Genomic DNA, 56013 nt, shown 5'->3' with positions numbered 1-56013 from the left:
GAGGAAGAAGCATGGCTCCTATACAGAGACTATGCTAAGGAAGAGCAAGAAGATAAAATTCGTGAAATTATTGCCGGTCTCAAACGTATTAGTGATGATGACCTAATGGATGACAACCATATTGCTCGATTGCTGGGCTACTCTTCTACGGCAATTTCTTCCGAAGAGGTGGTTACTCCGCGTGGATATCGTCTGCTCAACAAGATTCCACGGCTTCCAAATGTGATCATTCATAATCTGGTGGAGCGGTTTGAAATGCTGCCTAATTTGATGTCTGCAAGCATAGCTGAACTGGATGAAGTGGACGGAATTGGGGAGGTGCGGGCTCGTAATATTCAGGATGGGCTCAAACGTTTACAGAAGCAAGTTCTTATTGACAGGCAAATGTAAATAACATACAATCACGTAATATTGGAGCTGTTTAAGGCCAATGTGAGAAAATTGAGGTGAAGAAATGATACAAAAATCAATTCCGAGTCTTTTTACCATAGGTAACTTGATGCTCGGAATGTTTGGTATCATGATGGCGTTTGACGGTAAAGTTAGCATGGCCGCTATCATGGTTATTATTGCTATGCTGTTAGACGGATTGGATGGCCGAGTTGCTCGTGCACTTAAATGTGAGAGTGAATTTGGTAAGGAACTGGACTCTTTGTCTGATGTCGTTTCTTTTGGAGTAGCACCGGCTGTTATTATGTACGTCTCAAGCCTGCATGATTTAAATTCTGCATTAGCCTGGACAGTAACTGCAATTTTCCCGGTGTTTGGTGCATTGCGCCTAGCTCGCTTTAATGTTCATCCAGGAGTTCCTGGTTATTTCATCGGATTGCCAATTCCTGCTGCTGGTGGTGTGCTTGCCACATTAGCTCTTTTTAATAAAGATGTTTCTGCTCCATTTATGATCGTGGCTACATTGCTCTTATCATATTTGATGGTCAGCACTGTTAAATATCCTAATTTTAAGAAGGTTGGATTACCTAAAAAAGTGGTTGTCGGAGCGCCAGTAGTCATTGTTGTTGCCGTGGCTGTTGCTGTTGTGTTCCCTGAACAAATCGCTAAGCTAATCTTCGTCTTACTTGGGATTTACGCGTTATATGGTTTTAAACAAAACATCGATCGATTGACAGCCAGACGCCGTCACCGTCGTAGAAGACGTTCTGAAGATAAAGTGTATCACTCGAAGAACGGTTAAAGCAGTCTTGTAGTAAGGTTGAACTAATATAATTATAGCTAGAGGCTTTGTCGTCCTTAGGGGATGGCAAAGCCTTTTTGCATTTCCAGCGCTACCCCAAGTTTATCGTCTTGAAAATTGGAACATACTGGTGAGGTATAGATCATTCAAGGATGAATAAAAAGGAGGTGCGTTAGGTTATGTGGAAAAAAGTGATATTGTCTTTTGCTTTAATATGTGGTGCTTGGTCTGGTTTTTCGCTATACCATGCGCTTGAAAAAGGATTCCCCAAGGGGATGGAAAAGCTGAGTGAAAGTTTACCTGTAGAAGGAAGCATTTTATTTACGGTGCTGGGTGCCATTATTTTTTTGTTTGCGGGGTCTTTATGCGCGGAATGGGGAGGTTCAAAACTGCGGGAGGCGGTTCTGTACTGTTCGCGTATACCAATGAATGAATTGGCTGCAGGTGCAGCTGGGCTTACAGGAGGGCTTTTGCTATCTCTTCTGTTATATCCTGCTATGATTTGGCTTGGAAAAGCTGGGCAGTTGCTGCAGGTACCCGTTACGTTAGCTTTTGGATATATGGGGCTGCGGATCGGTCTGGAGAAAAAAGAGGAACTAGCTGCACTTTGGACAACTGGACGCTGGGGGCAAGCGGCTGAACCGGAAGGTCGTGGCCTGGAGGAACATAAAATCCTCGATACGAGCGTTATTATTGATGGTCGGATCGCCGACATTTGCAAAACTGGATTTATTGAGGGAACGATTGTCATACCGGAATTCGTACTTGAGGAGCTCCAGCATATCGCAGATTCTTCCGATCTACTGAAACGTAATCGCGGACGGCGGGGACTTGATATTCTCAATAAAATCCAAAAAGAGCTCGATGTGAAGGTATTAATCTACGAGGGAGATTTTGAAGAAATCTCTGAGGTGGATAGTAAGCTGGTGAAGTTAGCGAAGGTACTGCGAGGTAAAGTAGTTACCAATGACTTTAACTTGAATAAGGTTTGCGAATTACAAGGAGTCTCAGTCCTGAATATTAATGATCTTGCGAATGCCGTGAAGCCCGTAGTGTTGCCTGGTGAGGAAATCGTAGTTCAGGTCATTAAGGATGGCAAAGAGCATGGACAAGGCGTAGCCTATTTAGACGATGGAACAATGATCGTTGTGGAAGGCGGACGGGAATATATTGGAACTACGATGGAGGTTCTCGTCACGAGTGTGCTTCAAACTTCAGCTGGACGGATGATATTTGCGAAGCCAAAGCTCTTGGAAAAAGCACAATAAGCGTAGATAAAGTACACGGCAAATGTCCTATGGGTTGGAAATGCCCGCCAAACACGTTATGATGGGAATATACGTGAAAGACAGGAGCCAGAGTAATGTCAAACAGTGTGGGCGTCGTCATTGTGGCGGCAGGCAGAGGAACGCGAATGGGGACTGTAGAGAGCAAGCAATATCTGTTACTGCAGGGGAAACCAATCATCGTTCATACGCTGGAAGTATTTCAGCAGCACGAATTGATTTCTGAAATCGTGCTCGTAACCGGTAAGGAAGATATTGAGCGCTGCCGGGAATGGATACAGCTCTATAAGCTGGACAAGGTTAAGGCTATAGTACCTGGTGGATCTGAGCGTCAGCATTCCGTACATAAAGGATTGTTGAAACTTACGACACAGTGGGTAATGGTACATGATGGTGTTCGTCCGTTTGTGCAGCCGAATGAAATTGAGGCATGTTATGAGCGAGCGAAGCAGATCGGTGCTTCAGTTCTTGCTGTACCAGTCAAAGATACGATCAAACAGGTAGATAACGAAGGCAAAGTACTGTCTACGCCGGATCGGCGAAGTCTGTGGGCGATTCAAACCCCGCAGACTTTTCGTCTTTCTGAATTGCTGGATGCCTATGCGGCCGCGGAGCGGGATGGATTTCTAGGTACTGATGATTCCAGCTTGGCAGAACGTGCTGGTATTCCGGTTTCTGTGGTAGAGGGAAGCTACAGAAATATTAAGATTACGACGCCAGATGATTTGGATTTTGCAGAATTCACAGAAAGAAACAGGGGAGAGGGACAATCATGATCGCTGTAGGACAAGGGTTTGATGTACATCAACTGGTTGAGGGAAGGCCTTGTATTATTGGAGGCGTTACGATTCCTTATGAAAAAGGATTAGTAGGACATTCCGATGCCGATGTGCTGCTGCACGCAGTAAGTGACGCGATTCTAGGCGCACTAGGACTTGGTGATATTGGCAGACATTTTCCGGACACAGATCCAGCGTTTAAGGACGCGGATAGCTTGAAATTATTAGAACAAGTGTGGGCACTTGCTAGCGAGCGAGGTTATAAGCTTGGAAATATCGATTCAACGATTATTGCCCAAAAACCAAAGATGGCGCCATACATTCCACAAATGACGGAGATTATCGCTCGTGCGCTTCACGCGGACCCGTCCAAGGTGAACGTTAAAGCTACGACTACTGAACAGCTTGGTTTTGCCGGTCGTGGTGAAGGAATTGCCGCACAATCTATTGTCTGTCTACTCCAAGATGTGATATCATCTTGAGATGGTCTAAGTAGCAAATCTAAGTTTTAACCATATGAAGCGGAGGGAATATAATGACGGATCAAGTCCGGGTGCGTTACGCACCGAGCCCTACGGGACATTTACATATAGGTAACGCCAGAACGGCGCTGTTTAACTATCTGTTCGCCCGTAATAAAGGCGGTAAATTCATTATCAGAATTGAAGATACAGACGTGAAGCGCAATGTCGCAGGCGGTGAAGAGAGCCAGCTTAAGTATTTGAAATGGCTAGGCATGGATTGGGATGAGAGTGTTGATGTTGGCGGAGAGTACGGACCTTACCGCCAGACTGAACGTCTTGACCTATATCGTGTATATTGGCAGGATTTGCTGGATAAAGGTTTGGCTTACCGCTGTTACTGCACAGAGGAAGAACTGGAAGCAGAACGTGAAGAACAGACTGCACGTGGAGAAACCCCTCGTTATTCCGGCAAACACCGTGATTTGACGGAAGAACAACGCCTTGCCTTTGAAGCTGAGGGACGAGTAGCTAGCATTCGCTTCCGTGTACCAGAAGATCGTACGTACACGTTCGATGATATCGTAAAAGGTACTATTTCTTTTGATACGAAAGAAATGGGTGATTTTGTTATCGTGAAGAAGGACGGAATTCCGACCTATAACTTTGCGGTAGCTGTTGATGATTATTTGATGGCTATCACCCATGTACTACGTGGGGAAGATCATATTTCCAACACACCACGTCAGCTTATGATCTATGAGGCTCTTGGTTGGAAACCCCCAATATTTGGTCATATGACACTGATTGTCGGTGACAACCATAAGAAGCTTAGCAAGCGGGATCAATCTGTAATTACATTTATTGAGCAATATGATGAATTGGGTTACTTGCCTGAGGCTTTGGTTAACTTCATTTCTCTACTGGGCTGGTCGCCAGAGGGAGAAGAGGAGATCTTCAGTAAAGAAGAACTTATTTCTATTTTTGATGCGGACCGTTTGTCCAAAAGTCCGGCTGTATTCGATAAGCACAAGCTGGCGCATCTAAATAATCACTATATTAAGCATGCTGATCCTAAACGGATCTCGGCATTAGCGATTCCACATCTGCAAAAAGCGGGGAAAATACCGGCTGAGCTGAATGATGAGCAGCAGGCATGGGCAGAAAGCCTTGTAGCACTGTATCAAGAGCAGATGAACTCTGCCTCCGATATCGTAGAGCTATCTGAACTATTCTTCCGCAGCCATCTGGAGTTAGAAACAGAAGCGGCGCAGGTTCTGGCGGAAAGCCAAGTGCCTGAAGTCTTGTCTGCTTTCCTAGCTAAGGTTGAAGCTTGTCAGGATTTCAGTGCTAGTAATATGGCTGTACTGATTAAGGAAGTGCAGAAAGAAACAGGGCACAAAGGCAAAGCGCTCTTTATGCCGATACGTGTGGCTTTGACCGGACAAACGCACGGGCGTGATCTTAATATAACGATTGCTTTGCTCGGCCAAAACCGTGTCATCGAACGTTTGAAATCACAAATTAAAGGAGCTTAAGGTAGTATTACTTATCATTAAGCCTCTTGTCAGTCCCTTATCTTTTACGCTAAGATAGAAACATATGATAATAGCTGTGATCAGGAGAAGTACGTCCATAAAGGCAATTGCCAGAGAGAATAACCGAGAAAGGGATACCCTTTCGGGCTGGGAGTTATTCATTTGTCCGGGGCAGAACATGCGCCTGTGAGCTGCACGGTTGAACGATCCTAAAGGCTCGTTAGACCGTGCCGGGTACATCGCCGTTAATGATGCCAAGTGGAACGAAGGAACTCTGCCGATGGTAACAACAGCAGTCTGTTTGATTCGTTCAAGCAGAGTGGAACCGCGGTTAAACGTCTCTGCAGCTTTATGCTGCAGGGGCTTTTTTTGTTTCAGGGTATCTTTTCTAATATAACAAACCAAGCAAACACCCACAGCATATGTATGATAAGAATAATGGATTGGAGACAATACCTTCCTTGTGTACCTGTAAACAGGAGATGGGGGAGTCAAGAAGAGAGGAACCGTGATGTTTAAGCATATTAAGTCGGACATTCGGGCGGTATTTGATAACGATCCCGCTGCCCGCAGCTGGTTCGAGGTTGTCTTCACATATGCAGGGTTGCACGCCATTTGGGGTCACCGGATTGCCCATTCTTTTTTCAAACGCCGCTGGTATACAATGGCCCGTATGGTCTCACAGTTTAGTAGATTTATGACCGGTGTTGAAATCCATCCCGGAGCTGTCATCGGAAATAGGCTGTTTATCGACCATGGTATGGGGATTGTTATTGGGGAAACCTGTGAAATCGGTGATGATGTTATTATCTATCAAGGTGTTACACTTGGGGGGACAGGGAAAGAAAAAGGTAAGCGCCATCCCACAGTTGGCAACAATGTAGTTATTGGTTCTGGTGCGAAGGTATTAGGATCGTTTCGTATCGGCGACAATTCAAATATAGGTTCGAATGCGGTTGTGCTGCGTGAAGTTCCAAATAACAGTACAGTAGTAGGAAATCCGGGCCGTGTAGTAAAACGTAACGGTGAACGTGTATCCGATCGCTTGGATCATACCAAGATGCCAGACCCGCTTGTAGATTCACTTCGCTTTCTGCAAAAAGAGATCGAAGAGATCAGAGAGAAGCTTGGCGAAGAAGATAAGCAAAAGACCGCGCAGCGGCTAGTCGAAACTCAGCAGTACATTGGTGATTACGAAATTTAAGCATATCCGGTACTTAAGGAATCGGGACAACAGAAAGGGTTGGAATAGGATGGCTTTACAAATTTACAACACAATGACACGCAGCAAGGAGCAGTTTGTGCCCCAAGAGTCGGGCAAAGTGAAAATGTATGTATGTGGTCCAACCGTTTATGGATATATGCATATCGGAAATGCTAGACCTATTATTGTCTTTGATATGGTCCGGAATTATTTGGAGCAACTCGGCAATGAGGTACGGTATGTTACGAACTTCACAGATGTAGATGATAAACTGATACGCAAAGCAGAAGAAATGAACACTTCAGTAGCAGAGGTTGCTGAGATTTTTATTAATGCTTATCGTGAGGATCTTGAAGGGCTTGGAGTAAAACCGGCAACATTGAATCCGCGGGTAACAGAAAGCATGGAGCTGATCATTGGATTCATTAAAGAGCTCGAGGAAAAAGGGTATGCCTACGAGAGTGGTGGCGATGTATACTACCGTACTTCCAAATTTGAAGACTATGGTAAGCTGTCCCGTCAGAATCTAGATGAATTACAGTTTGGTATTCGCGTGGAGGTAGACTCACGGAAAGAGAAACCTGAGGACTTTGTGCTGTGGAAAGCAGCAAAACCAGGTGAAGTGTACTGGCAGAGCCCGTGGGGAAATGGACGCCCAGGCTGGCATATTGAATGCTCGGCCATGGCAAGAGAGTTCTTGGGGGATACGATGGACATCCACGGGGGTGGACAAGATTTGCAGTTCCCGCATCATGAATGCGAATGCGCTCAGACAGAAGCTCTGACGGGTAAGCCACTCTCTAATTATTGGATGCATAATGGATTTATCAACATCGGTGATGAAAAAATGTCGAAATCATTGGGTAACGGATGGCTTGTGAAAGATATCCGTGGGCAATTTAAAGCTGGAACTATTCGTTATTTCATGCTATCGACCCATTATCGTAATCCGTTGAACTTCTCGGTGGATTCAATGACTTCAGCTGAAAAGAGCGTAGAACGTATCTCACTTGCAGAAAGTAACGTTAAGCATCGTCTTGAACTTGCTGCTGAAGGTGCTCAGGGTGAGGTCAGCTTAGAGATTAATGATAAGTTATCTGCTATTGTGGCCAATTTTCATGCTAGAATGCAGGATGACTTTAATACCCCTGATGCGATTACGGCTATGTTTGATTGGGTGAGTCTTGCAAACCATACCCTTGCGAATAGTGAAGCAGCCCCTGCTGATTTTGCTGCGTTGCTGCAAGCTTTTGGGGAAATGAATGCTGTGCTGCGTTTGACACCTGAGCATGAGGAAGAAGAGATCGCGAGTGAAGAAGTTGAACGATTGATCGCGGAGCGGGTTGAAGCGCGTAAGAATAAGAATTGGAGCCGGTCCGATGAGATTCGTGATGAATTAGGTCGCTTGGGCATATTGCTTGAGGATACTCCGCAAGGAATGCGGTGGCGGCGGAAATGAGTGAGGAACGCAAGTTTCAGAACGGGTGGTTTCCTTACGAGCCTTCCAAACCTGCGCGACTCCTCTCGCCAATTGTGCTTGCCTATGTAGGAGATGCCATTTATGAAGTGTCAGTTCGCCAGTATTTAGTATCTCTTCCGAATTTGCGCCCAAACCATTTACATCGCTCTGCTACAGGACTTGTATCCGCTAAGGCGCAGAGTGCAATTCTTGGATTTTTGGAGCCAAGTCTCACGGAAGAGGAAAAAGATGTCGCCCGTCAGGGGAGAAATGCTAAATCGGGAAGCATTCCTAAGAATGCAGATGTGCTTGAATACCGTCATGCTACTGCTTTTGAGTGTCTGATAGGTTACTTGTACTACACAGGTCAACAGGAGAGAATACAAGAAATTGTGAACAGTGGCATACAGTTTATGTTGAAACAGCCGTGATAAGGCTTTTGCGAAATAGAGAATAGGAGAAGTGAACATGGAAGAAGATTTGAAGACAGAAGAGGAAATATTGGCCGGGAAGCATTCAGTGCTTGAGGCGCTTCGTGCGGGTCGTACATTAAATAAAATATGGATTGCAGAAACGGCTCAGAAGCATCTGACCGCACCAATCGTCGCTGAAGCACGTAAAGCGGGGATTGTCATTCAGCATGTGGACAAGCGTAAGCTGGATCAGCTTGCTCCTGGAGTTCAACATCAGGGGGTAGTTGCTCAAGCCGCACCTTTTGCCTATGTCGAGGTAGATGATCTGCTGGCTGCAGCTGAAGCCAAAGGAGAGCCTGCATTCTTGATTTTGCTGGATGAGATCGAAGATCCTCATAACCTGGGGTCCATTCTGCGGACAGCAGATTGTACTGGAGTGCACGGAGTAATCGTACCTAAACGTCGTTCGGCTCAGATTACTGCTACCGTCTCCAAAACATCGGCGGGTGCCGTGGAATATGTTCCGGTTGCGCGGGTGACTAACCTAGGTCAGACCATTGATCGTCTGAAAGAGCAGGGAGTCTGGGTAGTAGGTACGGATGTGGATACAGATCAGAATCTGTTTGGATCCAATATTTTCACAGGACCGGTAGCTGTTGTAATCGGTAATGAGAATAAAGGAATGGGACGCCTGATTCGTGAAAAATGTGATGTATTACTTAAGCTGCCGATGGCCGGAAAGATCAATTCATTAAATGCCTCTGTCGCCGCAGGAGTCATTATGTATGAAGTGGTACGCCTTCGGCAACAGCAGGGATAACTATGGGCGACTGGCGCGATGTGCTGCTTGTGGACGGGTACAATATGATCGGTGGCTGGCCGGAACTTGCGGCACTGTCCCAGATTGGTATGCAGGAAGCACGCGACCGCTTGATGGATTTGCTGGCTGATTACCAGGCTTACTCAGGACGACGAGTTATTGCTGTGTTTGATGCATATCGCGTTCCAGGATTGGGTCGGTCATTTGTCCAGGGCAAAGTCCAGGTGTTTTTCACCAAGGAAAAAGAAACCGCAGATGAATGCATTGAGCGATTGGTTGGAGAATTTAGCAACCGACGTCGGCAGATCTATGTTGCAACAAGTGACTTTGTGGAGCAACATATTATTTTCGCCCAAGGTGCACTGCGGATTTCTGCAAGAGAATTGCACCTAGAAATTGAAGAGAACCAGAAACAAGTGAAAAAAGCTATCGAACCGGGAAGTATCAGCTCTACACGTCATTCTTTGGAAGACAAACTGCCTCCTGATGTGCGGAGTAAACTGGAAAATTGGCGTAGGCAGTGACAAGAGGAAAGATTTAGGTAATATTTTTATTCCATTTTATGCTATTCCAGATTGTTTTTGGACAAATCCGGTTGACGGTGTAAGGTAACATAATATATACTGATCCTATATTTCGCGAAGTAACGATGTGTCTTGCGTTGCAGCCGGGGGGATTCTTGGTGAGTGTCGACCTCAAGGAAATAATGCTATCCGAGTATGATTTCATAAGTGATGAAGATATTGTCGAGGCTTTCCGTGGTGGCGACAGTGGCGCATTGGAACACTTAATTAATAAATACCGTAATTTTGTACGTGCTAAAGCCCGCTCTTATTTCTTGATCGGGGCAGATCGTGAAGATATTGTTCAAGAAGGAATGATTGGTCTATATAAGGCTATTCGTGACTTTAAAGGTGACAAGCTCTCTTCATTCAAGGCTTTTGCTGAGCTCTGCATAACACGTCAGATTATAACTGCTATTAAGACGGCCACGCGTCAGAAGCATATTCCGCTCAATTCTTATGTTTCTTTGGATAAGCCCATTTATGATGAAGATTCCGACCGGACGCTTATGGATGTCATTTGTGGAACTCAGGTACTAGATCCAGAAGAGCTAATTATCAATCAAGAAGAATTCATTGGACTTGAAGATAAGATGGCGGAGATTTTAAGTGACCTAGAGCGTAAGGTTCTGATGTTGTATTTAGACGGACGATCTTATCAGGAAATTGCTGAAGATCTGAAGCGGCATGTGAAATCTATTGACAACGCTTTACAACGAGTAAAGCGGAAATTAGAAAGATATCTAGAAGTGCGTGACAATTAATGATATAATGAACACAAGAGGGCTCGTACATCGAGTTCTTTTTTTTAGTCTCATGAAATTGCTTAGATAGAATTAGGAGCTAACACCATAAATTTCTATTTGAGTCGATTTTAGTTGTTGCCGTTGAGGGTAGGTTTATACACAGTCGGAATGCCCCATAATGATAAGGAAGACAGCGAAGTGTGAGGAAGAGATAGACCCAAGGACAGGGTACGGCCATATGACTATAACACCCGAAATTACCCAGTGCAGAACGGAATTCTTTCGTTGACACAGACCTTGACATTATGCTAAAGTGTTTTAGGTAGGCCTAAATTCGCGGCTTTTTTTAGGATCAATATTTACGTCTTCTAATTGTATTGTTAGAAGGACGTCTCGGGAGGTGCACATCATGCGGGTAATTATCACTTTGGCTTGTACAAGTTGCAAACAAAGAAACTATGCGACTACCAAAAACAAGCGAAATCACCCCGACCGCATGGAGATGAAGAAATTTTGCAAGTATTGTAACTCGCAAACTCCTCATCGCGAAACCAGATAGTCTGTGGAGGTGTAGTCGGCATGAAACGTAGTTTCAAGTCTATGTTTTCCTTTTTCACTGAGAGCTGGAGTGAACTCAAAAAAGTTCGCTGGCCAAGTCGTAAAGAATTGACCAACTATACATTGATCGTTCTCGGTACAATTGTAGTTGTCGCTATTTACTTCTGGGTTCTGGACATCGGTATTTCCGCTGTGATTGAAGCGATTATTTAGAGAGGTCCCAGGTGGCTTGATATGGAAAAAAGATGGTATGTCGTTCATACCTATTCTGGGTATGAGAATAAGGTCAAAGCCAATTTGGAAAAGCGCGTTGAGTCCATGGGCATGGAAGACAAAATATTCCGCGTTCTTGTTCCTATGGAAGAAGAAATCGTAAACAAAGACGGTAAGAAAAAAACCGTTATGCGTAAAGTTTACCCGGGTTATGTTTTGGTGGAAATGGTTCAGACTGATGATTCCTGGTATGTTGTCCGCAATACTCCGGGCGTTACTGGATTTGTTGGTTCGACAGGCTCAGGGTCTAAACCAACAGCTTTGCTTCCGGAAGAGGTAGAACAAATTCTGAAGCATATGGGCATGGTTGAACCTAAAGCGAAGATTGATTTCGAAATCAAGGAATCCGTACGTATTATGGTTGGTCCGTTTGCGAATTTTGTGGGATCCGTGGAAGAAATTTTGGCTGACAAGAGCAAGATCAAAGTGCATGTGAACATGTTTGGACGGGAAACCCCGCTAGAGTTGGATTTCACTCAAGTGGAGAAAATATAACATAAGCTAAGGGTTTCTTGTGGGAGAGCGCCAATGGCGTTCGAAGACCACTATTTTTGCAAGGAGGTGTCACTCATGGCTAAAAAAGTTATTAAAATGGTGAAACTGCAGATTCCTGCAGGGAAAGCGAATCCAGCGCCTCCAGTAGGTCCGGCGTTAGGTCAAGCAGGTGTCAACATAATGGCATTCTGTAAGGAATTTAATGCTCGTACTGCCGACCAGGCTGGCTTGATCATTCCGGTTGAAATTACAGTATTTGAAGACCGTTCCTTTACGTTCATCACTAAAACTCCTCCGGCTGCTGTTCTGCTTCGCATCGCTGCTAAAGTAGAAAAAGGATCCGGCGAACCAAACAAGAAAAAAGTAGCAAAAATCGGCCGCGCTGCGGTTCGTGAAATTGCTGAAACAAAAATGCCAGACCTTAACGCTGCATCTGTAGAAGCTGCAATGCGTATGGTTGAAGGTACTGCTCGCAGTATGGGTATCACAATCGAAGACTAGTAGTTTTCGAAGAATCGGTCATTCGTGACCCGCAAGTATGTGGGAGGAATTTCCGCTAACACCACAAAGGAGGAACATTTTCATGGCTAAACATGGTAAGAAATACCAAGAAGCTGCTAAGCTGATCAACAGCGAAGCAACTTACGAGCCTTCAGAAGCTGTAGAGCTTGTGAAAAAGGCAGCGACTGCAAAATTCGACGAAACCGTTGAAGCAGCAGTTCGTCTGGGTGTAGACCCGCGTAAACAAGACCAAGCAGTTCGTGGTGTTGTTGTCCTGCCTCACGGCACTGGTAAAACACAACGCGTGCTTGTATTTGCAAAAGGTGAAAAAGCGAAAGAGGCAGAAGCTGCTGGCGCGGATTTTGTTGGTGATCAAGACATGATCAACAAAATTCAACAAGGCTGGTTTGAATTTGATGTCTGCGTAGCTACACCTGATATGATGAGTGAAGTCGGTAAACTGGGTCGTCTGCTTGGTGGTAAAGGTCTTATGCCTAACCCTAAAGCTGGCACAGTTACATTCGATGTTTCCAAGGCTGTGCAAGAAATCAAAGCCGGTAAAATCGAATATCGTCTTGACAAAGCAGGTCAAATTCACGCGCCAATCGGCAAAGTGTCCTTTGATGCTGCACAATTGAACGATAACCTTAAAGCTCTTATCGACGCTTTGAACCGTGCGAAACCAGCTGCTGCTAAAGGTGTATACCTTAAAGGCATCTCGATTTCTTCCACAATGGGTCCTAGCGCTCGTGTGAACACAACCGTCTTCAGATAAATAAGGGTTGACTCTTTGGGTCAATTTTGATAATCTATAACAGTTGTGAAACTTAAGGTATCAATCTTAACCTTGAATATGCTTACCGTAGACAGTAGGTGCCTTAGTGCTTAATTCCCTACCGAGGTGTTGTGATAGAAACAAGAAGTAACGAGCTCGCTCGTATAACTTTCGTTTTATCAAGCCTTCGTGATTCTGCGGAGGCTTTTCTAATGCCTGCGTAGGAGCGGTGATGCTTTCCTTGGAAAGGACGCCGACACATAAATTTTCAGGAGGTGTATACATTGGCAAATGCAAAAGTAATTCAAGCAAAACAGGATGCGGTTGACGTTGTTACTGCGAAACTGCAAAACAGTCTTTCGACTGTTGTAGCGGACTATCGCGGATTGAACGTTTCCCAAGTGACTGAACTGCGTAAGCAACTTCGTGAAGCTGGCGTTGAGTTTCAAGTCCTGAAGAACACATTGCTACGTCGCGCAACTGCTGCGGCTGAGTTGACTGAGTTGGATGAAGTTTTGACTGGTCCAACAGCTATCGCATTCAGCACAACTGATGCAGTAGCTCCAGCTAAAATTTTGAACGATTTCGCCAAGAAAAACGACGCTTTGAAATTGAAAGGCGGCGTAGTAGAAGGACGTGTCATCGACGCGGACCAATTGAAAGCACTGGCTGAGCTTCCATCCCGCGATGGTTTGCTGTCCATGCTGCTTAGCGTACTTCAAGCTCCAATGCGCAACTTCGCGCTTGCAGTTAAAGCTGTTGCTGAAAAAGAAGAACAAAGCGCGTAAGCCTTTGGCTCTTACAGCATAAATCAATACCACAAACAAATTTAAATTATAAATGGAGGTTCAATCATGAGTAAAGAAGCAATCTTGGAAGCAATTAAAGGCATGAGCGTATTGGAACTGAACGACCTGGTTAAAGCAATTGAAGAAGAATTCGGCGTAACAGCAGCAGCTCCAGTAGCAGCTGGCGGTGCGGTAGCAGCAGTAGCTGAAGAGCAATCCGAATTTGACGTAATTTTGACAGGCGCTGGCGCTTCCAAAATCAACGTTATCAAAATCGTTCGCGAAATCACAGGCCTTGGCTTGAAAGAAGCTAAAGACCTTGTAGACAACGCACCAAAAGCAATCAAAGAAAAAGTAAGCAAAGACGAAGCCGAAGCTACTAAAGCAAAATTGGAAGAAGCAGGCGCAGCTGTAGAAGTGAAGTAATTCCTTCTATACTGAAAACCCCTTGAACTTGTTCAAGGGGTTTATTTTATAAAAATATAAGAAAGTATAAGTTTCACATTATACTTTATCTTTATATTTCTCGCTTGAACGCTTACCGTCCTTATAAGGACATCAGAGGCGTTTATGCTTGATAGAGTTAGTAGGGTTGTGTGAATACAAACTATTAACATAAAGGAAAGGGAGGATAGAGATGTCGCAACATTATTATTCGCAGCAACCGGAAGTGCGTCATGACAGACGTACCATCGACACCGTTCTAAGAGGCAAAAGCTTTCGCTTCACAAGTGATGCGGGTGTGTTCTCTAAAGGAGACATCGATTACGGTAGTCGAGTTCTCATTGAAGCTATGGATATTCCGGACGGTTCGGCAGTGCTTGATGTGGGCTGCGGATATGGACCGATAGGTATAAGTGCAGCATACCTAGCCCCCAAAGGGCAAGTTACGATGATTGATATTAATAGTCGTGCGGTAGAACTTGCGCGTGAAAATGCCCAGCACAATGGAATCCGGAATGTTACGGTAATGGAAAGCGATGTGCTCGGCGCATTGAATGAACAACAAAAGTTCGATGTGATTCTTACCAATCCTCCGATACGTGCAGGAAAAGCTGTAGTGCATCAGATTTTTGAAGAAGCTTATGAACATTTAAATGAGGGTGGATTTCTGTGGATTGTTATTCAGAAGAAGCAGGGCGCTCCATCAGCGGTAGCTAAACTTGAAAGCTTGTTCTCAAATGTAGAAGAAGTGGGCAAAGATAAAGGATATCGTATTATTAAAGCTCAAAAATAAAAATCAATAGGTTATTGACATGTGATAGTGATAATGGTATTATTATAAAATGTCAGTATTAAGATAGGCTCCATGTCTTTAGTTTGCTGAAAATGTCAAGCGATATATTGTCGCCGGCTAGCGCAAGCCGTACGGCAAGTTTTTTGCGAATTGGTTCTCTATGCTCTGGCGTAGCGAGTGTTACGCGGTAATAGATAATAGCGCATAAACTGTTGCTTGGTGACGTATAATATGTACGTTTTGGGCAAATCTACTGGATAAGGAGTATTTTGGTCATGGATAAGTGCGCTCTTTTTTCGAAGATTTCGATAAGGGCTTTTCTTTTATTTATGACTGAATCCTTGTAGTATGGTTCCATTATACGGTTCCAAACAAGGGTTCGCAATCAATTTTTAAGTGAGTAGACATGAGGGGTGAGTAAAGTTGGCAGGACATCTTGTTCAGTATGGTCGACGCACTCGGCGGAGCTATGCGAGAATTAACGAGGTACTCGAGGTCCCGAACCTGATCGAGATCCAACAAAAATCTTATGATTGGTTTTTGGAGGAAGGATTGCGGGAAATGTTTCAGGACATCTCGCCGATCCAGGATTTCACAGGTAATTTGGTACTAGAGTTCATTGATTACAGCCTGGGTGAACCAAAATATACGGTTGACGACGCTAAAGAGCGGGACGTGACGTATGCGGCTCCTCTGCGTGTAAAGGTGCGGCTCATTAATAAGGAGACCGGTGAGGTCAAAGAGCAGGAAGTGTTCATGGGAGATTTCCCGCTGATGACGGAGACCGGCACTTTTATTATTAACGGTGCGGAACGGGTTATTGTCAGCCAGTTGGTTCGCTCTCCAAGCGTCTATTTCAGCACAAAAGTGGATAAGAACGGCAAAAAAACCTACACCGCCACAGTAATCCCGAACCGCGGAGCCTGGTTGGAACTTGAGACCGACGCTAAGGATATTATGTATGTTCGTATCGATCGGACTCGTAAAATTCCTGTTACCGTACTTTTGCGTGCTCTCGGTTTCGGTAGTGATGCCGAAATTCTGGAATTGCTTGGCAATGATGAATATATTCGCAATACGCTGGATAAAGACAACACGGACTCCACGGAGAAGGCGCTTATTGAAATTTATGAGCGTTTGCGTCCGGGCGAACCGCCGACACTAGACAATGCCAAAAGTTTGCTGGTCGCGCGTTTCTTTGATCCAAAACGCTACGACCTAGCTAATGTAGGCCGTTACAAAATCAATAAAAAGCTACACATTAAGAACCGTCTTTTCAATCAACGTCTTGCTCAGCCTTTGGTTGACGAAGCTACAGGGGAAATCCTGGCTGAGTCTGGTCAAATGGTCGATCGCAGACTGCTTGATGAATTGATTCCTTACTTCGAAAAGAATGTTGCCTTTAAGAACTACCGTGTTACTGGTGGAGTTATGGACAGCGAAGATATTCCTCTTCAAACGATTGACGTATTCTCGCCAATTGAAGAAGGTCGGGTTATTAAGCTGATCGCTAACGGCAACATCGACAAGTCTGTTAAGCACATTACTCAAGCTGATATTATATCCTCGATCAGCTACTTTATTAATTTGCTTCACGGAATTGGTAATACCGATGATATCGACCATCTGGGTAACCGTCGTCTGCGTTCTGTGGGTGAACTTCTGCAGAATCAGTTCCGTATCGGTTTATCCCGTATGGAGCGCGTTGTGCGTGAAAGAATGTCGATTCAGGATGCTAATGCAATTACGCCTCAAGCTCTGATCAATATTCGTCCGGTTATCGCGTCCATTAAAGAGTTCTTCGGTAGCTCCCAGCTGTCTCAGTTTATGGACCAGACGAACCCACTTGCGGAACTTACGCATAAACGTCGTCTGTCTGCACTCGGACCCGGTGGTTTGACACGTGAACGCGCGGGCTTTGAAGTTCGTGACGTCCATCACAGTCACTACGGCCGGATGTGTCCAATTGAAACACCGGAAGGTCCGAACATTGGATTGATCAACTCCTTGTCCACCTTTGCTCGTATCAACGAGTACGGCTTTATCGAAGCTCCGTATCGTTGGGTAGATCCAAAGACAGGTAAGGTAACTGAACAAATCGATTATCTGACTGCTGATGAGGAAGATAATTATGTAGTTGCTCAGGCTAACGTATTGATCGATGAAGATGGCTCCTTTAAGGAAGACATGGTAATCGTTCGTTACAATAAAGACTCTGACAACATTACAACAATGCCAAGTAATCGTGTAGATTACATGGACGTTTCGCCTAAACAGGTCGTATCCGTCGCTACGGCGCTCATTCCGTTCCTTGAGAACGATGACTCCAACCGCGCTCTGATGGGATCTAACATGCAGCGTCAAGCCGTTCCACTTCTAATTCCTAAAGCTCCGCTCGTCGGAACAGGGATGGAACATAAATCCGCTAAGGATTCTGGCGTATGTGTTGTTTCTAAATATGACGGTATTATCGAACGCTCTTCAGCTAATGAAATTTGGCTGCGCCGGGTTGAAACTGTCGAAGGCAAAGAAGTTAAAGGCGATATCGTTAAATATAAATTACACAAATTTATGCGTTCTAACCAAGGTACCTGTATTAACCAACGTCCTCTAGCTAAAAGAGGGGATATTGTTAAGAAGGGTGACATCCTGGCGGACGGTCCTTCTACAGAAATGGGCGAACTTGCTCTTGGTCGTAACGTAGTCGTTGCGTTCATGACTTGGGAAGGTTACAACTACGAGGATGCGATCCTGTTAAGTGAAAAGCTAGTTAAGGAAGATGTATACACTTCGATTCATATCGAGGAATACGAATCCGAAGCTCGTGACACTAAACTGGGACCTGAAGAAATCACACGTGATATTCCAAACGTGGGCGAAGAAGCTCTGCGCAATCTTGATGAGCGTGGAATTATCCGCATCGGTGCGGAAATCAGTGCTGGTGACATTCTAGTTGGTAAGGTTACTCCTAAGGGTGTAACTGAATTGACTGCAGAAGAGCGTCTCCTACACGCTATCTTTGGTGAGAAGGCTCGTGAAGTACGGGATACCTCTTTACGCGTTCCTCACGGTAGTGATGGTATTATCGTTGACGTTAAAGTATTTACACGTGAAAACGGCGATGAGCTGCCTCCTGGCGTAAATCAATTGGTTCGTGTGTACATCGCTCAGAAACGTAAGATTTCTGAAGGTGACAAAATGGCCGGACGTCACGGTAACAAGGGTGTCGTTGCTCGTATCCTGCCAGAAGAAGATATGCCGTTCCTTCCGGACGGTACGCCGGTACAGGTTGTTCTTAACCCTCTAGGCGTTCCTTCTCGTATGAACATCGGACAGGTGCTTGAGGTCCATATTGGTATGGCCGCATTGCGTCTGGGAATTCACATTGCAACGCCGGTATTCGACGGAGCACGTGAGTACGACGTATTTGATACGATGGAAGAAGCTGGCATGCAGCGTAATGGTAAGACTGTATTGTACGATGGTCGTACAGGTGAACGCTTCGAACGTGAAGTTACTGTCGGCGTCATGCATATGATCAAACTGGCGCACATGGTTGATGATAAGATTCACGCCCGTTCAACAGGACCTTACTCACTAGTTACGCAACAGCCACTGGGTGGTAAAGCTCAGTTTGGTGGACAGCGTTTCGGGGAGATGGAAGTGTGGGCACTTGAAGCTTACGGTGCTGCATATACATTGCAAGAAATTTTGACTGTAAAATCCGATGACGTGGTTGGTCGCGTGAAGACGTACGAATCCATTGTCAAAGGTGAAAATGTACCGGAACCAGGTGTTCCTGAGTCGTTCAAGGTATTGATCAAAGAACTGCAGTCCCTGGGTATGGATGTTAAGATTCTTAGCGGTGACGAGCAGGAAATTGAAATGAGAGAATTGGACGATGAGGACGAGACGTCAGGCGACAAGCTGAGCCTCAATTTAGAAGGCGCAGAAGTCGGAGTAGAATAATCACGTTGGAGCTTTTGAGTTCCATTTTATAAAGGACCGCGCCCTCTTTTGATGTAACAGTCAGAGGAGGGCAAAGCGGTACTAAATCAGGATTAGGTTAAGGAGGGTTGCTCCTTGTTGGACGTTAACAATTTTGAATTTATGAAAATCGGACTCGCTTCTCCGGAGAAGATTCGTTCATGGTCCCGCGGAGAAGTTAAGAAACCGGAAACCATTAACTATCGTACATTGAAACCGGAAAAAGAGGGTCTTTTCTGTGAGCGTATCTTTGGACCTCAAAAAGACTGGGAATGTCATTGCGGTAAATATAAACGTGTCCGTTATAAGGGCGTAGTCTGCGACCGTTGTGGCGTTGAAGTTACTCGTGCTAAAGTTCGTCGTGAACGTATGGGTCACATTGAATTGGCTGCTCCGGTATCTCATATCTGGTACTTCAAAGGTATCCCAAGCCGTATGGGTTTGGCACTAGATATGTCTCCAAGATCACTTGAAGAGATTATCTACTTCGCTTCGTATGTTGTAACTGACCCAGGTGAAACACCACTGGAAAAGAAACAACTTCTATCCGAGAAAGAATATCGTAGCTACCGCGAAAAATACGGTTACGGATTCCAAGCGGGCATGGGTGCTGAAGCTGTTAAGAAGCTTCTTCAAGACATCGACATCGAAAAAGAGCTGGAATTCCTCAAAGAAGAACTGCGTACGGCCCAAGGCCAACGTCGTAACCGGGCGATCAAACGTCTGGAAGTCATTGAAGCATTCCGTAACTCAGGCAACAAACCTGATTGGATGATCATGGATGTTCTTCCGGTTATTCCTCCGGAGCTTCGTCCGATGGTTCAATTGGATGGTGGCCGTTTTGCTACGTCTGATTTGAACGATCTTTATCGTCGTGTTATTAACCGGAACAACCGTCTGAAAAGACTGTTGGATCTTGGTGCACCTGACATTATCGTGCAGAACGAGAAACGGATGCTACAGGAAGCTGTCGATGCTCTCATCGATAACGGCCGTAGAGGACGTCCGGTAACGGGTCCTGGTAACCGTCCATTGAAATCTCTCAGCCACATGCTGAAAGGTAAACAAGGACGTTTCCGTCAGAACTTGCTCGGTAAACGGGTTGACTACTCTGGTCGTTCCGTTATCGTTGTAGGACCGTACCTCAAGATGTATCAGTGCGGACTCCCTAAGAAAATGGCGCTAGAATTGTTCAAGCCTTTTGTCATGAAGGAATTGGTTAATAAGGGCCTAGCCCACAACATAAAGAGCGCAAAACGTAAAGTTGAGCGTGTAAGTCCTGAAGTATGGGATGTACTTGAAGAAGTAATCAGAGAGCACCCAGTACTTCTAAACCGCGCACCAACACTTCACCGTCTCGGTATCCAAGCTTTTGAACCGATTTTGGTGGAAGGTCATGCTATTCGTCTTCACCCACTCGTATGTACGGCTTATAACGCCGACTTTGACGGTGACCAAATGGCGGTGCACGTTCCTCTGTCAGCAGAAGCTCAAGCAGAAGCACGTATTCTCATGCTTGCATCCGGTAATATCTTGAACCCTAAAGACGGAAAACCGGTTGTAACACCTTCCCAGGATATGGTCCTTGGTACTTTCTACCTGACCATGGACAACAAGGAAGAAAAAGGATCAGGTATGATTCTGCGTACCGTAAATGAAGCTGTATCAGCTTACCAGCGCGGAACTGCAGGTCTTCATGCTCGTGTAGCTATTCCAGTTAAAGCACTAGGTAAGACTTGCTTTACGGAAAAACAACAAGGCGCAATGTTGATTACTACGATCGGTAAGATTATCTTTAATGAAATTTACCCAAGTAGTTTCCCTTATATCAATGAAGCGACTAAGACTAACTTGCTGCATGGCACGCCAGAGAAATACTTTATCTATGAAAAAGGCGCAGATATTCGCGAGCTGATTGAATCCGCTCCTGAAGCCAGCGCTGTAGGTAAAGAATATCTGGGTCTGATTATCGCACGTTGTTTTGAAACTTATCATACAACCAAAACCTCTATGATTTTGGATAAAATTAAACAACTCGGCTTTACTTACTCCACACGTTCCGGTGTTACCGTTGCTGTGTCGGATGTTATCGTGCCTGAGGAGAAAGTTACGATCCTGAAAGAGTCCGAAGCAAAGGTAGATGTGGTTGCTAACCAATATCGCCGTGGTCTGATCACTAATGACGAACGGTACGACCGCGTTATTGAGATCTGGTCGAAGACGAAGGATGATCTTACGAACATCCTGCTTAAATCGATGGACCGTTTCAACTCAATCATGCTCATGGTTGACTCCAAAGCGCGGGGTAACAAATCGCAGATCACTCAGCTGGGTGGTATGCGTGGTCTGATGGCAACACCTTCGGGTCGGATTTTCGAATTGCCAATTAAAGCGAACTTCCGTGAAGGTCTTACGGTCTTGGAGTACTTTATCTCCACTCACGGAGCGCGTAAAGGTCTTGCCGATACCGCACTTCGTACTGCTGACTCCGGTTACTTGACTCGTCGTCTCGTTGACGTAGCTCAGGACGTTATCGTCCGTGAGGAAGATTGTGGAACGGATAAAGGATTTACAGTTAGTCGTATTCAGGATGGTAAAGAGGTTATTGAGGATCTGTATGACCGTATTGAAGGTCGTTACTGCTTCGAGACTGTTCGTCATCCAGAAACAGGCGAAATCATTGTTCACCGCAACGATTTGATTGACTCCGATAAAGCGGAAGCAATCGTAGACGCTGGTGTAACTAAGCTACAAATCCGATCTGTACTAAGCTGCCGTGCTCGTCATGGTGTTTGTAAGAAATGTTACGGTCGTAACTTGGCAACTGGTAAACACGTTGAGATCGGTGAAGCGGTTGGTATTATCGCTGCACAATCTATCGGTGAACCAGGAACCCAGCTTACAATGCGTACGTTCCATACCGGCGGTGTTGCCGGTGATGACATCACGCAAGGTTTGCCGCGTATTCAAGAGTTGTTTGAAGCCCGTAACCCTAAAGGTCAGGCTACAATCAGTGAGATCGATGGTGTAATCAAGGAAATCCGTGAAACTAAGGATCGTCGTGAAATCGAGGTTCAAGGTGAAGCAGAATCCAAGACTTATTCCATTACTTATGGTTCACGTCTACGTGTCAGCGAAGGCCAAGAAATTGAAGCCGGCGATGAGCTGACAGACGGTTCGATTGACCCTAAAGAAATGCTGCGAATCAAAGGGATCCGTGGGGTACAAAACTACATTCTGCAAGAAGTTCAGCGTGTATATCGTAACCAGGGCGTTGAGATCAATGATAAGCACATTGAAGTTATGATCAAACAAATGCTTCGGAAGATCCGTATCATTGATGCAGGTGACACAAGTCTGTTACCAGGCGCGTTTGCGGATATACATGAATATGAAGCTGCTAACAAGGAAGCCATATTGTCAGGTAAAGAGCCTGCAGTTGCTAAACCGGTCTTACTCGGTATTACCAAGGCATCTCTTGAGACAGATTCCTTCTTATCCGCTGCATCTTTCCAAGAAACTACTCGTGTCTTAACAGACGCTGCTATCAAAGGCAAAGTAGATAAGTTGCTTGGACTCAAAGAAAATGTTATTATCGGTAAGTTGATTCCTGCAGGTACTGGTATGAATCGTTACCGTAATGTTAAGCTAAGTGATCCAAATGCAGAAAGCGCGCTTGAGTCTTTAGAGCCGGTTCCTGCTGAATAAATTAGCAAACATGGTAGTGAATTCGTGTCATACCTATTCATAGGTGTGACACGAATATCTGCTGTGTATAATATTCATAAAAATTATTGCTGAATTTCTTGACACCATCTATTGATAATGCTAAAATGTCTAAGGTGCGTGAGTAGCCATGTTATCCTTGTTCATTGGAGGTAATGATTATGACTGATGATAGAGGACTACAGGATGCTCAGGTCAAGATCGGTACCAAACAAACCGTCAAGGCGGTAGAGTTGGGCCAAGCTGCAGAAGTCTATGTGGCAGAGGACGGAGATCAAAGGCTTACTTCCAGGATAGTTATGCTTTGTAACAAACAAGGTATTAAGATCACATACGTGGATACGATGCTGAATTTGGGCAAGGCCTGCGGAATAGAAGTTGGCGCTGCGATGGCAGCCGTCTTAAAACAATAGCTACGGAAATGTTTTTGTACTGGGGTGAACTCCAGCGGCAAGAACTTTTCATTTGTCTTTTTATGAACCGCCTGGGTCTGTGGGCTTAGAGTTCTTAAATCGGCTATCATTTCAGGAAGGGGGTGGCAACAACATGCCAACAATTAACCAATTGGTTCGTAAAGGCCGTCAAGCCAAAATCGAAAAATCTAAATCTCCCGCTCTTCAAAAAGGGTATAACGCCCTCAAGCGTGAGGCTACAAATTTGAGCGCTCCGCAAAAACGCGGTGTGTGCACTCGTGTTGGTACTATGACTCCACGTAAACCAAACTCAGCGCTTCGTAAATATGCCCGTGTTCGTTTGACGAACCGTCTCGAGGTAACAGCTTATATCCCGGGTATCGGACATAACTTACAAGAACACAGTGTTGTATTACTTCGCGGAGGTAAAGTAAAGGACCTTGCAGGGGTTCGTTACCATATCGTTCGTGGTGCATTGGATACAGCAGGTGTAGCTAACCGGATGCAAGCTCGTTCTAAATACGGTGCTAAACGTCCTAAAGCTAAGAAATAAGAAAAAATTCTAGAATAATAAACATTTAAGAAAGGGGGATATCCATGCCACGCAAAGGTCCAGTTACTAAGAGAGACGTATTGCCAGATCCGTTGTATAATAGCAAGTTGGTTACTCGTTTGATTAACCGCATTATGCTGGGTGGTAAAAGAGGTGTCGCTCAAAGCATTCTGTACAATTCATTCAAGTTGATTGAAGAACGTACGGGTAAAGATCCGATGGAAGTTTTCGAAGCTGCCATCAAGAATATCATGCCGGTTTTGGAAGTCAAAGCTCGTCGTGTCGGTGGTGCTAACTATCAAGTACCTATCGAGGTTAAACCAGAGAGACGTACTGCTCTGGGATTACGTTGGCTCGTAAACTACTCTCGCAACCGCGGTGAGAAGACGATGGAAGAGCGTTTGGCGGCTGAGATCATCGACGCTTCCAACAACACAGGCGCTTCTGTTAAGAAACGCGAAGATACACACAAAATGGCTGAAGCAAACAAAGCGTTCGCTCACTACCGTTGGTAGGATTAAGGTCATTCAAATAACTTATATTTTGAAGGGAGATCCATTTCATGGCTAGAGAGTTCTCCTTAAAAAATACACGTAATATCGGGATCATGGCGCATATTGATGCTGGTAAAACAACTACCACAGAGCGGATTCTTTTCTATACAGGCCGTACGCACAAAATCGGTGAAGTTCACGAGGGTGCTGCTACAATGGACTGGATGGAGCAAGAACAAGAGCGCGGAATCACGATTACGTCCGCTGCTACGACTGCTGCGTGGAAAGGTCACCGCATCAATATCATTGATACCCCAGGACACGTTGACTTCACTGTTGAAGTTGAACGTTCCCTGCGTGTATTGGATGGGGCAGTAGGTGTATTTAGTGCAAAAGAGGGCGTTGAGCCTCAGTCTGAAACCGTATGGAGACAGGCTGACCGTTATAACGTTCCACGTATTGCATATGTGAACAAAATGGACATTATCGGTGCGGATTTCCTTAACGTAATCGAAACTATGCGTGATCGCCTTCAAGCCAATGCAGTTGCTATTCAATTGCCAATTGGTGCAGAAAGTGATTTCACTGGTATTATCGACCTTGTTGAGCAAAAAGCACACATGTTCAGAGATGATCTAGGCCAAAACATCGAAGTAACGGATATTCCGGAAGAATATTTGGCCAAAGTTGAGGAGCTGCGTCTCGAGTTGATCGAGAAAGTTGCTGAACTTGATGAAGATCTGACTATGAAGTACCTGGAAGGCGAAGAAATTACAGTTCCGGAAATTAAAGCTGCACTGCGCAAAGGCGTAGTTGAAGTTAAATTGTTCCCTGTAATTGTTGGATCCTCCTACCGTAACAAAGGGATTCAGCTTATGCTGGATGCTGTTGTTGATTACTTGCCATCTCCTCTTGACGTTCCAGCTATCACTGGACATCTTGATGATGGAACTGAAGCAGTTCGTCATTCTTCGGATGAAGAACCGTTTGCAGCTTTGGCATTTAAAATCATGACTGACCCTTATGTAGGTAAACTTACGTTCTTCCGTGTATACTCTGGTATTCTAGAGTCCGGATCTTACGTAGTTAATGCTACTAAGAACAAGCGTGAACGTATTGGTCGTATCCTTCAAATGCATGCTAACAGCCGTCAAGAGATTTCCATCGTGTATTCTGGCGACATCGCTGCAGCAGTTGGTTTGAAAGACACCAGTACAGGTGATACACTGTGTGATGAGAAGCATCCAGTAATTCTGGAATCAATGAACTTCCCTGATCCAGTTATCGAAATCGCTGTTGAACCAAAAACAAAAGCTGACCAAGATAAATTGGGCGTTGCTCTCGGTAAGTTGACTGAAGAGGATCCAACTCTTCGTGCTCATACTGATGAAGAAACAGGCCAAACTATCCTGGCTGGTATGGGTGAACTTCACTTGGACATCATCATCGACCGTATGCGTCGTGAGTTCAAAGTAGAAACCAATGTGGGTAAACCACAGGTTGCTTACCGCGAAACGTTCAAGGCACCTGCTCGCGTTGAAGGTAAATTTGTACGCCAATCTGGTGGTCGTGGTCAATACGGTCACGTGTGGGTTGAATTTGAACCCCTCGAGCCAGGTACTGGTAGCAAATTCGAAAGTAAAGTTGTCGGTGGCTCGGTTCCTAGAGAGTACATCGCTCCTGCACTTGCGGGTATCGAAGAACAAATGAAAAACGGCGTACTTGCAGGCTTCCCGCTTGTAGACGTTAAAGCTACCATCGTTGATGGTTCTTACCATGATGTCGATTCCAACGAAATGGCATTTAAAATTGCCGGCTCGATGGCGCTTAAAGCAGCTAAAGACAAGTGTAAACCTGTCCTGCTTGAGCCAATCATGAAAGTAGAAGTAACTGTTCCTGAGGAATATATGGGTGATGTTATGGGTATGCTGAACTCCCGCCGTGGCCGTATCGAAGGTATGGATTCCCGTGGTGGAGCGCAAATTATCCGTGCTAAGGTGCCTCTTTCCGAAATGTTCGGATACTCTACAACTCTTCGTTCTGGTACTCAAGGACGTGGCGTATTCTCAATGGAGCTTTCTCACTATGAAGAAGTTCCTAAATCCATTGCGGAAGAGATCGCTGCTAAGAACAAAGGCGGAGAATAATTACTAGTTTTAACTTGCCGTCCGAGTATAATTACTCAGTCATCTAAGATAAACATATATGCGGGCGGCTCAAATATAAGGAACCCCACATTAAGGAGGAACTGTTCAAATGGCAAAGGCAAAGTTTGAACGTAACAAACCGCACGTTAACATCGGTACTATTGGTCACGTCGACCATGGTAAAACGACTCTGACTGCTGCAATCACTACTGTATTGTCCAAAACTTACGGTGGCGCAGCTATCGCATTCGATCAAATCGACAAAGCTCCTGAAGAGCGCGAACGTGGTATCACAATCTCCACTTCCCACGTTGAATATGAAACTCCTAACCGTCACTACGCTCACGTAGACTGCCCTGGTCACGCCGACTATGTTAAAAACATGATCACTGGCGCAGCGCAAATGGACGGAGCTATCCTGGTTGTATCCGCAGCTGATGGCCCTATGCCACAAACTCGCGAGCACATCCTGTTGTCCCGTCAAGTAGGTGTTCCATACATCGTTGTTTTCTTGAACAAATGCGACATGGTTGAAGACGAAGAGTTGTTGGAATTGGTTGAAATGGAAGTTCGTGACTTGCTGAGCGAGTATGACTTCCCAGGCGACGACACTCCAATCATTCGTGGTTCTGCTCGTGAAGCTCTTCAAAACCCAGAAGGCGAATATGCTAAGAAGATTGTTGAAATGTTCGAAACAATCGACGAGTACATTCCACTTCCAGAGCGTCAAACTGACAAACCATTCTTGATGCCTGTCGAAGATGTATTCTCCATCACTGGCCGCGGTACTGTGGCAACTGGTCGCGTAGAACGCGGAACAGTTAAAGTCGGAGAAGAAATCGAAATCGTTGGTATTCACGAAGAAACTAAGAAATCCGTAGTTACGGGCGTAGAAATGTTCCGTAAATTGCTGGATTCCGCTCAAGCGGGCGACAACATCGGAGCTTTGCTTCGTGGTGTAGACCGTACTATGATCGAGCGTGGCCAAGTATTGGCTAAACCGAACTCTGTTAAACCACACACTGAGTTCACTGCTCAAATCTACGTTTTGACTAAAGAAGAAGGCGGACGTCACAAACCATTCTTCACTGGTTACCGTCCACAGTTCTACTTCCGTACAACTGACGTAACTGGCATCATCAACTTGCCAGAAGGTACTGAAATGGTTATGCCTGGTGACAACATCACTGTAACTGTTGCTTTGATCTCCCCTATCGCTATTGAAGAAGGTACTAAATTCTCCATTCGCGAAGGTGGACGTACAGTTGGAGCAGGTAGCGTAGCTTCCATCCAAAAATAAATTCGTTTCTATCTGCGGGTAGACTCTGAATCATAGTGCCCCGGATTCTTCTTGCGGAGAATCCGGGGCTTTTTGTTATTTTATAGGATAAACCATCTTAAATTCGACAATATACGATAAAATAAGTATGGAATTTCGAATAATTCTACAAAATTCAACAAAATTCAACGATAAATTGTTTACAATTTTAATAATCATAGAGTAAAATGAAAGGAAGGTAATATTGTAAAAAAATAGTAATTGAGGGGAGAGTGATAACATGGGAAAATGTCCTTTTTCATTCATGCATGCTATAACATCACGTAATAATAACGAGGATTCTCACACCCCTAATTTGATAGAACATAAACACCAGACTAAGCGTACTGAAGATTTTTTTCATACTCTTGAGGGTTATGACGAACTCAATGAGCAAATGAGAATGATTGATCTATCTGAATCAGATTTGAACTTATTACGTAGGGTAAAGCCTAGCGTTGAAAAGAATATAGACTATATAATTGATCAATTTTATAATTCGGTATTAGGTGTGGATAAACTCGAAGCCATTATATTGGAGCATAGTAGTATCGAGAGGTTGAAAACAACACTCCGCGAGCATATCATTGAAATTTTTGATGGCAAAGTTGATGAAGAATACATAGCAAAGCGAATGAAGATTGCTAATATTCATAAAAGAGTAGGACTTGAGCCTAAATGGTACTTATCCGCTTTTCAAAATCTTCAGAACGTTTTTATACAAGTTATCTATAATGAGACACATGATGACAATACACGTTTACATGTAGTTAAGACCGTAACTAAGCTGCTTAACCTTGAACAACAACTTGTCCTGGAGGAATACGAGAAGGAGAACGTCAAAGAGAAGGAACAGCAATACCTTTTGGTTAAAAATGAATTAAAGCAGAAAATTGCTGAATTCAGCAGCGAGTTAATAGATTTTAGTATCGACACAAATGCCGCTGTGAAGCAGCTAGTAGCAAGTAGCAATGAAGTGAGTAGAACATTCCAACGTACAGCTACATCCGCTGTAGAGTCGCAGGGGTTGGCTACAGATGGACATGAGCATTTGGATAGCTTAACAGGACAGATTAATCTTATTTATCAAAGTACTAGTGAAATGGAACATTCAGTCCACGAATTAAGCAATTCCTCTAAACAAATTCAAAAAATCGTAAACTCAGTTAAAGATATTGCAGATCAAACTAAAATTCTTTCACTTAATGCAACGATAGAAGCCGCTAGAGCCGGAGTGCATGGTAGAGGGTTTAGTGTAGTTGCTCAAGAAGTTAGTCGGTTGGCAGAGGATACGAAGAATACTGTAATTCAGATCGTAGAGCTGACTTATAAATCGGGAAGTCTCACACAACAAGTCGTTGAGGAGATACGTAAGGTACAAGAGCTAACCAAAAGTGGGAAACATCAATCCGTTGAGACTAGTCTTTTGTTTTCCGAAATTGTAGAGGCGATGAGGAGTAGCACACAAGAGATTGTTATAGTAGAAGAAGAAATAAGAACATTGATTCAGACAATAGAGGGAATTGGGTCAGCAACAGCACAGACTGCGGAGTCAGCTGAGATTTTTAAGTCTGCCACTGCGAATCTTTAACCTATATAATAGTAATAAAGCAACGCATGAAAAAAATATGCGTTGTTTTGTTATTTTAGCTTGCAATACTGCTGCCTATTATATATAATAATAAATGTTGTTCTGAGACGTTGCGATGATGTGAGAGGTTACTGACACACCCGGCCCCTTTGCCATGAGGTCGACGTCAGAAAATTTTCACGGAGTATGTCCGATAATAAATTGGGCGATAGAAGGAGGGACTAAAATGGCAAAGCAAAAAATTCGTATTCGCTTGAAAGCATACGACCACAGAATTCTTGATCAATCCGCAGAGAAAATCGTTGAAACTGCAAAACGTTCGGGTGCTGGTGTATCTGGACCGATTCCGTTGCCAACTGAGAAGCAAATCATTACTATTCTCCGTGCGGTACACAAGTACAAGGATTCCCGTGAACAGTTTGAACAACGGACTCACAAACGTTTGATCGATATTGTGAACCCAACACCACAAACTGTGGATGCCTTGATGCGCTTGGATCTACCGTCCGGTGTAGATATCGAAATCAAATTGTAATTCTATTTTTAGCAACTTAGGAAAAGAAAAGAGGTGTCAACATTGAAAGGTATCTTAGGAAAAAAACTCGGTATGACTCAAGTGTTTACTCCAGAAGGTAACGTAATTCCTGTTACTGTTATCGAAGCAGGCCCTTGTGTAGTACTGCAAAAGAAAGACCTGAATATCGACGGATATGAAGCAGTGCAATTGGGCTTTTCTGATAAAAAAGAAAGTCGCTCCAATAAGCCTGAACAAGGTCACGCCAAAAAGGCAAATGCAACACCTAAGCGCTACGTTCGTGAAATTCGCGGTGTTGACCTCGGGTCTCTCGAGGTTGGACAAGAACTGAAGGCTGATATTTTTGCTGAAGGCGAATTTGTTGACGTAACTGGCACATCTAAAGGTAAAGGTTTCCAAGGTAACATCAAACGTTGGGGACAAAGCCGCGGACCAATGGCACACGGATCGCGTTACCACAGAAGACCGGGTTCCATGGGTTCTATCCAAGCTAACCGTGTTCCGAAGGGCAAACGCCTCCCAGGACATATGGGTCACACGACTATCACGGTTCAAAAGCTTGAAATCATCAAGGTTGACGTTGAACGTAACGTATTGCTGGTTAAAGGCGCTATCCCAGGTCCTAAAAACAGCTTCGTGAAAGTTAAACAAACCGTTAAGAAATAATTACCTAAGAAAGGAGGAACATGAAATGCCAAAAGTAACACTTTTTAATATTAGTGGCAACGAAGTTGGTGAAGTAGAACTGAGCGATACAGTATTCGGTATTGAACCGAATGAGCACGTTCTACACGAAGCTGCGCTTATGCAAAGAGCTTCCCTTCGTCGTGGTACACACAAAGTAAAAGGACGTTCTGAAGTTCGTGGCGGTGGACGTAAGCCTTGGAAACAAAAAGGTACAGGTCGCGCTCGTCAAGGATCCATTCGTTCTCCACAATGGAAAGGCGGCGGCGTTGTCTTCGGACCAACACCACGTAGCTATTCCTGGAAATTGCCTAAGAAGGTTCGTCGTTTGGCGATCAAATCCGCTTTGTCCTCGAAAGTACTCGAGAATGACATTATCGTATTGGATAGCTTGACAATGAATGCTCCGAAGACGAAAGAATTCGCAGCGATCTTGAACAACCTGAAAGTGGAACGCAAAGCTTTGATCGTAGCTACTAGCTATGATGATAACGTAGCACTTTCCGCTCGTAACATCCCTGGGGTGAAATTCGTAGCGGCTGACGGCATTAATGTTCTTGACGTACTGACGTACGACAAACTGATCATCACTAAAGAAGCAGTTCTGAAGGTAGAGGAGGTGTTCGCGTAATGAAAGATCCTCGTGATATTATCAAACGTCCGGTGATTACGGAACGTACTTCCGACTACATGAGCGAAATGAAATACGCTTTTGAAGTGGATATCCGTGCTAACAAAACCGAAATCAAAAAAGCTGTCGAGGCTATTTTCAAAGTAAAAGTAACTAATGTGAACACAATGCGCGTGCCTGGCAAACTGAAACGTTATGGTAAATATTCTGGTTACACTCCAGAGTGGAAAAAAGCCATCGTTAAGCTTAGCCCGGACAGCAAACCGCTTGAATTTTTTGAAGCGGTAGAATAATACTCTTAAAGTAAGGAGGAAACTATAGTGCCAATCAAAAAGTACAAACCGACCTCTCCGGCAAGACGCCATATGTCTGTGTCTACGTTTGAAGAAATCACAACAAACCAGCCAGAGAAATCGTTGCTTTCTCCGCTGTTCAAACATGCGGGACGCAACAACCAAGGTAAAATTACGGTTCGTCACCATGGCGGCGGACACAAACGTAAATACCGTATTATCGACTTCAAACGGACTAAAGACGGCATACCAGGTAGCGTTGCTACAATCGAGTATGACCCGAACCGTACATCTAATATTGCTTTGATCCACTATGCTGATGGAGAGAAACGTTATATCATCGCTCCTAAAGGCCTAAAAGTTGGGGATAAAGTAGAGTCCGGCCCAACAGCCGACATCAAAATTGGTAACAGCCTTGCACTGGAGAACATCCCAGTGGGTACAGTTATCCACAACATTGAGTTGAAACCAGGTAAAGGCGGACAATTGGTTCGTGCTGCTGGTACAGAAGCTCAATTGCTTGGTAAAGAAGAAAAGTACTGTTCCGTTCGTTTGTCATCCGGTGAGGTTCGTAAGATCCTTAGCGTATGCCGTGCAACTATCGGTTCCGTAGGTAACGAAGATCATGAATTGATCAAAATCGGTAAAGCTGGACGTAGTCGCTGGCTGGGCCGTCGCCCTGAAGTACGCGGTGTAGTAATGAACCCGAACGATCACCCACACGGTGGTGGTGAAGGCCGCGCTCCAATCGGACGTAAATCGCCTATGTCTCCATGGGGTAAACCAACCCTTGGTTACAAAACGCGTAAGAAAAACAAGGCATCTGATAAATATATCGTTCGCCGCCGCACAAAATAAGACGCTTCTGGCAAGTTAATAAAGCGCGAAGCGTCGATTCGCGGTTTGAAGAACCGGATGAAGGGAGGATTCACACATGGGTCGCAGTTTAAAGAAGGGGCCGTTTATCGATGGCTACCTGCTTAAAAAAGTTGAGGAACTGAACGAGGCTGAAAAAAAGGTTGTAGTTAAAACTTGGTCCCGTCGCTCAACCATTTTCCCTCAGTTTATCGGACATACGTTTGGTGTATATGACGGCCGTAAACACGTGCCTGTATACGTAACAGAAGATATGGTAGGTCACAAGTTGGGCGAGTTCGCGCCAACACGTACTTACAAAGGCCACGCGGGTGACGATAAGAAAACAAGAAGATAATAATAAGGTCTCTGTTTGAAAGGAGGTTAAACAATGGAAGCAAAAGCACATGCAAGATCGGTGCGGATTTCCGCTCGTAAAGCGAAACTGGTTGTTGACTTGATTCGTGGTAAGCAAGTGGGGGAAGCAATTGCTATTCTTCGCCACACTCCGAAATCCGCTTCTCCGGTCGTTGAGAAGTTGCTTAATTCGGCAATTGCGAATGCTGAGCATAACTATTCTTTGGACGTGAACAGTTTGTTCGTTAGCGAGGTTTTCGTTAACCAAGGACCTACTATGAAACGTTTCCGTCCGCGCGCCATGGGCCGCGCAAGTCGGATCAATAAACGCACGAGCCACATTACACTGGTGGTATCTGAGAAATAAGGAGGGATAACACGTGGGTCAAAAGGTAAATCCAATCGGACTCCGGATCGGGATCATTCGCGATTGGGAATCTAAATGGTATGCAGGAAAAGATTTCGGTACTCTTCTAATGGAAGACGTCAAAATCCGGGAATACCTTAAAGGTAAGTTGAAGGATTCCGCTGTTTCCCATATCGAGATCGAAAGAGCGGCTAACCGCGTGAACGTTACAATTCACACTGCTAAACCAGGTATGGTTATTGGTAAGGGCGGAGCAGAAGTAGAAGTACTTCGCAGCGCAGTTACAGCAATCGCTGGTGGCAAAAAAGTACACATCAACATCAATGAAATCAAGCACCCTGAATTGGATGCAATTCTTGTAGCTGAGAGCATTGCTCAACAATTGGAACGTCGTGTATCGTTCCGTCGTGCACTCAAACAAGCGATTCAAAGAACAATGCGTTCTGGCGCAAAAGGGATTAAAACTCAAGTAGGCGGACGTCTTGGCGGAGCTGAGATTGCTCGTTCAGAAGGTTATAGCGAAGGAACAGTTCCACTTCATACGCTTCGTGCCGATATCGATTACGGAACGGCTGAAGCACATACAACTTACGGTCTTATCGGCGTAAAAGTATGGATCTACCGTGGAGAAGTTCTTCCCCCAGCTAAGAAACAAGCTGCTCAGGAAGGAGGCAACTAATCATGTTGGTACCAAAACGCGTAAAACACCGCAAGCAACAACGCGGACACATGAAGGGTATGGCAAAGGGTGGTACTGAATTGAACTTCGGCGAATTCGGCCTGGTTGCAATGGAACCATCTTGGATCACTAACCGTCAGATCGAAGCTGCTCGTATCGCAATGACACGTTATATCAAACGTGGCGGTCAAGTTTGGATCAAGATTTTCCCAGATAAGCCTATTACTCAAAAGCCTCTCGAGGTTCGTATGGGTAGTGGTAAAGGTAACGTTGAGAAATGGGTAGCCGTAGTTAAACCGGGCAAGATTATGTTCGAACTCGGAGGCGTGTCGGAAGAAATCGCTCGTGAAGCGATGCGTCTTGCCGCTCACAAGCTGCCTGTAAAGACTAAGTTTGTGAAACGTGAAGAATTGGGTGGTGAAGCAAATGAAAGCTAATGAACTTCGCAACTTAACCACTGCTGAGATTGAACAAAAGATCGCTGGATTCAAAGAGGAACTTTTTAATCTCCGTTTCCAATTGGCAACTGGCCAACTGGACAACCCGACTCGGATTCGTGACGTGCGTAAGGAAATAGCTCGTGCTAAAACCGTAATCCATCAAAGAGTGCTTGGGATTAGTTAAGTGAGACGGATCTCAGATCCGTATTCAGGAAGGAGGCTAACTAATGAGCGAAGAACGTAATGCACGTAAAGTGCTAATCGGTAAAGTGGTCAGTGATAAAATGGATAAAACCATCGTAGTCGCTGTTGAAACCTATAAGAAGCATAACTTGTACCACAAACGCATCAAGTCTACGAAGAAATTCAAAGCACATGATGAGGAAAACGTTGCGAAAATTGGCGATACCGTAAAAGTCATGGAAACTCGTCCGTTGTCCAAGGACAAACGTTGGAGACTAGTTGAAGTGGTTGAAAAAGCGGTTATCATCTAAGATAATCAAAAGAGTTTTTCCGGAAGGAGGAAATTATAATGATTCAACCATTTACACGCTTGCATGTGGCTGACAACTCTGGTGCGAAGGAACTGATGTGTATCCGCGTACTGGGTGGTACTGGACGCCGTACAGCAGCAATCGGTGATTTGATCGTTTGTTCCGTTAAACAAGCAACACCAGGCGGCGTTGTCAAAAAAGGTGATGTTGTTAGAGCGGTAGTTGTTCGTACGAAACGTTCCGTTCGTCGTAAAGATGGATCTTACATCGCATTCGACGAAAATGCAGCTGTTGTTGTTAAAGACGACAGAAGCCCTCGTGGAACACGTATCTTTGGACCAGTTGCTCGCGAACTTCGCGATAAAGACTACATGAAGATCGTTTCCTTGGCACCGGAAGTAATCTAATAAACACGAGCAACAATAAGTTGAAGGTTAGTTATAGGAGGTGTAATAAATGCCTAGAGTGAAAAAAGTTCTGGAATCCCATAACAATAAACTGCACGTGAAGAAAGATGATGTGGTGCTTGTGATTAGTGGTAAAGACAAAGGCAAAAAAGGCCGTGTCATCGCTGCTTATCCTCGTGAAAACCGCGTTCTGGTAGAAGGCGTCAATATGGTGAAAAAACACCAAAAGCCGAACCAGCTGAATCCACAGGGTGGAATTATTGAGCAGGAAGCTTCGATTCATGTGTCCAACGTAATGCACATCGATCCGAAGTCCGGCAAAGTAACACGTATCGGTTACAAAGTATTGGACAACGGTAAAAAAGTTCGGATTGCTAAAAGATCCGGAGAGATTATCGACTAATCTAGCCCTTAAGAAAGGAGGTTAAATCTTCATGGCAGCAAGAATGAAAGAACGTTATCTCAACGAAATAACACCTGCTTTGATGCAGAAGTTTAACTATACAACTGTTATGCAAGTGCCTAAGATCGAGAAGGTTGTCATCAACATGGGTGTGGGTGACGCTGTTCAAAACTCCAAAGTACTTGATGCTGCAGTTAATGACATGCAGTTGATCGCTGGTCAAAAACCAGTAATCACTAAAGCTAAAAAATCCATCGCTGGTTTCAAACTACGCGAAAATATGCCGATTGGGGTTAAAGTAACACTGCGCGGCGAGCGTATGTATTACTTCTTGGACAAATTGTTCAACGTAACGCTTCCACGCGTACGTGACTTCCGTGGTGTTTCCACTAAAGCCTTTGACGGCCGTGGTAACTACACACTTGGTCTTAAAGAACAATTGATCTTCCCCGAGATCGAATATGACAAAGTGGATAAAGTCCGCGGTATGGACATCGTTATTGTAACGACTGCTAAGACGGACGAGGAATCCCGCGAGCTGCTGGGTCAGCTGGGAATGCCTTTCGCAAAATAAAGTCGGTTAATCCATTTTCTCCGAAAATGTTTAGGAGGTGTCAGGCTAAGTGGCAAAAACTTCGATGAAAGTTAAACAACAACGTACGCCTAAGTTTAAAGTACGTGCATATACACGTTGCGAACGTTGTGGTCGTCCACATTCGGTACTGCAAAAGTTCAAAATTTGCAGAATTTGTTTCCGTGAATTAGCTTATAAAGGCCAGATCCCTGGCGTGAAAAAAGCAAGTTGGTAAGAAGTTTATAAACGGGAAGGAGGTTTACACACATGACTATGTCTGATCCTATTGCAGATATGCTTACTCGTATTCGTAACGCTAACATTGTGCGTCACGAAACGGTAGAAATGCCTGCTTCTACTATGAAGAAACAAATCGCTGACATTTTGAAGCGTGAAGGTTTCATCCGCGATGCGGAATTCGTTGAAGATAGCAAACAAGGGATTATCCGTATCTTCTTGAAATACGGCCCTAACCAAGAGCGTGTTATTTCTGGTTTGAAAAGAATCAGTAAACCAGGCCTTCGCGTATACACGAAGAGCAATGAAGTGCCTCGTGTACTCGGTGGTCTAGGAATCGCGATTATCTCCACATCTAAGGGAGTTATGACCGACAAAGAAGCTCGTCAATCAAAATCTGGCGGAGAAGTTGTCTGCTACATTTGGTAATAAACGTCACAAGATAAGGAGGTGCAACACATGTCTCGTATTGGTCGTAAACCAATCGCAGTACCTAGCGGTGTAGATGTCACTTTGGACAACGCCGTTATTACAGTAAAAGGTCCAAAAGGTTCTTTGACTCGTGAGCTTCATAAAGACATGAAGGTTACAGTTGAAAATAACGAAATTACCGTTGTTCGTCCGTCGGATAACAAATTGCATCGTTCACTTCACGGCACAACCCGCTCCGTTGTCAACAACATGGTAGCAGGCGTGACTGAAGGTTTCTCGAAATCTCTGGAATTGGTTGGGGTCGGATATCGTGCAAGCAAATCCGGAGATAAAGTCGTTCTGAACGTTGGTTACTCCCACCCGGTTGAAATTACACCGGAAGCAGGTATTGAGTTTGAAGTTCCTGCGAACACGAAGATCATCGTTAAAGGTATCGATAAAGAACGCGTTGGCGCATATGCTGCTAAAATTCGTTCCGTTCGTGAGCCAGAACCGTATAAAGGTAAAGGTATCAAATATGAAGGCGAGCGTATCATCCGCAAAGAAGGTAAAGCTGGTAAGAAGAAATAACCAGTTTGAACTTAATTGTAAGATACCCCGTGCATCTTAAAGTGAAGCTGTTTACGGCAAACTGAAGGGAGTGAAAGGGAAGTCATGATTACAAAAGAAGATAAAAACAAGGCTCGTCTCAAAAGACACCTGCGTGTTCGTAAGAAGATCCAGGGAACTACTGAGCGTCCACGTTTGAACGTATTCCGTTCTTCAAAACACATCTACGCTCAACTGATCGATGATGTTAAAGGGGTTACTATCGTATCCGCTTCTACACTTGATAAAGAACTGAGCGCTAACATCGGTAATGGCGGCAGCGTTGAAGCTGCAGCGAAAGTTGGCCAATTGGTCGCTGAGCGTGCTAAAGAAAAAGGCTATGCAGTGGTCGTATTCGACCGCGGAGGTTACTTGTACCATGGACGAATTCAAGCATTGGCTGACGCAGCTCGTGAAGCTGGTCTTGAATTCTAGAATAATTCTTAAAAGGAGGTTAACGACTTGCGTGTAGATCCGAACAGTTTAGAACTGACAGAAAGAGTTGTACACATTAACCGTGTAGCAAAAGTTGTAAAAGGCGGACGCCGTTTCAGCTTTAGTGCACTCGTTGTTGTGGGCGATGGCAATGGCTACGTCGGTGCTGGTATCGGTAAAGCCGGCGAAGTTCCGGATGCCATCCGTAAAGGCATTGAAGACGCCAAGAAAAACCTGATTCACATTCCAATCGTAGGAACTTCGATTCCCCATCTCGTTACTGGCCACTTCGGCGCAGGACGCGTGTTGCTGAAACCAGCATCAGAGGGTACTGGCGTTATCGCTGGCGGTCCAGTTCGTGCGGTACTGGAATTGGCAGGCGTTGGCGACATTTTGACAAAATCACTGGGTTCTTCGAATTCCATGAACATGGTCAATGCAACTTTGGAGGGACTTTCCCGTCTGAAACGCATTGAAGAGGTCGCGAAACTTCGCGGCAAATCTGTCGAAGAATTGCGCGGTTAAGGAGGGGAACGTCAATGGCAAAATTGCAAATTACCCTCGTACGTAGTGTAATCGGACGTCCAGAAACACAACGTGTTACTGTTAAGACGCTCGGCCTACGTAAACTCAACACGACAGTGGTTCACAATGACAGTCCTGCAATTCGCGGAATGATCAACAAAGTGAGTCACTTGCTATCTGTAACTGAAATTGAAGGCTAATCGCCTCGTATAAATTAACAAACATAAGGAGGTGCAAACGATGAAGTTACATGAACTTGCTCCAGCTCCTGGTTCCCGCAAAGAACGCAATCGCGTTGGTCGTGGACCAAGTAGCGGAAATGGTAAAACTTCCGGTCGCGGTCACAAAGGTCAAAACTCACGTTCTGGCGGTGGTGTTCGTCCGGGCTTCGAGGGTGGACAAAATCCGCTCTATCGTCGTCTGCCTAAACGTGGTTTCGTCAATCCTACCCGTAAAGAGTATGCGATTGTGAACCTTGAAGATCTGAATAGCTTTGCAGAAGGAACAGAAGTGACTCCGCAGTTGTTGCTTGAAACTGGTGTTGTCAAGAATTCCAAAAGCGGCATTAAGATTCTCGGCAATGGTGAGTTAACCGTTAAATTGACTGTACAAGCAAATAAGTTCTCTCAATCTGCGGTAGAGAAAATCGAGGCTGCCGGCGGTAAAACCGAGGTGATCTAATGTTCAAGACGCTTAAGAATATCTGGCATGTGGAAGATTTGCGCAAAAAGATCCTGTTTACCTTGTTCATTCTGATTATCTACCGTATCGGTTCGTTTGTACCGGTTCCTGGTGTGAACAAAGATGTACTGGAAACAGCAAATCAAAGCGGTGACGCTTTGATGGGACTTTTGAACACCTTCTCGGGCGGAGCGCTCAAAAACTTCTCGATATTTGCGATAAGTATTTATCCGTACATTACAGCATCCATCATCGTGCAATTGCTGTCGATGGATGTTGTTCCTAAGTTTGCTGAATGGGCTAAACAAGGGGAGCACGGTAAAAAACAACTAGCGCAAATCACTCGTTATGGTACTGTGATTTTGGCCCTGATCCAAGGTTTTGCTACGTCGATAGGGTTTAACCGGATTTATGGAACTCAAATGATGCCGAATGCGACATTTGCTGACTACTTACTGGTTGCCATTATCTTGACGGCTGGTACTTCTTTCCTGATGTGGCTTGGTGAACAGATTACCGAAAAGGGAATCGGGAACGGGATTTCGATCCTGATTTTTGCGGGAATCGTCGCCGCCATCCCGGGATATATCACGAGTACGGCTAACTCAAGCTTTATTCAGCCGGATCAAGTGTTCCTGAATATTCTTAAAGTCGTTATTGTGCTGATTGTGATTGTAGCGATTATTACAGCAGTTATCTTCGTACAGCAAGGTATTCGGAAGATTCCTGTTCAATACGCTAAACGCGTAGTCGGCAACAAAATGTACGGTGGACAGAATACGCACATTCCGCTGAAAATTAATGCGGCTGGTGTAATTCCGGTTATCTTCGCCGTATCACTGCTTCAGTTCCCAGTTGTTCTCTCCAGTTTCTGGTCAACACATGCCTGGGCTCAATGGATTGCCAAGTATTTGGCAACTGATGCACCACTTGGTATGCTTCTGTATGTAGTGATGATCATCGGGTTCACGTTCTTCTATACGTTCGTGCAGATGAATCCTCAGCAGATGGCTGATAACATGAAGAAGAATGGTGGTTACATTCCAGGTATCCGTCCTGGTAAAGCTACTGAGAAATATTTGACTAGAGTAATGTCTCGTCTGACTATGTCCGGCGCATTGTTCCTGGCTTTGATCTCTGTATTGCCGATGTTCTTCGGTGCTTTATCTGGATTGCCTAAAGAAGTTCGAATTGGTGGTACTTCACTGCTAATCGTAATCGGTGTGGCATTGGATACTATGAAGCAGATCGAGAGCCAATTGATCAAACGCCATTACAAAGGCTTCATCAATAAATAGGCGATAGGTTCCGGTGAAGCGTAATTTTTTATTCTTCCCGGCACCTATTGTGCTGTTTCTTGCTTGGTGGCGAACTTTTGGGGGGAGAGAGAAATCGTGAACATTTTATTCATGGGCCCTCCTGGGGCAGGCAAGGGAACACAAGCGGCTGAGATCATAAAAGAGTTTGGCATTCCGCATATTTCGACAGGAGATGCTTTCCGTTTGGCAATCAAACAAGAGACTCCAGTAGGATTGAAGGCTAAATCATTTATTGATCAAGGTTTGCTTGTACCAGATGATGTGACCATTGGTATAGTTGAAGAACGGCTGCAGCAGTCCGATTGCGAAAAAGGATTTCTATTGGATGGTTTTCCAAGAACTCTTTCGCAAGCGGAAGCGCTGGATGAAATTCTAAGCCGTTTGAATACTTCTTTGGATCATGTCATCAACTTGAATGTTGACCGTGGACTGTTGATGGCGCGTCTTACTGGACGTCGTATCTGCACAGTTTGCGGAGCATCCTACCATTTAATCTTCAACCCGCCGAAGCAAGATGGCATTTGCGACATTGATGGCGGTGAATTGTATCAACGTCCGGATGACAACGAAGAAAGTGTAGGCAAGCGTCTGGATGAGTATGATAATAAGACAGCGCCGCTGCTTGCGTTTTATGATAATAAAGGTCTTTTGCGTCAGGTAAATGGGGAAAACGAAATCAATGTCGTTTCTTCTGAAATCGTATCTTTATTGCGGGGTTAATGTAATGATCATTTGTAAATCCGAACAGGAACTTGCCTTTATGAGGGAAGCTGGTCGAATTGTTGCCGAGAGTCACCGTCTTATTGCTGAGGCCATTGAGCCTGGCATTACAACGGCCGATCTCGACAGAATCGCCGATCAATACATTCGCAGTCAAGGTGCTGTGCCGTCTTTCAAAGGCTACAACGGTTTTCCTGCCAGCATTTGCGCTTCAGTCAACGAACAATTAGTGCATGGATTTCCAGGTAAACGCAAACTGATCGAAGGCGATATTGTAACGCTGGATATCGGTGCAGAGTACCGCGGTTATCACGGTGATTCCGCCTGGACCTACGGTGTGGGCAGCATTTCCGAAGAGGCTCAGCGTTTGCTGGACGTTACGGAAGGCTCCTTGTACGCGGGACTGGCGTTAGTTAAGCCGGATGTGCGCTTGTTTACAATCTCCCATGCTATCCAGCAATACATCGAAGAGGCTGGTTTCTCAGTCGTACGTGAGTATGTTGGTCATGGTATTGGGGCAAAACTGCATGAAGAACCGCAAATTCCGAATTATGGCATAGCGGACCGCGGACCACGTCTGAAACCGGGTATGGTACTCGCGATTGAGCCGATGGTAAACGTAGGAAAGAGACATGTCAGAACGCTGGAAGATAACTGGACTGTCGTTACGGTGGATGGCTCCCTATGTGCTCACTTTGAGCATACAGTAGCAGTTACTCCGGACGGCATGGAAATTTTCACAAAACTGAATGCGTAGGTGATCTCCACTTGAATACTGTGAGCAGCCCGCAGGTTGGTCAATTAGTGAGAATTCTCAAAGGCAAAGATGCCGGAGAGGCAGCCGTTGTTATCGCAGTTGTTGATAGCAGATTTGTATACATTGCAGATGGAGACAAACGTAAGTTTGATGGGCCAAAGAAGAAGAATATTCTTCATCTTGAGCTCATACCCTTCATCAGCAGTGAGGTTGTGAACAGTTTGGAAGAAACTGGGCGGGTAACAAACGGAAAGCTGCGTTTCGCAGTGACGAAGTATGCTGGCCCAACCGGAATAAGTGCTTATGAGAAAGGAGACTAACTGTGGCTAAGGAAGATGTCATTGAAGTAGAAGGTACTGTCCTTGAACCGTTGCCAAATGCAACGTTTAAGGTTGAGCTTGAGAACGGTCATCAAATACTTGCCCATGTATCCGGTAAATTGCGGATGCACTTTATCCGTATTTTGACCGGAGACAAAGTGGTCGTGCAGTTATCGCCTTATGATTTATCAAAAGGTCGTATAACTTACCGTAAATAGATGGGAACTACGAAAAAAGTTTTGCTTCGCAAAACTTTGAGGAGGTAATTAACATGAAGGTAAGACCTTCTGTAAAGCCCATTTGCGAGAAATGTAAAGTAATCCGCCGCAAAGGGACTGTTATGGTGATTTGCGAAAATCCGAAACACAAACAAAAACAAGGTTAAGAAGGGGGTGTAGCGTAAAATGGCTCGTATAGCTGGAGTGGATTTGCCACGTGACAAACGCGTTGAGATCGCCTTGACTTATATTTTCGGAATCGGTAAAACGACTTCTCAGAAAATTCTTAATGAAACAGGCATTAGCGCTAATACACGTGTCCGTGATTTGACGGAAGATGAAGTCAGCAAACTGCGTGAAACGATCGACAAAACGGTTAAGGTTGAAGGTGACCTGCGTCGTGAAATTTCCTTGAATATTAAACGTCTTACTGAGATCGGCTGTTACCGCGGTGTTCGTCACCGTCGTGGATTGCCTGTTCGCGGTCAACGTACTAAAACCAATGCCCGTACCCGGAAAGGCCCGCGTCGTACGGTAGCAAACAAGAAGAAATAATAAGGGGGGATAAGAGACAATGGCTAAACCGAAAAAAGTCGTACGTACCAAACGTCGCGACCGTAAAAATATCGAATCCGGCGTGGCACATATTCGTTCCACGTTCAATAACACCATCGTTACCATCACAGATCCTCACGGAAATGCAATTTCCTGGGCAAGCTCCGGCGGCCAAGGATTTAAAGGTTCCCGTAAGTCGACTCCATTCGCAGCGCAAATGGCAGCTGAATCAGCAGCTAAAGCAGCTATGGAGCACGGCATGAAGTCGGTTGAGGTTATGGTTAAAGGACCGGGCGCGGGCCGCGAAGCAGCCATCCGTTCCCTTCAAGCTGCAGGGCTTGAAGTTAACCTTATTAAAGACGTAACTCCGGTTCCTCACAATGGATGCCGTCCGCCGAAACGTCGTCGCGTATAGTGAAATCAGTATTGTAAATGTGGTATAATTCTGACGCATCTGCTAATAATAGGTGTTTAGGCATACTACATGATGCACCTGATGGGGTGACAGTTTCATATAGGAGCGACGTTGAAGGAGGGGTAAACTCGTGATAGAAATCGAAAAGCCGAAGATTGAGACCGTAGAAGCTAATGATGAAGGTACCTATGGGAAATTCGTAGTTGAACCGTTGGAACGTGGGTATGGCACGACTCTGGGGAATTCACTTCGCCGGATATTGCTTTCTTCGCTTCCAGGAGCCGCAGTGACTTCGGTCCAAATTGACGGCGTTCTGCATGAGTTCTCGACCGTTCCAGGCGTAATGGAAGATGTGACGGAGATCATTCTGAACCTTAAAGCCTTGTCCCTGAAGATTCATTCAGACGAGGAAAAAGTGTTTGAGATTGATGCCGAAGGGGAAGGCATCGTTACCGCAGGTGATATCCGTGCGGACAGCGATGTTGAGATCCTCAACCCGGATCTTCACATTGCAACGCTGGGACCTGGTGCGAGACTTCACATGCGTATTTTTGCAGGCCGTGGTCGCGGCTACGTCCAAGCGGACCGGAACAAACGCGACGATCAGCCAATTGGCGTTATCCCGGTTGACTCCATCTACACTCCTATTTCACGCGTTAACTACGGCATAGACAATACACGTGTTGGTCAAGTGACCAACTACGACAAATTGACGCTTGAAATTTGGACAGATGGCAGTATTAGACCGGAAGAGGCTGTAAGCCTCGGAGCCAAAATTTTGAACGAGCACCTCGTATTGTTCGTAGGTCTTACGGACGAAGCGAAAGACGCCGAAATTATGGTTGAAAAAGAAGAAGACAAAAAAGAAAAAGTGCTAGAGATGACAATCGAAGAGCTTGATCTTTCTGTCCGCTCCTACAACTGCCTCAAACGTGCTGGTATTAATACCGTACAAGAGCTTACCACGAAGACTGAAGAAGATATGATGAAGGTGCGTAACCTTGGTCGTAAATCTTTGGAAGAAGTTCAGGAGAAGCTTGAGGAACTTGGTTTGGGACTACGTACAGAAGAATAACTACAGATTGTTACAGTAAAGGAGGGAAAACACATGGCATACCAAAAATTGGGCCGTGATTCCAGTGCGCGTAAAGCGTTATTTCGCGACATGGTAACGGATCTATTTTTATACGAGCGCATCCAAACAACGGAAGCTAAAGCGAAAGAAGTTCGTTCTATCGCTGAAAAGTTGATCACTAAAGCTAAAAAAGGCGATCTTCATGCTCGTCGTCAAGTAGCTGCATTTGTTCGCCGCGAGACTGTTGATGGTGAACAAGATGCAATTCAAAAATTGTTCTCTGACATCGCTCCTCGTTACACAGAGCGTCCAGGTGGATACACTCGTATCCTGAAACTCGGACCTCGTCGTGGGGACGCTGCGCCTATGGTTTATCTTGAATTGGTAGACCGCGCGTAGTATCACAAGTATTGATTTCCGATGCTTCCCTTTCATCCGGCCCTCTTTGGAGTAAAGATGGGGGAAATATCAGCGTTATTGTGCTGCAGAGGCGCAAGACTCTGCTGTACTAATAACCGTGGGAATCACCTTGGTTCAATTGAAGGAGCTCCCGCAGGGGCTCTTTTTTTTGAAAAAATGGAGTGAAGTGTTAATGGATGCCGTCCTTCTAGGGACGGCAAAACCATTTCTTCCTCTTGAATAAGATCAGACAGTGCTTCGATCGACGTTTCTGCTGAACGGTTTAAAAAGGAGAACGGAATGCGTAATCTATTGATGAAGGTCAATTATGACGGAACAAATTATGATGGCTTTCAGACCCAGCCTCAGGGCAATACGATTCAAGATCGGCTGGAGCAAGCGATACTCCATCTGACAGGTGAGGAGCTTAAGATTACTGCTTCTGGTCGCACAGATGCCGGAGTACACGCCTACGGTCAGCCTTTTAACTTTACGACCTCCTCTCGAATCCCACTTGAACGTTGGTGTCTGGCGCTTAATGCCCGGCTGCCACAAGATATCGTGGTTACTGAGGCTAGGGAAGTACCGCTGACGTTTCACTCTCGTAGAGGAGCTAAGCGTAAAACTTACCGATACACGATTAACGGCAACAGGTTTCCAGACCCGTTTCAACGGCGCTGGCAGCTTCATCATCCGGTGAGGTTGGACATTCCTGCGATGCAGCAAGGCTTAACGCATATTTTAGGGACACATGACTTCACTTCGTTTGCTTCACGGAAGTCTACTAAGGCCTCTCATGTACGAACGATCTTTGAAGCTCATATGGAAGTAGACCGCAGCATGTGCCGACCCTCTTCATTAGATCAGGGAGTGATCCAAACTTATATAACGGGTAGTGGATTTCTTCAGCATATGGTTCGCATTATTATGGGGACTTTGATCCATGTGGGGGAAGGTAAAATAGATGCTGATCATGTTGCTGAGATATTGGCGGCATGTGATCGTTCTGCTGCTGGTCCAACAGCTATGGCCAAGGGGTTGGCTTTGTGGAGTGTAGAATATGACGAGACTGAAAGTGAATCTTTTTTTCTATAAATTTCTTCCTGAATAATAGGCTGAATGTTTAAAAATCACTTGCACTTGTTATGTTTATACTGTAATATAAAAGTTGTGTTTTCTTGATGGCTATCCCACAGCCCCGATCAAGGAAATGCCAAAAAAATGCTTTGCTTAACTCACATAATTGTAATTCAATGAGAAACAAGATATACGAAACAGAAGATTTTCGTACGAGAACAAGGAGGAAACATTCATGCGTACCACCTATATGGCGAAGCCGAACGAAGTTGAACGCAATTGGCACATTATTGATGCCGAAGGCAAGACACTCGGTCGTTTGGCCAGCGAAGCCGCTGCTTTGATCCGTGGCAAACACAAACCGCAATTCACTCCACACGTTGATACAGGAGATTTCGTTATCGTAATCAACGCTGAGAAGATTCACTTGACCGGTAAGAAATTGCAAAACAAGAAATACTACCGTCACTCGATGCACCCAGGTGGCTTGAAAGTTACTAATGCTGAAACTTTGCTGAATACTAAACCAGAACGCGTAATTGAATTCGCTGTTCATGGTATGATTCCTAAGACTCGTCAAGGGGACCACATGAAGCTGAGATTGAAAGTATATGCAGGCGCCGAGCATCCACATGCAGCACAAAAACCTGAAGTTTACGAACTTCGCGGATAAGAATAGAGGAGGACAGTTTCATGGCACAAGTACAATACTATGGGACAGGTCGTCGTAAACATTCGGTAGCACGTGTTCGCCTTGTACCGGGTGAAGGACGCATTGTCATTAACAAACGTGAGATGGACGAATATTTCGGTGTGGAAACACTGAAAATGATCGTAAAACAACCTTTGAACCTGACTGAAACACTAGGCAACTACGATGTAATCGTTCTTGCACATGGTGGCGGCATTTCCGGTCAAGCTGGAGCAATTCGTCACGGTATCTCCCGTGCATTGCTTAAAGTTGACCCTGAATATCGCGGTGCGCTTAAGAAAGCCGGCTTCCTGACTCGTGACCCACGTATGAAGGAACGTAAGAAATACGGCTTGAAGGCTGCACGTCGTGCGCCTCAGTTCTCGAAACGTTAATATTTATCAAGAATTCAACCCTTGGCCTTTATGGTCGAGGGTTTTATTTTTTTCAGCAGCCCCTTTCGAACAAGAAATGGGCTTTTTTTGCATTCATTTACTAATTCTGAGGGTTGAAACTCATTGACTTCCTCAGTAAAAGTTATATACTATTTCATATAGAAATAGTTGGTTTTATTACTTCTTTTACCTCATTTATTCATACGATTAATATTTTGGATGGAGGAATACCTTAATGAACCTGCTCGAGAAAGAAGATTTGATCAGAATAAAGGCCGAAGAATTAGAGAGTGCTTCACCCGAGGATATTATCCGCTGGGCTGTAGAAACATTTCCTAACATTACTTTTGCCTGCAGCTTTGGTGCCGAAGATGTAGTGCTTGTTGATATGCTTCACAAAGTTAGTCCATCTACTGATGTCTTTTATCTCGATACAGATTATCATTTTAAGGAAACCTACGAAACCAGAGATTTGATGGCAGACAAATACGGATTAGAGTTTGTACGAGTGTCTCCGCAACTCACCACGCAGGAGCAAGCACTTCAATACGGTGATGCGCTATGGACGGTTGACCCAAATCAATGCTGTGGTATTCGTAAAGTTGAACCATTGACTCGTATATTATCTCAATATGAGGCATGGATTACTGGAATTCGTCGCGATCAAGCGCCTACCCGTGCAAATTCTAAAAAGGTCGAGTATGATTATAAATTTGGTTTAGTGAAGTTTAATCCTATTGCGGATTGGACGTCAGAAGATGTATGGAACTATATTCGTGAAAATGACGTAATCTATAACCCTCTACATGACCGTAACTATCCAAGTATTGGCTGTGAGCAATGTACACGTCAGGTTATGCCAGGTGAAGATCCGCGTGCTGGTCGTTGGTCTGGATCAGAGAAGACAGAGTGCGGATTGCACAAGTAAGACATATCCCTGTGGGAACATAGAAGGAGAGACTAAGATGACTTCAATACGTCCGCATGGCGGAACTTTGGTTAACCGTGTAGTAGAGGGTACTGAAAGAGAAGAATTGCTAAATCTCGCGCGTGATAGTAAGGTAATTGCCTTAAATACCTGGACTTTATCCGATTTGGATCTTATAGCTGTAGGAGCATTTTCGCCACTGACAGGCTTTTTAAATGAGCAAGACTATCATTCAGTAGTAAAAAACATGCGATTAGCAGATGGCACAGTATGGAGTATTCCAATAACACTGGCTGTAGAAGATGATGTGGCTGCCGGTTTATCAATTGGGGATAAAGTTTCTCTAATCGGTGAAGAGGACGGAGAGATTTACGGATTATTGGATATTGAGAGTATATATACTGTTGATCAAACGATTGAAGCACAAAATGTCTTCAAAACAACAGACCCTGAACATCCAGGTGTGAGCAAGCTGTTGGCTCGCCCTGCAACTTATGTTGGAGGACCCATTACAGTCTTGAACCGCCCACAGCCAGAGAAGTTCGGTGAATTTTATTTTGATCCTGCGGATACGCGGAAGATATTTGCTGAAAAGGGCTGGAGAACGGTTGTAGGCTTCCAAACACGCAATCCGGTCCATCGAGCTCACGAGTACATTCAAAAGTGCGCTATGGAGGTTGTAGACGCTCTATTCCTAAATCCGCTTGTGGGTGAGACGAAGTCAGATGATGTACCGGCAAATGTACGGATGAAGAGCTATCTGGCGCTTTTGGAGAACTATTATCCTGAGGATCGTACCTTCCTTGGTGTTTTTCCGGCGGCAATGCGTTATGCAGGCCCTAGAGAAGCAATTTTCCATGCAATGGTTCGCAAAAATTACGGCTGTACCCATTTCATCGTCGGTCGTGACCATGCTGGGGTAGGTGATTATTATGGCACTTATGAAGCACAGGAAATTTTCTCGAATTTTAGTGCTGAAGAACTTGACATTACTCCATTATTTTTTGAACATAGCTTCTTCTGTAAAAAATGCGGTAATATGGCATCCAGTAAAACTTGCCCTCATCCTAGTGATGATCACATGACATTGTCGGGTACGAAGGTACGTGCTTTGCTCCGTGATGGCCAATGTCCTCCGCCAGAATTTACACGGCCTGAGGTTGCGCAGATTCTGATTGAAGGTATGACTCAAGAAGTTACAGCTTAATCATTAACAGCTAGTACTATTTGACCTTCTTGTCCCATATAGATGAGTATTATCTATCGGGACGAGGGGGTCTTTGTTATGTCTGGCCGAAAGCAGAGTAAAGTCTCGGTCTGGATTTCATGGAGCAGTATCAAAAAAAGTATGCTTGGCGTGATGCTGCTAGCTATAATGATTGGAATTATCGCGTATGACATGCCTACCGCTAAAACACTAAATTATTGGAGTCTGCCCTTGTCAGGAAAAGTTATTGCTCTCGATGCGGGGCATGGTGGAGCTGATGGAGGAGCGGTTAGCCGGGAAGGGCTAATTGAGAAAGATATTAATCTCGCGGTATCGCTTTATTTGCGTGATTATCTGCAGCAGGCAGGTGCTATTGTAGTAATGACTCGTGAAGGTGATTATGATTTGGCTCAGGAAGGTACTAAGGGCTATTCTAAGCGTAAGACAGAAGATCTTAAACAAAGAGTAAGAAGTATCGAAGAAAAAGGCGCAGACCTTTTTATAAGCGTTCACATGAACAGTGTCCCTTCCAATCGTTGGAGTGGAGCACAGACCTTTTACTACCCCAATCACAAGGATAATAAAGCTATAGCGGAGTTTGTGCAGAGTGAGCTGAAGACTACGCTGGAGAATACGGATCGTGTGGCTAAGACAGTGAATACTGTTTATCTGTTAAAAGCATTGAAAATACCAGCGGTACTTGTAGAAGTTGGCTTCTTATCACATCCTCAGGAATCTTCTCTACTTGGAAATGATGTCTATCAGCGTAAGGTTGCGACTAGCATTTATCGGGGGATTCTTCGGTATGCCTCCGAGTAGTCAGGACTACTCATGGGGAGACAGGTAATGCTATAATAGACAAAAACTCCGGAGAATTTCTCAACCGGAAAGGAAACAGAGGTGCTTCCCATGCTGACTAAGGAACAAATTCAGGAAATACTGCAGCCATTAACAGACTCTGAAACTGGAAAAAGCCTTGTGGAACTACAGCTGATCCGTGACATTATGATTAAAGAAGACCGTATTTCTTTATCTATCATATGTCTGAATCCTGAAGAGCAAAGTCGCATGGATCTAGAACAACAGGTTCGTGAATTGCTTGAAGCGGGTGGGGTTTCTAATGTACATATCCGGCTTCGTGATGCAACCGATTATGAACGTGCTTTACTTCGCGGAGAGAGCTTAGAGGATTTCGATGAACCTGGGAAACTTAAAGGACATGCAGCTGGCCTTGATGACCATGAATTAATTAGCGAGAGCTCTGGCGTGAACTTTATCGCCGTGGCCAGCGGCAAAGGTGGAGTTGGTAAGTCAACCGTAACGGTGAATTTGGCCGTAGCCCTTGCAAGAAAAGGGAAAAAAGTTGGTCTTATCGATGCTGATATTTATGGTTTCAGTATTCCCGATATGATGGGGATCGAAGAGGGACCAGTTGTAGAAGAAGGAACGATTATTCCTGTGGAACGTTTTGGAGTGAAGGTCATGTCTATGGGCTTCTTTATTCGTGAGAATAGTCCAGTTATTTGGCGGGGACCTATGCTGGGTAAAATGCTTCGCCAGTTCTTCAATGATGTTGGTTGGGGTGAACTTGATTATATGCTGCTTGATCTTCCCCCAGGTACTGGTGATGTGGCACTTGACGTGCATCAGATGCTGCCTCACAGCAAAGAGATTATAGTTACGACACCTCACGCTACCGCAGCGTTTGTGGCGGCTAGAGCGGGCTCTATGGCTCTACAGACAGATCATGAGATTATTGGAGTCATTGAGAATATGGCTTATTATGAGTGCACTGACTGTGGTAAGAAAGATTATATCTTTGGCAGAGGAGGAGGAGCGAGGCTTGCCGAGACGCTTCATACGGAGCTGCTTGCACAAATACCGCTAGGTGCACCGGACAACCATATTTCCGAACCGGATTTCTCACCTTCTGTATACAAAGAAGAGACACCATCAGGACAATTATTTGCAGAAATTGCTGATAAACTTATTGCCAAATATGAGCACTAACTCTTGTGCATAAAAAAGAGGCCTTCCCACACGTATTAGTGGGATAAGGCCTTTTTTTTAAGAACTTGAATCATCGCCGCTGCCGCCGCCACTGCTTTCCTGTTTGTCGCCACCTTCGCTACCCTTTTCTTTTTTCTCTTTTGGTTCAAGTTCTTCTTGTACGACTTTTTTAAGTAAATTCAATACTTCCATGCGAAATAATGGAGTTTGCATGGATTCCTGCATGGTCTTCATGGATTGTTTACGGTAATCAGGTGTTTTAGTGAGATTTAAAAACATTGTCATCATTTCTGGAGACTTCATAATTTCTTCGACTGATTTCTGATAAGTGGGATCCTTAATTAGCTGTAGGTGTAGTTCCTTGCTTTGTGATTGAATGGCTTTAGCAAAATCGCCCGCGAATTTGGGATCAGTCATTATCTTCTCGATTTCCTTCTGATATTCCGGTGCAGTGAGAGTATTTTTAACAGCGAGCTTGATCTCCTCTGTTGTTTGAAGTGGCATCATCTTCATGCTCATTCCACTGGTACCGCTAGAGCTGGAGCTTGATAATGATTCCTCAACCGCTTTTTTACCCTCATCGCTTTTCAATATATCTAAAACCATGGTCTTCGTTTCTTTATAACTGCCTTGTCCGGAAGAAGAACTGCTCTGCTCACTTCCGCAAGCCGTTAAGGCCATAACAAAGCTCAATGCCAAACCCACAGATTCGATAAATCTCCATTTCATTGGCGCTGCCCTCCTTTATAGGATTCTCTAGATGTATTATGCCGAATTAGATCACATTTATGTTGTGGGTGTAATGGTGTTTTGTCGGTATCCTTGGTAAAATAAATCTGACAAGAGGAGGTGAATTGGCTGAGTATAAAAAAATGGTTTCATTTATTTTGGACTACCCTCCTTATAGGAGCGGGTGGGGCTGTAATCGCTGGTCTGGCACTGCAATTCGTAAATGGTAAGATTGATTTCAAAAGTGTCGGGGATTTCTTTTTATACCCGCTGATTCTGCTTGGCTACGGTATGCTTGTAAGCGTTTATTCGCAACTTGGTTTTTTTGCCTATTTGATTTTGAATTATATGGGCAACGGCGTTTTTCCACAAAAGGTTTGGAAATACATACAACTAGTGCTTTCTGTGCTCGCATTGCTTGAACTGATTTTTTTGCGTACCGTCGTTGGTGGAGAAAGAAATGTTATGTCTGATCTAATATTAGGAATCGTTATTTTGCTAGCAGCTATTATTGTGTCTTATTTCAAAGTAAAAAGTACAAACATCTCAGCTTTGATTCCAACCCTCTTTTTTATGACAGCTATTTCAATTGTGGAAGTTATTGGCGTGCTCCGTATAGGTGTTGATAGTGCAACGGTATTTATTGTTGTTCCGCTTATCGCTTGTAATGCATTCCAAATTTTGATGCTACACCGTATTCTGAAGCCGGCAGCCGGATAATGAATGGGGAAGGCACTAAACAAAGAACCCCGTGCTCTGATCTCAGAAGACGGGGTTTTTTGCTCTAACTGTATCTTAACGATTAAAATCTGATTGTAGAGGTTAATCTTAAAGAACGATACGCTCACAAAACTAAGCGTATGCTTTCGAAGTGAGTTTTGTACGAAGCGTTCCTATGATGCATATGCTTTACAAAACTTAGTAGATGCTTCCGAAGTGAGTTTTGTACGAAGTAACACAAGTGTAGTAACGCTCACAAAACTTTTAGGAGGGGAATATATGGACATCAAGCGCTATATGATAAAAGACACAAAAGAAATCCGGCTTAACAAGCTGGATCCGGACGACACAGGTGTTTTTAAATCCAAAAAAGAAGTAGAAGCCAAAACAGAAGAGCTTAAAGCACGTTTGGCAGAGCTCCAAGATATTTTGTTTGCTCAGAAAAAGCATTCGCTGCTTGTTATTCTGCAAGGAATGGATTCCAGCGGTAAGGATGGCACGGTTAAGCATATTTTTTCAGGCATTAATCCACAAGGGTTTATAGTGACCAGCTTCAAGAAACCATCTCTAGAGGAAGAGGCTCATGATTTTCTATGGAGGGTTCATCAGAAGACACCCCCTAAGGGATATATCTCTGCATTTAACCGCTCGCATTATGAAGATGTATTGGTACCACGGGTACACGGAGGGTTAAAAAAGGATGACTTGAAGCGTCGCTTTCGTTACATACGGCAGTTCGAGGAAATGCTGGTGGAAGAGGGGACGACAATTATCAAGCTTTTTCTGCATATTTCTAAAGAGAAGCAGCTGAAGAAGATTAAGGAACGGCTTGAAGATCCCAAAAAACATTGGAAATTCGATGCAAGTGATCTCCAGGAGCGGGAGTATTGGGATGATTACCAAGAAGCATATGAAGATGTTTTCAAGGAATCTAGCATAGATAAAGCACCCTGGTACTGGATACCCGCCAATCATCAATGGTACCGCAACTATTTGACCTTATCCATCGTTGTAAAGACACTGGAGAGTCTGGATCTGAGCTATCCGAAGCTGAATACCCCCACACCTGACATATCGGAACTCATTTCTCCACGTCATTAATCCTTTGGACAGATCAACATCCATTACGGCACCAGAGATTGAATGTGTTTTTACAGCCCAGCTGCGTCCTCAATGGCATTACTCAGTGAAGCTGAGTCGCGGACTTCTTTACCTTCGGTGTTGCTTTGACTAATCAGCTCAGAGACGGTAACGAATTCATAACCTTGTCTGCGGAGCTCGTCGATAATGAGTGGAAGTGCTTCATGTGTTTGTTTACAGGAATCACTGGCATGTAGAAGGACGATATCACCTGGATGCGCTTTTGTCGTTACACGCTTCACGATATTGTCTACGCCGATGTTCTTCCAGTCCAGGGAGTCTGTATCCCATTGAATGACCTTGTAGCCGAGATCGCTGGCAACCTGAAGGACTCTTTTGTCAAAATCACCATTAGGCATACGAATCAAATTGGGTTCAGTGCCGGTTAATTCGGTAAGTACGGTGTGAGCCGTTGAGATCTGTGTACGAATTTCTTCGTTGCTTAGTGTGCTGTAATTGACATGTTTATGACCATGACTTCCAATTTCAAAACCTGCATTCTTAATGTTAGTTACAATGTCTGGGTGAGTCTTACTCCATGGAGACGATAGGAAGAAGGTGGCTTTGTCCACTTTCTTGTCTTCAAGTACCTTCAAAATTGGTTCGGGTCTTTTCTCCCCCCAGCTAATATCGAAGGTCAGGGCAATCAGCTTCTTCTCTGTTGGTACACTGTAGATCGCGGAAGGTCCGGATTCAGAAAAAACGGTTATGTTTCCCCTCTCGACATAGACAACTCCAGCAGCAAGAAGCACAGCGGCGAAGATATAGATGAATCGTTTAATCTTTTTGCCGCTGAATACATAAAAAGAATTCATAATGACAGCGCTCCTCTCCCATGCGAAATGCTTGTTTGTTCTAAATGTATGCTCGTACCGCAAGGTTATGACCTAAGAAACAGAGATCACAATTTCAGGAGGGTATTTATGTTGTCGTTCTTCACGTTTATTAAAGATCTAAAAACGATCCGGAAGGCTTTATTGCTATCCTGTCTGCTCTTCGCAGTAGGAGCGGTTATAGGGTGGGTAGCTACTAGCAGTCTGGAAAAGCTATTGGTTCAGCAATTAGAGGGGCTCAGTGAAATCAGTGGCAACCTTAGAGATTCTTCTAATCCGCAATGGAGCTTCTTTGTATTTATATTTTTGAATAACAGCATCAAGGGTGTTCTTATCATATTTTTAGGAGCGTTGTTCGGTATACTGCCAGCCATATTCTTATTTATTAACGGAGCGGTTATCGGCTATCTGATTCATTTATCAGCACTGCAAGGACAGGATTTATTCGAACTAATAGTAAAAGGACTGCTGCCACATGGGATTATAGAGATTCCAGCAATCATTATTGCTTGTGCATTTGGACTTCAGTTCGGCGGGAAAGTAGTTGCAAGTCTGTTTAGCTCATCCACTAAAAAAGTGAACAGAGGTGTTGAGTGGTCTTCGTTCATGCGTCAAACACTTACGGCATCTATTTGGACAATAATCCTGTTATTTGTTGCAGCCATCATTGAAAGCACAATAACTTTTTCTCTTTTATCATAAAACTTCCGAGAATGGAGCATAACATTAAAGCTATTCATCCAAGGATTGCCTAAAGGTCAGAAGTATATAATCGTGACGAAACCATAAAGGGAATTTTTAATAATTATGGTTATAAAAAGAGTACTCCGGTTAATCTAGTGTAAGAGGATCTTAAGGCAGCTTTCTCCATGAGATGGACTAACTAATTATGTACAAGGGGTTTTTGGTTTTAGTGAATGTGTTACTTGCAACTTCATGAAGGAGGCCAAGCATATGTTGGGAATGTTGTTCAACGAAAAAGAATGCAAGGAACTGGATTATGTTTTGCGGAAAGAACTTGATGAGATGCTGTTAGATTTGAGCGATCAGCGCTTGGACCAAAATATCAGGCATGCCATCGCCAATAGATATAAGACTGTATTTCGTATGTATGCTCGTTTTGCTCCTCAGAAAGAGCTTTCCAAGTATGCGTGGGGTGGACGTTCTTCTCAGTATAAACACTAAGGATAAGCGGTAAATGCAAGAGTCTTATATGAATTTAAGATTTTTTAATAAAATAGCTTGACTAAAAAGGAGTGCTCGTGATAAATTATATCTCGCGCTCCTTTTGCTTGTGTAAAAGGGAAGCGGAAGGCAAGAAAAGTTGAAAAAAACTTTTTCAAAAAAAAGACTTGCCAAACAACGAAACACTGTGATATATTATAAAGGTCGCCGCTGACAAACAACGACGACGAAATGAGAGACATTGATCTTTGAAAACTGAACAACGAGTGAGTGGGAAATCACGAAAGTGATATCCAAAATTAGAGAATTAATTTTCTCGTCAGATGTTTCAAAATGAGCATATCGCTCTTTTCAATACTAATTGGAGAGTTTGATCCTGGCTCAGG

The 56013-nt window shown here is 44.4% G+C and carries 72 protein-coding genes and 1 other annotated feature (1 of these 73 only partly in view); of the genes, 70 read left to right on the top strand and 2 right to left on the bottom strand.

The features are described 5' to 3' along the window. From disA to ACQKMP_RS29525, 66 genes are all read left to right on the top strand, one after another. Window positions 1-390, top strand: partial view of a DNA integrity scanning diadenylate cyclase DisA gene (disA, locus tag ACQKMP_RS29850; protein ID WP_042131246.1) — the end only. Its footprint begins 687 nt before the window's first position; only the last 390 of its 1077 coding nucleotides appear in the window; its start codon lies off the left edge, out of view; its stop codon occupies window positions 388-390. Window positions 391-454: 64 nt separating this feature from the next. After that, complete coding sequence (pssA, locus tag ACQKMP_RS29845) at window positions 455-1192, top strand: CDP-diacylglycerol--serine O-phosphatidyltransferase (protein ID WP_042192208.1); 738 nt, start codon at window positions 455-457, stop codon at window positions 1190-1192. A 179-nt stretch (window positions 1193-1371) separates the two neighbouring features. Then, window positions 1372-2460 carry a PIN/TRAM domain-containing protein gene (locus tag ACQKMP_RS29840; protein WP_339267430.1) on the top strand — a complete coding sequence of 363 codons (1089 nt, stop codon included), beginning with the start codon at window positions 1372-1374 and terminating at the stop codon, window positions 2458-2460. A 95-nt stretch (window positions 2461-2555) separates the two neighbouring features. Then, window positions 2556-3254 (top strand): 2-C-methyl-D-erythritol 4-phosphate cytidylyltransferase, encoded by a 699-nt coding sequence (ispD, locus tag ACQKMP_RS29835; RefSeq protein WP_042192206.1) that lies wholly within the window; start codon window positions 2556-2558, stop codon window positions 3252-3254. Continuing rightward, window positions 3251-3739, top strand: a complete 489-nt coding sequence (ispF, locus tag ACQKMP_RS29830) for a 2-C-methyl-D-erythritol 2,4-cyclodiphosphate synthase (RefSeq protein ID WP_042192203.1) — start codon at window positions 3251-3253, stop codon at window positions 3737-3739. The genes ispD and ispF overlap by 4 nt, the downstream gene beginning before the upstream one ends. A gap of 53 nt (window positions 3740-3792) precedes the next feature. After that, window positions 3793-5256, top strand: a complete 1464-nt coding sequence (gene gltX, locus ACQKMP_RS29825) for a glutamate--tRNA ligase (RefSeq protein WP_339267428.1) — start codon at window positions 3793-3795, stop codon at window positions 5254-5256. Between the two features lie 511 nt (window positions 5257-5767). Then, a complete protein-coding gene (gene cysE / locus ACQKMP_RS29820; protein WP_042192199.1) occupies window positions 5768-6460 on the top strand; it encodes a serine O-acetyltransferase in 693 nt (230 codons plus the stop codon). Window positions 6461-6509: 49 nt separating this feature from the next. Further along, window positions 6510-7919: a cysteine--tRNA ligase gene (gene cysS / locus ACQKMP_RS29815; RefSeq protein WP_042192197.1), complete on the top strand. Its 1410-nt coding sequence runs from the start codon at window positions 6510-6512 to the stop codon at window positions 7917-7919. Further along, a complete protein-coding gene (locus tag ACQKMP_RS29810; RefSeq protein WP_042192194.1) occupies window positions 7916-8350 on the top strand; it encodes a Mini-ribonuclease 3 in 435 nt (144 codons plus the stop codon). The genes cysS and ACQKMP_RS29810 overlap by 4 nt, the downstream gene beginning before the upstream one ends. A gap of 37 nt (window positions 8351-8387) precedes the next feature. Further along, complete coding sequence (gene rlmB / locus ACQKMP_RS29805; RefSeq protein WP_042131237.1) at window positions 8388-9152, top strand: 23S rRNA (guanosine(2251)-2'-O)-methyltransferase RlmB; 765 nt, start codon at window positions 8388-8390, stop codon at window positions 9150-9152. 2 nt (window positions 9153-9154) lie between these two features. Continuing rightward, window positions 9155-9676: an NYN domain-containing protein gene (locus tag ACQKMP_RS29800; RefSeq protein ID WP_427472461.1), complete on the top strand. Its 522-nt coding sequence runs from the start codon at window positions 9155-9157 to the stop codon at window positions 9674-9676. Between the two features lie 158 nt (window positions 9677-9834). Next, window positions 9835-10479 (top strand): RNA polymerase sporulation sigma factor SigH, encoded by a 645-nt coding sequence (gene sigH / locus ACQKMP_RS29795; RefSeq protein ID WP_036680496.1) that lies wholly within the window; start codon window positions 9835-9837, stop codon window positions 10477-10479. 391 nt (window positions 10480-10870) lie between these two features. Continuing rightward, complete coding sequence (rpmG, locus tag ACQKMP_RS29790) at window positions 10871-11020, top strand: 50S ribosomal protein L33 (RefSeq protein WP_076099620.1); 150 nt, start codon at window positions 10871-10873, stop codon at window positions 11018-11020. A gap of 20 nt (window positions 11021-11040) precedes the next feature. Further along, the gene (secE, locus tag ACQKMP_RS29785) at window positions 11041-11232 is read left to right on the top strand and encodes a preprotein translocase subunit SecE (protein ID WP_036680497.1); all 192 of its coding nucleotides are present in this window, start codon (window positions 11041-11043) and stop codon (window positions 11230-11232) included. A gap of 21 nt (window positions 11233-11253) precedes the next feature. Beyond that, complete coding sequence (nusG, locus tag ACQKMP_RS29780) at window positions 11254-11787, top strand: transcription termination/antitermination protein NusG (protein ID WP_036680499.1); 534 nt, start codon at window positions 11254-11256, stop codon at window positions 11785-11787. A gap of 75 nt (window positions 11788-11862) precedes the next feature. Beyond that, window positions 11863-12288, top strand: coding sequence for a 50S ribosomal protein L11 (rplK, locus tag ACQKMP_RS29775; protein ID WP_042131235.1), 426 nt, complete (start codon window positions 11863-11865; stop codon window positions 12286-12288). An 82-nt stretch (window positions 12289-12370) separates the two neighbouring features. Continuing rightward, complete coding sequence (gene rplA / locus ACQKMP_RS29770) at window positions 12371-13063, top strand: 50S ribosomal protein L1 (RefSeq protein ID WP_036680504.1); 693 nt, start codon at window positions 12371-12373, stop codon at window positions 13061-13063. A gap of 67 nt (window positions 13064-13130) precedes the next feature. Continuing rightward, window positions 13131-13283, top strand: a sequence feature (ribosomal protein L10 leader region). A 64-nt stretch (window positions 13284-13347) separates the two neighbouring features. Further along, a complete protein-coding gene (gene rplJ / locus ACQKMP_RS29765; RefSeq protein ID WP_042192187.1) occupies window positions 13348-13851 on the top strand; it encodes a 50S ribosomal protein L10 in 504 nt (167 codons plus the stop codon). Between the two features lie 66 nt (window positions 13852-13917). Further along, window positions 13918-14277, top strand: coding sequence for a 50S ribosomal protein L7/L12 (gene rplL, locus ACQKMP_RS29760; protein ID WP_036680508.1), 360 nt, complete (start codon window positions 13918-13920; stop codon window positions 14275-14277). A gap of 211 nt (window positions 14278-14488) precedes the next feature. Further along, on the top strand, window positions 14489-15088 hold the full coding sequence (locus ACQKMP_RS29755) for a class I SAM-dependent methyltransferase (RefSeq protein ID WP_042192184.1): 600 nt from the start codon (window positions 14489-14491) through the stop codon (window positions 15086-15088). Between the two features lie 423 nt (window positions 15089-15511). Further along, a complete protein-coding gene (gene rpoB, locus ACQKMP_RS29750; RefSeq protein ID WP_042131231.1) occupies window positions 15512-19057 on the top strand; it encodes a DNA-directed RNA polymerase subunit beta in 3546 nt (1181 codons plus the stop codon). Window positions 19058-19171: 114 nt separating this feature from the next. After that, window positions 19172-22783: a DNA-directed RNA polymerase subunit beta' gene (gene rpoC, locus ACQKMP_RS29745; protein ID WP_042192182.1), complete on the top strand. Its 3612-nt coding sequence runs from the start codon at window positions 19172-19174 to the stop codon at window positions 22781-22783. Window positions 22784-22962: 179 nt separating this feature from the next. Beyond that, a complete protein-coding gene (locus ACQKMP_RS29740; protein WP_379426063.1) occupies window positions 22963-23214 on the top strand; it encodes a ribosomal L7Ae/L30e/S12e/Gadd45 family protein in 252 nt (83 codons plus the stop codon). A gap of 133 nt (window positions 23215-23347) precedes the next feature. Then, entirely contained in the window at window positions 23348-23767 is a 420-nt protein-coding gene (gene rpsL / locus ACQKMP_RS29735) for a 30S ribosomal protein S12 (protein WP_036680518.1), read from the top strand. Window positions 23768-23811: 44 nt separating this feature from the next. Beyond that, on the top strand, window positions 23812-24282 hold the full coding sequence (rpsG, locus tag ACQKMP_RS29730) for a 30S ribosomal protein S7 (RefSeq protein WP_036680520.1): 471 nt from the start codon (window positions 23812-23814) through the stop codon (window positions 24280-24282). Window positions 24283-24329: 47 nt separating this feature from the next. Then, window positions 24330-26408 (top strand): elongation factor G, encoded by a 2079-nt coding sequence (gene fusA / locus ACQKMP_RS29725; RefSeq protein WP_042192180.1) that lies wholly within the window; start codon window positions 24330-24332, stop codon window positions 26406-26408. A gap of 109 nt (window positions 26409-26517) precedes the next feature. Next, the gene (tuf, locus tag ACQKMP_RS29720; protein ID WP_042192178.1) at window positions 26518-27708 is read left to right on the top strand and encodes an elongation factor Tu; all 1191 of its coding nucleotides are present in this window, start codon (window positions 26518-26520) and stop codon (window positions 27706-27708) included. Between the two features lie 259 nt (window positions 27709-27967). Further along, window positions 27968-29317 carry a protoglobin domain-containing protein gene (locus tag ACQKMP_RS29715; RefSeq protein WP_427472450.1) on the top strand — a complete coding sequence of 450 codons (1350 nt, stop codon included), beginning with the start codon at window positions 27968-27970 and terminating at the stop codon, window positions 29315-29317. Between the two features lie 226 nt (window positions 29318-29543). After that, on the top strand, window positions 29544-29852 hold the full coding sequence (rpsJ, locus tag ACQKMP_RS29710) for a 30S ribosomal protein S10 (protein ID WP_017692074.1): 309 nt from the start codon (window positions 29544-29546) through the stop codon (window positions 29850-29852). 42 nt (window positions 29853-29894) lie between these two features. Then, window positions 29895-30518 (top strand): 50S ribosomal protein L3, encoded by a 624-nt coding sequence (rplC, locus tag ACQKMP_RS29705; protein ID WP_076286852.1) that lies wholly within the window; start codon window positions 29895-29897, stop codon window positions 30516-30518. Between the two features lie 25 nt (window positions 30519-30543). After that, window positions 30544-31167 (top strand): 50S ribosomal protein L4, encoded by a 624-nt coding sequence (gene rplD, locus ACQKMP_RS29700; protein WP_042192174.1) that lies wholly within the window; start codon window positions 30544-30546, stop codon window positions 31165-31167. Continuing rightward, window positions 31167-31460: a 50S ribosomal protein L23 gene (gene rplW, locus ACQKMP_RS29695; RefSeq protein WP_036680537.1), complete on the top strand. Its 294-nt coding sequence runs from the start codon at window positions 31167-31169 to the stop codon at window positions 31458-31460. Before rplD ends, rplW begins: the two co-directional genes overlap by 1 nt. A 27-nt stretch (window positions 31461-31487) precedes the next feature. Beyond that, window positions 31488-32318 carry a 50S ribosomal protein L2 gene (rplB, locus tag ACQKMP_RS29690; RefSeq protein ID WP_042192171.1) on the top strand — a complete coding sequence of 277 codons (831 nt, stop codon included), beginning with the start codon at window positions 31488-31490 and terminating at the stop codon, window positions 32316-32318. 76 nt (window positions 32319-32394) lie between these two features. Continuing rightward, window positions 32395-32673: a 30S ribosomal protein S19 gene (rpsS, locus tag ACQKMP_RS29685; protein WP_036652940.1), complete on the top strand. Its 279-nt coding sequence runs from the start codon at window positions 32395-32397 to the stop codon at window positions 32671-32673. 33 nt (window positions 32674-32706) lie between these two features. After that, on the top strand, window positions 32707-33039 hold the full coding sequence (gene rplV / locus ACQKMP_RS29680) for a 50S ribosomal protein L22 (protein ID WP_036680546.1): 333 nt from the start codon (window positions 32707-32709) through the stop codon (window positions 33037-33039). A gap of 13 nt (window positions 33040-33052) precedes the next feature. Beyond that, window positions 33053-33718 (top strand): 30S ribosomal protein S3, encoded by a 666-nt coding sequence (gene rpsC / locus ACQKMP_RS29675; protein WP_042192169.1) that lies wholly within the window; start codon window positions 33053-33055, stop codon window positions 33716-33718. 2 nt (window positions 33719-33720) lie between these two features. Beyond that, window positions 33721-34155 carry a 50S ribosomal protein L16 gene (rplP, locus tag ACQKMP_RS29670; RefSeq protein ID WP_042131224.1) on the top strand — a complete coding sequence of 145 codons (435 nt, stop codon included), beginning with the start codon at window positions 33721-33723 and terminating at the stop codon, window positions 34153-34155. Next, window positions 34145-34342 carry a 50S ribosomal protein L29 gene (gene rpmC / locus ACQKMP_RS29665; RefSeq protein WP_019908232.1) on the top strand — a complete coding sequence of 66 codons (198 nt, stop codon included), beginning with the start codon at window positions 34145-34147 and terminating at the stop codon, window positions 34340-34342. Before rplP ends, rpmC begins: the two co-directional genes overlap by 11 nt. 43 nt (window positions 34343-34385) lie before the next feature. Next, on the top strand, window positions 34386-34652 hold the full coding sequence (gene rpsQ / locus ACQKMP_RS29660) for a 30S ribosomal protein S17 (protein ID WP_042131223.1): 267 nt from the start codon (window positions 34386-34388) through the stop codon (window positions 34650-34652). Between the two features lie 38 nt (window positions 34653-34690). Then, window positions 34691-35059, top strand: coding sequence for a 50S ribosomal protein L14 (gene rplN, locus ACQKMP_RS29655; RefSeq protein ID WP_036680556.1), 369 nt, complete (start codon window positions 34691-34693; stop codon window positions 35057-35059). Between the two features lie 49 nt (window positions 35060-35108). After that, window positions 35109-35462 (top strand): 50S ribosomal protein L24, encoded by a 354-nt coding sequence (rplX, locus tag ACQKMP_RS29650; protein ID WP_076286851.1) that lies wholly within the window; start codon window positions 35109-35111, stop codon window positions 35460-35462. A 31-nt stretch (window positions 35463-35493) separates the two neighbouring features. Then, window positions 35494-36036, top strand: a complete 543-nt coding sequence (gene rplE, locus ACQKMP_RS29645) for a 50S ribosomal protein L5 (protein ID WP_042131222.1) — start codon at window positions 35494-35496, stop codon at window positions 36034-36036. A gap of 49 nt (window positions 36037-36085) precedes the next feature. Beyond that, on the top strand, window positions 36086-36271 hold the full coding sequence (locus ACQKMP_RS29640) for a type Z 30S ribosomal protein S14 (RefSeq protein ID WP_013312154.1): 186 nt from the start codon (window positions 36086-36088) through the stop codon (window positions 36269-36271). A 32-nt stretch (window positions 36272-36303) separates the two neighbouring features. After that, window positions 36304-36702 (top strand): 30S ribosomal protein S8, encoded by a 399-nt coding sequence (gene rpsH / locus ACQKMP_RS29635; protein ID WP_036680560.1) that lies wholly within the window; start codon window positions 36304-36306, stop codon window positions 36700-36702. A 30-nt stretch (window positions 36703-36732) separates the two neighbouring features. Next, window positions 36733-37275, top strand: a complete 543-nt coding sequence (gene rplF / locus ACQKMP_RS29630) for a 50S ribosomal protein L6 (RefSeq protein ID WP_042192166.1) — start codon at window positions 36733-36735, stop codon at window positions 37273-37275. Between the two features lie 84 nt (window positions 37276-37359). Then, on the top strand, window positions 37360-37728 hold the full coding sequence (rplR, locus tag ACQKMP_RS29625) for a 50S ribosomal protein L18 (protein WP_042131220.1): 369 nt from the start codon (window positions 37360-37362) through the stop codon (window positions 37726-37728). 27 nt (window positions 37729-37755) lie between these two features. Next, window positions 37756-38253 carry a 30S ribosomal protein S5 gene (gene rpsE, locus ACQKMP_RS29620; protein WP_036652980.1) on the top strand — a complete coding sequence of 166 codons (498 nt, stop codon included), beginning with the start codon at window positions 37756-37758 and terminating at the stop codon, window positions 38251-38253. Between the two features lie 14 nt (window positions 38254-38267). Continuing rightward, on the top strand, window positions 38268-38453 hold the full coding sequence (rpmD, locus tag ACQKMP_RS29615) for a 50S ribosomal protein L30 (protein ID WP_036680567.1): 186 nt from the start codon (window positions 38268-38270) through the stop codon (window positions 38451-38453). A 40-nt stretch (window positions 38454-38493) separates the two neighbouring features. Continuing rightward, window positions 38494-38934 carry a 50S ribosomal protein L15 gene (rplO, locus tag ACQKMP_RS29610; RefSeq protein WP_036680569.1) on the top strand — a complete coding sequence of 147 codons (441 nt, stop codon included), beginning with the start codon at window positions 38494-38496 and terminating at the stop codon, window positions 38932-38934. Continuing rightward, window positions 38934-40232 (top strand): preprotein translocase subunit SecY, encoded by a 1299-nt coding sequence (secY, locus tag ACQKMP_RS29605; RefSeq protein ID WP_042131218.1) that lies wholly within the window; start codon window positions 38934-38936, stop codon window positions 40230-40232. The genes rplO and secY overlap by 1 nt, the downstream gene beginning before the upstream one ends. A gap of 96 nt (window positions 40233-40328) precedes the next feature. Then, entirely contained in the window at window positions 40329-40973 is a 645-nt protein-coding gene (locus tag ACQKMP_RS29600) for an adenylate kinase (protein ID WP_042131217.1), read from the top strand. A 4-nt stretch (window positions 40974-40977) separates the two neighbouring features. Then, window positions 40978-41730: a type I methionyl aminopeptidase gene (map, locus tag ACQKMP_RS29595; RefSeq protein WP_427472442.1), complete on the top strand. Its 753-nt coding sequence runs from the start codon at window positions 40978-40980 to the stop codon at window positions 41728-41730. Between the two features lie 11 nt (window positions 41731-41741). Beyond that, window positions 41742-42050, top strand: a complete 309-nt coding sequence (locus ACQKMP_RS29590) for a KOW domain-containing RNA-binding protein (protein ID WP_076300964.1) — start codon at window positions 41742-41744, stop codon at window positions 42048-42050. Between the two features lie 2 nt (window positions 42051-42052). Continuing rightward, on the top strand, window positions 42053-42268 hold the full coding sequence (infA, locus tag ACQKMP_RS29585) for a translation initiation factor IF-1 (RefSeq protein ID WP_036652996.1): 216 nt from the start codon (window positions 42053-42055) through the stop codon (window positions 42266-42268). 53 nt (window positions 42269-42321) lie between these two features. Beyond that, a complete protein-coding gene (rpmJ, locus tag ACQKMP_RS29580; protein WP_003322638.1) occupies window positions 42322-42435 on the top strand; it encodes a 50S ribosomal protein L36 in 114 nt (37 codons plus the stop codon). A 19-nt stretch (window positions 42436-42454) separates the two neighbouring features. Further along, window positions 42455-42823, top strand: a complete 369-nt coding sequence (gene rpsM / locus ACQKMP_RS29575; RefSeq protein ID WP_036680583.1) for a 30S ribosomal protein S13 — start codon at window positions 42455-42457, stop codon at window positions 42821-42823. Window positions 42824-42842: 19 nt separating this feature from the next. Continuing rightward, complete coding sequence (gene rpsK, locus ACQKMP_RS29570; protein WP_019908251.1) at window positions 42843-43238, top strand: 30S ribosomal protein S11; 396 nt, start codon at window positions 42843-42845, stop codon at window positions 43236-43238. 130 nt (window positions 43239-43368) lie between these two features. Further along, complete coding sequence (locus ACQKMP_RS29565) at window positions 43369-44313, top strand: DNA-directed RNA polymerase subunit alpha (protein WP_036680585.1); 945 nt, start codon at window positions 43369-43371, stop codon at window positions 44311-44313. 33 nt (window positions 44314-44346) lie between these two features. Then, window positions 44347-44712, top strand: a complete 366-nt coding sequence (gene rplQ, locus ACQKMP_RS29560; RefSeq protein ID WP_019908254.1) for a 50S ribosomal protein L17 — start codon at window positions 44347-44349, stop codon at window positions 44710-44712. A 300-nt stretch (window positions 44713-45012) separates the two neighbouring features. After that, complete coding sequence (truA, locus tag ACQKMP_RS29555) at window positions 45013-45807, top strand: tRNA pseudouridine(38-40) synthase TruA (protein ID WP_341146517.1); 795 nt, start codon at window positions 45013-45015, stop codon at window positions 45805-45807. A gap of 217 nt (window positions 45808-46024) precedes the next feature. After that, a complete protein-coding gene (rplM, locus tag ACQKMP_RS29550) occupies window positions 46025-46462 on the top strand; it encodes a 50S ribosomal protein L13 (protein WP_036680589.1) in 438 nt (145 codons plus the stop codon). Between the two features lie 20 nt (window positions 46463-46482). Continuing rightward, window positions 46483-46875: a 30S ribosomal protein S9 gene (rpsI, locus tag ACQKMP_RS29545; protein ID WP_025706574.1), complete on the top strand. Its 393-nt coding sequence runs from the start codon at window positions 46483-46485 to the stop codon at window positions 46873-46875. A gap of 235 nt (window positions 46876-47110) precedes the next feature. Further along, window positions 47111-47803, top strand: a complete 693-nt coding sequence (locus ACQKMP_RS29540) for a phosphoadenylyl-sulfate reductase (protein ID WP_341051518.1) — start codon at window positions 47111-47113, stop codon at window positions 47801-47803. Between the two features lie 37 nt (window positions 47804-47840). Next, entirely contained in the window at window positions 47841-49010 is a 1170-nt protein-coding gene (gene sat, locus ACQKMP_RS29535; protein WP_427472437.1) for a sulfate adenylyltransferase, read from the top strand. Window positions 49011-49088: 78 nt separating this feature from the next. Further along, a complete protein-coding gene (gene cwlD / locus ACQKMP_RS29530; protein ID WP_427472435.1) occupies window positions 49089-49829 on the top strand; it encodes an N-acetylmuramoyl-L-alanine amidase CwlD in 741 nt (246 codons plus the stop codon). Window positions 49830-49919: 90 nt separating this feature from the next. Next, complete coding sequence (locus ACQKMP_RS29525; protein WP_427472433.1) at window positions 49920-51020, top strand: Mrp/NBP35 family ATP-binding protein; 1101 nt, start codon at window positions 49920-49922, stop codon at window positions 51018-51020. Between the two features lie 57 nt (window positions 51021-51077). Here ACQKMP_RS29525 and gerD read toward each other — a convergent pair whose 3' ends face one another. Then, complete coding sequence (gene gerD, locus ACQKMP_RS29520) at window positions 51078-51749, bottom strand: spore germination lipoprotein GerD (RefSeq protein ID WP_427472431.1); 672 nt, start codon at window positions 51747-51749, stop codon at window positions 51078-51080. 129 nt (window positions 51750-51878) lie between these two features. On the opposite strand from gerD, the gene ACQKMP_RS29515 reads away from it, so the two are divergent. Together ACQKMP_RS29515 and ACQKMP_RS29510 are read left to right on the top strand one after the other, a co-directional pair. Beyond that, entirely contained in the window at window positions 51879-52469 is a 591-nt protein-coding gene (locus ACQKMP_RS29515) for a KinB-signaling pathway activation protein (protein ID WP_042132517.1), read from the top strand. A gap of 279 nt (window positions 52470-52748) precedes the next feature. Further along, window positions 52749-53570, top strand: a complete 822-nt coding sequence (locus tag ACQKMP_RS29510) for a PPK2 family polyphosphate kinase (RefSeq protein WP_042192144.1) — start codon at window positions 52749-52751, stop codon at window positions 53568-53570. A gap of 50 nt (window positions 53571-53620) precedes the next feature. On the opposite strand, the gene pdaB is transcribed toward ACQKMP_RS29510, so the two are convergent. Then, the gene (gene pdaB / locus ACQKMP_RS29505) at window positions 53621-54424 is read right to left on the bottom strand and encodes a polysaccharide deacetylase family sporulation protein PdaB (RefSeq protein WP_042192142.1); all 804 of its coding nucleotides are present in this window, start codon (window positions 54422-54424) and stop codon (window positions 53621-53623) included. Window positions 54425-54532: 108 nt separating this feature from the next. Between pdaB and ACQKMP_RS29500 the strand changes: the two genes are divergently transcribed. Then, window positions 54533-55144 carry a stage II sporulation protein M gene (locus tag ACQKMP_RS29500; RefSeq protein WP_042192138.1) on the top strand — a complete coding sequence of 204 codons (612 nt, stop codon included), beginning with the start codon at window positions 54533-54535 and terminating at the stop codon, window positions 55142-55144. Window positions 55145-55396: 252 nt separating this feature from the next. Beyond that, a complete protein-coding gene (locus tag ACQKMP_RS29495; RefSeq protein ID WP_036680631.1) occupies window positions 55397-55627 on the top strand; it encodes a hypothetical protein in 231 nt (76 codons plus the stop codon). Window positions 55628-56013: the final 386 nt, after the last annotated feature.

Origin of the sequence: Paenibacillus sp. NPDC101420 (genome assembly GCF_050277435.1) — a bacterium.
Classification (GTDB): domain Bacteria; phylum Bacillota; class Bacilli; order Paenibacillales; family Paenibacillaceae; genus Paenibacillus_AQ.
Note: the sequence above shows the minus strand (reverse complement) of the source record. Positions and strands in the feature narration are given on the sequence as shown.

Coding starts and splice junctions, on each gene's coding strand:
- pssA (WP_042192208.1), top strand. CDS start 455: ATGATACAAAAATCAATTCCGAGTCTTTTTACCATAGGTAACTTGATG.
- ACQKMP_RS29840 (WP_339267430.1), top strand. CDS start 1,372: ATGTGGAAAAAAGTGATATTGTCTTTTGCTTTAATATGTGGTGCTTGG.
- ispD (WP_042192206.1), top strand. CDS start 2,556: ATGTCAAACAGTGTGGGCGTCGTCATTGTGGCGGCAGGCAGAGGAACG.
- ispF (WP_042192203.1), top strand. CDS start 3,251: ATGATCGCTGTAGGACAAGGGTTTGATGTACATCAACTGGTTGAGGGA.
- gltX (WP_339267428.1), top strand. CDS start 3,793: ATGACGGATCAAGTCCGGGTGCGTTACGCACCGAGCCCTACGGGACAT.
- cysE (WP_042192199.1), top strand. CDS start 5,768: ATGTTTAAGCATATTAAGTCGGACATTCGGGCGGTATTTGATAACGAT.
- cysS (WP_042192197.1), top strand. CDS start 6,510: ATGGCTTTACAAATTTACAACACAATGACACGCAGCAAGGAGCAGTTT.
- ACQKMP_RS29810 (WP_042192194.1), top strand. CDS start 7,916: ATGAGTGAGGAACGCAAGTTTCAGAACGGGTGGTTTCCTTACGAGCCT.
- rlmB (WP_042131237.1), top strand. CDS start 8,388: ATGGAAGAAGATTTGAAGACAGAAGAGGAAATATTGGCCGGGAAGCAT.
- ACQKMP_RS29800 (WP_427472461.1), top strand. CDS start 9,155: ATGGGCGACTGGCGCGATGTGCTGCTTGTGGACGGGTACAATATGATC.
- rpmG (WP_076099620.1), top strand. CDS start 10,871: ATGCGGGTAATTATCACTTTGGCTTGTACAAGTTGCAAACAAAGAAAC.
- secE (WP_036680497.1), top strand. CDS start 11,041: ATGAAACGTAGTTTCAAGTCTATGTTTTCCTTTTTCACTGAGAGCTGG.
- nusG (WP_036680499.1), top strand. CDS start 11,254: ATGGAAAAAAGATGGTATGTCGTTCATACCTATTCTGGGTATGAGAAT.
- rplK (WP_042131235.1), top strand. CDS start 11,863: ATGGCTAAAAAAGTTATTAAAATGGTGAAACTGCAGATTCCTGCAGGG.
- rplA (WP_036680504.1), top strand. CDS start 12,371: ATGGCTAAACATGGTAAGAAATACCAAGAAGCTGCTAAGCTGATCAAC.
- rplL (WP_036680508.1), top strand. CDS start 13,918: ATGAGTAAAGAAGCAATCTTGGAAGCAATTAAAGGCATGAGCGTATTG.
- ACQKMP_RS29755 (WP_042192184.1), top strand. CDS start 14,489: ATGTCGCAACATTATTATTCGCAGCAACCGGAAGTGCGTCATGACAGA.
- ACQKMP_RS29740 (WP_379426063.1), top strand. CDS start 22,963: ATGACTGATGATAGAGGACTACAGGATGCTCAGGTCAAGATCGGTACC.
- rpsL (WP_036680518.1), top strand. CDS start 23,348: ATGCCAACAATTAACCAATTGGTTCGTAAAGGCCGTCAAGCCAAAATC.
- rpsG (WP_036680520.1), top strand. CDS start 23,812: ATGCCACGCAAAGGTCCAGTTACTAAGAGAGACGTATTGCCAGATCCG.
- fusA (WP_042192180.1), top strand. CDS start 24,330: ATGGCTAGAGAGTTCTCCTTAAAAAATACACGTAATATCGGGATCATG.
- tuf (WP_042192178.1), top strand. CDS start 26,518: ATGGCAAAGGCAAAGTTTGAACGTAACAAACCGCACGTTAACATCGGT.
- ACQKMP_RS29715 (WP_427472450.1), top strand. CDS start 27,968: ATGGGAAAATGTCCTTTTTCATTCATGCATGCTATAACATCACGTAAT.
- rpsJ (WP_017692074.1), top strand. CDS start 29,544: ATGGCAAAGCAAAAAATTCGTATTCGCTTGAAAGCATACGACCACAGA.
- rplD (WP_042192174.1), top strand. CDS start 30,544: ATGCCAAAAGTAACACTTTTTAATATTAGTGGCAACGAAGTTGGTGAA.
- rplW (WP_036680537.1), top strand. CDS start 31,167: ATGAAAGATCCTCGTGATATTATCAAACGTCCGGTGATTACGGAACGT.
- rpsS (WP_036652940.1), top strand. CDS start 32,395: ATGGGTCGCAGTTTAAAGAAGGGGCCGTTTATCGATGGCTACCTGCTT.
- rplV (WP_036680546.1), top strand. CDS start 32,707: ATGGAAGCAAAAGCACATGCAAGATCGGTGCGGATTTCCGCTCGTAAA.
- rplP (WP_042131224.1), top strand. CDS start 33,721: ATGTTGGTACCAAAACGCGTAAAACACCGCAAGCAACAACGCGGACAC.
- rpmC (WP_019908232.1), top strand. CDS start 34,145: ATGAAAGCTAATGAACTTCGCAACTTAACCACTGCTGAGATTGAACAA.
- rpsQ (WP_042131223.1), top strand. CDS start 34,386: ATGAGCGAAGAACGTAATGCACGTAAAGTGCTAATCGGTAAAGTGGTC.
- rplN (WP_036680556.1), top strand. CDS start 34,691: ATGATTCAACCATTTACACGCTTGCATGTGGCTGACAACTCTGGTGCG.
- rplX (WP_076286851.1), top strand. CDS start 35,109: ATGCCTAGAGTGAAAAAAGTTCTGGAATCCCATAACAATAAACTGCAC.
- rplE (WP_042131222.1), top strand. CDS start 35,494: ATGGCAGCAAGAATGAAAGAACGTTATCTCAACGAAATAACACCTGCT.
- rpsH (WP_036680560.1), top strand. CDS start 36,304: ATGACTATGTCTGATCCTATTGCAGATATGCTTACTCGTATTCGTAAC.
- rplF (WP_042192166.1), top strand. CDS start 36,733: ATGTCTCGTATTGGTCGTAAACCAATCGCAGTACCTAGCGGTGTAGAT.
- rplR (WP_042131220.1), top strand. CDS start 37,360: ATGATTACAAAAGAAGATAAAAACAAGGCTCGTCTCAAAAGACACCTG.
- rpmD (WP_036680567.1), top strand. CDS start 38,268: ATGGCAAAATTGCAAATTACCCTCGTACGTAGTGTAATCGGACGTCCA.
- rplO (WP_036680569.1), top strand. CDS start 38,494: ATGAAGTTACATGAACTTGCTCCAGCTCCTGGTTCCCGCAAAGAACGC.
- secY (WP_042131218.1), top strand. CDS start 38,934: ATGTTCAAGACGCTTAAGAATATCTGGCATGTGGAAGATTTGCGCAAA.
- map (WP_427472442.1), top strand. CDS start 40,978: ATGATCATTTGTAAATCCGAACAGGAACTTGCCTTTATGAGGGAAGCT.
- rpmJ (WP_003322638.1), top strand. CDS start 42,322: ATGAAGGTAAGACCTTCTGTAAAGCCCATTTGCGAGAAATGTAAAGTA.
- rpsM (WP_036680583.1), top strand. CDS start 42,455: ATGGCTCGTATAGCTGGAGTGGATTTGCCACGTGACAAACGCGTTGAG.
- rpsK (WP_019908251.1), top strand. CDS start 42,843: ATGGCTAAACCGAAAAAAGTCGTACGTACCAAACGTCGCGACCGTAAA.
- rplQ (WP_019908254.1), top strand. CDS start 44,347: ATGGCATACCAAAAATTGGGCCGTGATTCCAGTGCGCGTAAAGCGTTA.
- truA (WP_341146517.1), top strand. CDS start 45,013: ATGCGTAATCTATTGATGAAGGTCAATTATGACGGAACAAATTATGAT.
- rplM (WP_036680589.1), top strand. CDS start 46,025: ATGCGTACCACCTATATGGCGAAGCCGAACGAAGTTGAACGCAATTGG.
- rpsI (WP_025706574.1), top strand. CDS start 46,483: ATGGCACAAGTACAATACTATGGGACAGGTCGTCGTAAACATTCGGTA.
- ACQKMP_RS29540 (WP_341051518.1), top strand. CDS start 47,111: ATGAACCTGCTCGAGAAAGAAGATTTGATCAGAATAAAGGCCGAAGAA.
- sat (WP_427472437.1), top strand. CDS start 47,841: ATGACTTCAATACGTCCGCATGGCGGAACTTTGGTTAACCGTGTAGTA.
- cwlD (WP_427472435.1), top strand. CDS start 49,089: ATGTCTGGCCGAAAGCAGAGTAAAGTCTCGGTCTGGATTTCATGGAGC.
- ACQKMP_RS29525 (WP_427472433.1), top strand. CDS start 49,920: ATGCTGACTAAGGAACAAATTCAGGAAATACTGCAGCCATTAACAGAC.
- gerD (WP_427472431.1), bottom strand. CDS start 51,749: ATGAAATGGAGATTTATCGAATCTGTGGGTTTGGCATTGAGCTTTGTT.
- ACQKMP_RS29510 (WP_042192144.1), top strand. CDS start 52,749: ATGGACATCAAGCGCTATATGATAAAAGACACAAAAGAAATCCGGCTT.
- pdaB (WP_042192142.1), bottom strand. CDS start 54,424: ATGAATTCTTTTTATGTATTCAGCGGCAAAAAGATTAAACGATTCATC.
- ACQKMP_RS29500 (WP_042192138.1), top strand. CDS start 54,533: ATGTTGTCGTTCTTCACGTTTATTAAAGATCTAAAAACGATCCGGAAG.
- ACQKMP_RS29495 (WP_036680631.1), top strand. CDS start 55,397: ATGTTGGGAATGTTGTTCAACGAAAAAGAATGCAAGGAACTGGATTAT.